This window comes from Streptomyces sp. NPDC005374, assembly GCF_042872225.1.
Classification (GTDB): domain Bacteria; phylum Actinomycetota; class Actinomycetes; order Streptomycetales; family Streptomycetaceae; genus Streptomyces.
In genome coordinates this window covers 225,907-282,392 of the sequence record NZ_JBIAKA010000002.1, presented here as the reverse complement: position 1 = coordinate 282,392, position 56,486 = coordinate 225,907, and the positions used below count along the sequence as shown (strand labels likewise).

At 71.5% G+C, this 56,486-nt stretch carries 52 protein-coding genes and 1 pseudogene (2 of these 53 only partly in view); 27 read left to right on the top strand and 26 right to left on the bottom strand.

The genetic code is table 11. The features are described from left to right. The 3 genes from ACFYRX_RS06755 to ACFYRX_RS06745 form a co-directional block, all read left to right on the top strand. Positions 1-606, top strand: the 3' portion of a protein-coding gene (locus ACFYRX_RS06755) for a transcriptional regulator (RefSeq protein ID WP_389097230.1). The gene continues 45 nt to the left of window position 1, outside the view; the window shows 606 of its 651 coding nt (coding positions 46-651); its start codon lies off the left edge, out of view; it ends in the stop codon at positions 604-606. Beyond that, positions 603-1,580 (top strand): threo-3-hydroxy-L-aspartate ammonia-lyase, encoded by a 978-nt coding sequence (locus ACFYRX_RS06750; RefSeq protein WP_389097229.1) that lies wholly within the window; start codon positions 603-605, stop codon positions 1,578-1,580. The genes ACFYRX_RS06755 and ACFYRX_RS06750 overlap by 4 nt, the downstream gene beginning before the upstream one ends. Before the next feature lie 143 nt (positions 1,581-1,723). After that, positions 1,724-2,083 (top strand): cupin domain-containing protein, encoded by a 360-nt coding sequence (locus ACFYRX_RS06745; RefSeq protein ID WP_389097228.1) that lies wholly within the window; start codon positions 1,724-1,726, stop codon positions 2,081-2,083. Between the two features lie 409 nt (positions 2,084-2,492). Here the strand turns inward: ACFYRX_RS06745 and ACFYRX_RS06740 are convergent. From ACFYRX_RS06740 to ACFYRX_RS06720, 5 genes and pseudogenes are all read right to left on the bottom strand, one after another. Beyond that, positions 2,493-2,612: pseudogene (locus tag ACFYRX_RS06740) on the bottom strand (DNA primase); the annotation flags it as partial. A 12-nt stretch (positions 2,613-2,624) separates the two neighbouring features. After that, a complete protein-coding gene (locus tag ACFYRX_RS06735) occupies positions 2,625-3,971 on the bottom strand; it encodes a VWA domain-containing protein (RefSeq protein ID WP_389097227.1) in 1,347 nt (448 codons plus the stop codon). After that, a complete protein-coding gene (locus ACFYRX_RS06730; RefSeq protein ID WP_389097578.1) occupies positions 3,968-4,825 on the bottom strand; it encodes an AAA family ATPase in 858 nt (285 codons plus the stop codon). Before ACFYRX_RS06730 ends, ACFYRX_RS06735 begins: the two co-directional genes overlap by 4 nt. A 182-nt stretch (positions 4,826-5,007) precedes the next feature. Next, positions 5,008-6,318 carry an FtsX-like permease family protein gene (locus tag ACFYRX_RS06725; protein WP_389097226.1) on the bottom strand — a complete coding sequence of 437 codons (1,311 nt, stop codon included), beginning with the start codon at positions 6,316-6,318 and terminating at the stop codon, positions 5,008-5,010. A 3-nt stretch (positions 6,319-6,321) separates the two neighbouring features. Then, positions 6,322-7,113, bottom strand: coding sequence for an ABC transporter ATP-binding protein (locus ACFYRX_RS06720; RefSeq protein WP_389097225.1), 792 nt, complete (start codon positions 7,111-7,113; stop codon positions 6,322-6,324). 134 nt (positions 7,114-7,247) lie between these two features. Here ACFYRX_RS06720 and ACFYRX_RS06715 point away from each other — a divergent pair, with 134 nt between their 5' ends. From ACFYRX_RS06715 to ACFYRX_RS06705, 3 genes are all read left to right on the top strand, one after another. Next, positions 7,248-7,892 carry a hypothetical protein gene (locus tag ACFYRX_RS06715; RefSeq protein ID WP_389097224.1) on the top strand — a complete coding sequence of 215 codons (645 nt, stop codon included), beginning with the start codon at positions 7,248-7,250 and terminating at the stop codon, positions 7,890-7,892. A 40-nt stretch (positions 7,893-7,932) separates the two neighbouring features. Beyond that, entirely contained in the window at positions 7,933-8,532 is a 600-nt protein-coding gene (locus tag ACFYRX_RS06710; RefSeq protein WP_389097223.1) for a hypothetical protein, read from the top strand. A 188-nt stretch (positions 8,533-8,720) separates the two neighbouring features. Next, positions 8,721-11,690 carry a family 78 glycoside hydrolase catalytic domain gene (locus ACFYRX_RS06705; RefSeq protein WP_389097222.1) on the top strand — a complete coding sequence of 990 codons (2,970 nt, stop codon included), beginning with the start codon at positions 8,721-8,723 and terminating at the stop codon, positions 11,688-11,690. Here ACFYRX_RS06705 and ACFYRX_RS06700 read toward each other — a convergent pair. The 6 genes from ACFYRX_RS06700 to rhaI form a co-directional block, all read right to left on the bottom strand. Continuing rightward, positions 11,663-12,319: a lactate utilization protein C gene (locus ACFYRX_RS06700; RefSeq protein ID WP_389097221.1), complete on the bottom strand. Its 657-nt coding sequence runs from the start codon at positions 12,317-12,319 to the stop codon at positions 11,663-11,665. The two genes, ACFYRX_RS06705 and ACFYRX_RS06700, sit on opposite strands and share 28 nt — an antisense overlap. Then, positions 12,316-13,794 carry a LutB/LldF family L-lactate oxidation iron-sulfur protein gene (locus tag ACFYRX_RS06695; protein WP_389097220.1) on the bottom strand — a complete coding sequence of 493 codons (1,479 nt, stop codon included), beginning with the start codon at positions 13,792-13,794 and terminating at the stop codon, positions 12,316-12,318. Before ACFYRX_RS06695 ends, ACFYRX_RS06700 begins: the two co-directional genes overlap by 4 nt. Continuing rightward, positions 13,791-14,546 carry a (Fe-S)-binding protein gene (locus ACFYRX_RS06690; protein ID WP_389097219.1) on the bottom strand — a complete coding sequence of 252 codons (756 nt, stop codon included), beginning with the start codon at positions 14,544-14,546 and terminating at the stop codon, positions 13,791-13,793. The genes ACFYRX_RS06695 and ACFYRX_RS06690 overlap by 4 nt, the downstream gene beginning before the upstream one ends. Before the next feature lie 71 nt (positions 14,547-14,617). Then, complete coding sequence (locus ACFYRX_RS06685) at positions 14,618-16,054, bottom strand: rhamnulokinase family protein (RefSeq protein WP_389097218.1); 1,437 nt, start codon at positions 16,052-16,054, stop codon at positions 14,618-14,620. After that, positions 16,051-18,090 (bottom strand): bifunctional aldolase/short-chain dehydrogenase, encoded by a 2,040-nt coding sequence (locus ACFYRX_RS06680; RefSeq protein ID WP_389097217.1) that lies wholly within the window; start codon positions 18,088-18,090, stop codon positions 16,051-16,053. The genes ACFYRX_RS06685 and ACFYRX_RS06680 overlap by 4 nt, the downstream gene beginning before the upstream one ends. A 113-nt stretch (positions 18,091-18,203) precedes the next feature. Further along, positions 18,204-19,364, bottom strand: coding sequence for an L-rhamnose isomerase (gene rhaI / locus ACFYRX_RS06675; protein ID WP_389097216.1), 1,161 nt, complete (start codon positions 19,362-19,364; stop codon positions 18,204-18,206). Between the two features lie 274 nt (positions 19,365-19,638). On the opposite strand from rhaI, the gene ACFYRX_RS06670 reads away from it, so the two are divergent. The 10 genes from ACFYRX_RS06670 to ACFYRX_RS06625 all read left to right on the top strand — a co-directional run bounded on the left by ACFYRX_RS06670 (position 19,639) and on the right by ACFYRX_RS06625 (position 30,352). Beyond that, positions 19,639-21,156 carry a sugar ABC transporter ATP-binding protein gene (locus tag ACFYRX_RS06670; RefSeq protein WP_389097215.1) on the top strand — a complete coding sequence of 506 codons (1,518 nt, stop codon included), beginning with the start codon at positions 19,639-19,641 and terminating at the stop codon, positions 21,154-21,156. Continuing rightward, complete coding sequence (locus tag ACFYRX_RS06665; RefSeq protein ID WP_389097214.1) at positions 21,153-22,193, top strand: ABC transporter permease; 1,041 nt, start codon at positions 21,153-21,155, stop codon at positions 22,191-22,193. Before ACFYRX_RS06670 ends, ACFYRX_RS06665 begins: the two co-directional genes overlap by 4 nt. Beyond that, a complete protein-coding gene (locus ACFYRX_RS06660; protein WP_389097213.1) occupies positions 22,186-23,163 on the top strand; it encodes an ABC transporter permease in 978 nt (325 codons plus the stop codon). The genes ACFYRX_RS06665 and ACFYRX_RS06660 overlap by 8 nt, the downstream gene beginning before the upstream one ends. A gap of 121 nt (positions 23,164-23,284) precedes the next feature. After that, positions 23,285-24,364: a rhamnose ABC transporter substrate-binding protein gene (gene rhaS, locus ACFYRX_RS06655; RefSeq protein WP_389097212.1), complete on the top strand. Its 1,080-nt coding sequence runs from the start codon at positions 23,285-23,287 to the stop codon at positions 24,362-24,364. A 17-nt stretch (positions 24,365-24,381) separates the two neighbouring features. Next, on the top strand, positions 24,382-24,702 hold the full coding sequence (locus ACFYRX_RS06650; protein ID WP_389097211.1) for an L-rhamnose mutarotase: 321 nt from the start codon (positions 24,382-24,384) through the stop codon (positions 24,700-24,702). 50 nt (positions 24,703-24,752) lie between these two features. Then, entirely contained in the window at positions 24,753-26,180 is a 1,428-nt protein-coding gene (locus ACFYRX_RS06645) for a BNR repeat-containing protein (protein WP_389097210.1), read from the top strand. A gap of 79 nt (positions 26,181-26,259) precedes the next feature. Next, a complete protein-coding gene (locus ACFYRX_RS06640; RefSeq protein WP_389097209.1) occupies positions 26,260-27,285 on the top strand; it encodes a LacI family DNA-binding transcriptional regulator in 1,026 nt (341 codons plus the stop codon). Positions 27,286-27,388: 103 nt separating this feature from the next. Continuing rightward, positions 27,389-28,690: an alpha/beta fold hydrolase gene (locus ACFYRX_RS06635; RefSeq protein ID WP_389097208.1), complete on the top strand. Its 1,302-nt coding sequence runs from the start codon at positions 27,389-27,391 to the stop codon at positions 28,688-28,690. 101 nt (positions 28,691-28,791) lie between these two features. After that, positions 28,792-29,394, top strand: a complete 603-nt coding sequence (locus tag ACFYRX_RS06630) for an FxLYD domain-containing protein (protein ID WP_389097207.1) — start codon at positions 28,792-28,794, stop codon at positions 29,392-29,394. 67 nt (positions 29,395-29,461) lie between these two features. After that, on the top strand, positions 29,462-30,352 hold the full coding sequence (locus tag ACFYRX_RS06625; RefSeq protein WP_389097206.1) for a sigma-70 family RNA polymerase sigma factor: 891 nt from the start codon (positions 29,462-29,464) through the stop codon (positions 30,350-30,352). A 1-nt stretch (position 30,353) separates the two neighbouring features. Here ACFYRX_RS06625 and ACFYRX_RS06620 read toward each other — a convergent pair whose 3' ends face one another. Next, positions 30,354-30,554 carry a DUF5999 family protein gene (locus tag ACFYRX_RS06620; protein ID WP_389097205.1) on the bottom strand — a complete coding sequence of 67 codons (201 nt, stop codon included), beginning with the start codon at positions 30,552-30,554 and terminating at the stop codon, positions 30,354-30,356. A 161-nt stretch (positions 30,555-30,715) separates the two neighbouring features. Here ACFYRX_RS06620 and ACFYRX_RS06615 point away from each other — a divergent pair, with 161 nt between their 5' ends. After that, positions 30,716-31,537, top strand: a complete 822-nt coding sequence (locus tag ACFYRX_RS06615; protein ID WP_389097204.1) for a pentapeptide repeat-containing protein — start codon at positions 30,716-30,718, stop codon at positions 31,535-31,537. Here the strand turns inward: ACFYRX_RS06615 and ACFYRX_RS06610 are convergent. Continuing rightward, complete coding sequence (locus ACFYRX_RS06610) at positions 31,499-33,010, bottom strand: cytochrome P450 (protein WP_389097203.1); 1,512 nt, start codon at positions 33,008-33,010, stop codon at positions 31,499-31,501. The two genes, ACFYRX_RS06615 and ACFYRX_RS06610, sit on opposite strands and share 39 nt — an antisense overlap. A 107-nt stretch (positions 33,011-33,117) precedes the next feature. On the opposite strand from ACFYRX_RS06610, the gene ACFYRX_RS06605 reads away from it, so the two are divergent. Together ACFYRX_RS06605 and ACFYRX_RS06600 are read left to right on the top strand one after the other, a co-directional pair. Next, a complete protein-coding gene (locus ACFYRX_RS06605; protein WP_389097202.1) occupies positions 33,118-33,726 on the top strand; it encodes a TetR/AcrR family transcriptional regulator in 609 nt (202 codons plus the stop codon). 90 nt (positions 33,727-33,816) lie between these two features. Beyond that, on the top strand, positions 33,817-34,548 hold the full coding sequence (locus tag ACFYRX_RS06600; RefSeq protein ID WP_389097201.1) for a DUF2470 domain-containing protein: 732 nt from the start codon (positions 33,817-33,819) through the stop codon (positions 34,546-34,548). Here the strand turns inward: ACFYRX_RS06600 and ACFYRX_RS06595 are convergent. The 4 genes from ACFYRX_RS06595 to ACFYRX_RS06580 form a co-directional block, all read right to left on the bottom strand. Next, positions 34,516-35,733 carry a lactonase family protein gene (locus tag ACFYRX_RS06595; protein ID WP_389097200.1) on the bottom strand — a complete coding sequence of 406 codons (1,218 nt, stop codon included), beginning with the start codon at positions 35,731-35,733 and terminating at the stop codon, positions 34,516-34,518. The two genes, ACFYRX_RS06600 and ACFYRX_RS06595, sit on opposite strands and share 33 nt — an antisense overlap. A gap of 94 nt (positions 35,734-35,827) precedes the next feature. After that, positions 35,828-36,847 (bottom strand): hypothetical protein, encoded by a 1,020-nt coding sequence (locus ACFYRX_RS06590; RefSeq protein ID WP_389097199.1) that lies wholly within the window; start codon positions 36,845-36,847, stop codon positions 35,828-35,830. 30 nt (positions 36,848-36,877) lie between these two features. Next, a complete protein-coding gene (locus ACFYRX_RS06585; RefSeq protein WP_389097198.1) occupies positions 36,878-38,155 on the bottom strand; it encodes an aromatic acid exporter family protein in 1,278 nt (425 codons plus the stop codon). Between the two features lie 180 nt (positions 38,156-38,335). Beyond that, positions 38,336-38,923, bottom strand: a complete 588-nt coding sequence (locus ACFYRX_RS06580) for a CGNR zinc finger domain-containing protein (protein WP_389097197.1) — start codon at positions 38,921-38,923, stop codon at positions 38,336-38,338. Positions 38,924-39,063: 140 nt separating this feature from the next. On the opposite strand from ACFYRX_RS06580, the gene ACFYRX_RS06575 reads away from it, so the two are divergent. The 5 genes from ACFYRX_RS06575 (at position 39,064) to ACFYRX_RS06555 (ending at position 43,798) form a co-directional block, all read left to right on the top strand. Next, positions 39,064-40,062, top strand: coding sequence for a zinc-binding alcohol dehydrogenase family protein (locus tag ACFYRX_RS06575; RefSeq protein ID WP_389097196.1), 999 nt, complete (start codon positions 39,064-39,066; stop codon positions 40,060-40,062). Positions 40,063-40,147: 85 nt separating this feature from the next. Continuing rightward, positions 40,148-41,044 (top strand): DUF3626 domain-containing protein, encoded by an 897-nt coding sequence (locus tag ACFYRX_RS06570; protein WP_389097195.1) that lies wholly within the window; start codon positions 40,148-40,150, stop codon positions 41,042-41,044. 161 nt (positions 41,045-41,205) lie between these two features. Continuing rightward, positions 41,206-42,198 (top strand): phosphotransferase family protein, encoded by a 993-nt coding sequence (locus ACFYRX_RS06565; protein ID WP_389097194.1) that lies wholly within the window; start codon positions 41,206-41,208, stop codon positions 42,196-42,198. Positions 42,199-42,204: 6 nt separating this feature from the next. Next, positions 42,205-43,479, top strand: coding sequence for an ROK family protein (locus tag ACFYRX_RS06560; RefSeq protein WP_389097193.1), 1,275 nt, complete (start codon positions 42,205-42,207; stop codon positions 43,477-43,479). Between the two features lie 58 nt (positions 43,480-43,537). Further along, on the top strand, positions 43,538-43,798 hold the full coding sequence (locus tag ACFYRX_RS06555; protein WP_389097192.1) for a hypothetical protein: 261 nt from the start codon (positions 43,538-43,540) through the stop codon (positions 43,796-43,798). Positions 43,799-43,804: 6 nt separating this feature from the next. On the opposite strand, the gene ACFYRX_RS06550 is transcribed toward ACFYRX_RS06555, so the two are convergent. From ACFYRX_RS06550 to ACFYRX_RS06530, 5 genes are all read right to left on the bottom strand, one after another. Beyond that, positions 43,805-44,833, bottom strand: coding sequence for an SDR family oxidoreductase (locus ACFYRX_RS06550; RefSeq protein WP_389097191.1), 1,029 nt, complete (start codon positions 44,831-44,833; stop codon positions 43,805-43,807). 115 nt (positions 44,834-44,948) lie between these two features. Further along, the gene (locus ACFYRX_RS06545) at positions 44,949-45,908 is read right to left on the bottom strand and encodes an SDR family NAD(P)-dependent oxidoreductase (RefSeq protein WP_389097190.1); all 960 of its coding nucleotides are present in this window, start codon (positions 45,906-45,908) and stop codon (positions 44,949-44,951) included. A gap of 297 nt (positions 45,909-46,205) precedes the next feature. After that, positions 46,206-47,375, bottom strand: a complete 1,170-nt coding sequence (locus tag ACFYRX_RS06540) for an aromatic acid exporter family protein (RefSeq protein WP_389097189.1) — start codon at positions 47,373-47,375, stop codon at positions 46,206-46,208. Between the two features lie 17 nt (positions 47,376-47,392). Continuing rightward, positions 47,393-48,049 (bottom strand): HAD family hydrolase, encoded by a 657-nt coding sequence (locus tag ACFYRX_RS06535; RefSeq protein ID WP_389097188.1) that lies wholly within the window; start codon positions 48,047-48,049, stop codon positions 47,393-47,395. 38 nt (positions 48,050-48,087) lie between these two features. Continuing rightward, the gene (locus tag ACFYRX_RS06530; RefSeq protein WP_389097187.1) at positions 48,088-49,125 is read right to left on the bottom strand and encodes a PHP domain-containing protein; all 1,038 of its coding nucleotides are present in this window, start codon (positions 49,123-49,125) and stop codon (positions 48,088-48,090) included. 154 nt (positions 49,126-49,279) lie between these two features. Between ACFYRX_RS06530 and ACFYRX_RS06525 the strand changes: the two genes are divergently transcribed. Together ACFYRX_RS06525 and ACFYRX_RS06520 are read left to right on the top strand one after the other, a co-directional pair. Further along, positions 49,280-50,296: a DNA topoisomerase IB gene (locus ACFYRX_RS06525; RefSeq protein WP_389097186.1), complete on the top strand. Its 1,017-nt coding sequence runs from the start codon at positions 49,280-49,282 to the stop codon at positions 50,294-50,296. Between the two features lie 43 nt (positions 50,297-50,339). Next, positions 50,340-50,576: a hypothetical protein gene (locus ACFYRX_RS06520; RefSeq protein ID WP_389097185.1), complete on the top strand. Its 237-nt coding sequence runs from the start codon at positions 50,340-50,342 to the stop codon at positions 50,574-50,576. Between the two features lie 13 nt (positions 50,577-50,589). Here ACFYRX_RS06520 and ACFYRX_RS06515 read toward each other — a convergent pair whose 3' ends face one another. From ACFYRX_RS06515 to ACFYRX_RS06505, 3 genes are all read right to left on the bottom strand, one after another. Next, on the bottom strand, positions 50,590-51,810 hold the full coding sequence (locus ACFYRX_RS06515; RefSeq protein WP_389097184.1) for an RICIN domain-containing protein: 1,221 nt from the start codon (positions 51,808-51,810) through the stop codon (positions 50,590-50,592). A 144-nt stretch (positions 51,811-51,954) separates the two neighbouring features. Further along, a complete protein-coding gene (locus ACFYRX_RS06510; RefSeq protein WP_389097183.1) occupies positions 51,955-52,503 on the bottom strand; it encodes a VanZ family protein in 549 nt (182 codons plus the stop codon). Positions 52,504-52,717: 214 nt separating this feature from the next. Further along, positions 52,718-53,383 carry a DUF4230 domain-containing protein gene (locus ACFYRX_RS06505; protein WP_389097182.1) on the bottom strand — a complete coding sequence of 222 codons (666 nt, stop codon included), beginning with the start codon at positions 53,381-53,383 and terminating at the stop codon, positions 52,718-52,720. Positions 53,384-53,534: 151 nt separating this feature from the next. Between ACFYRX_RS06505 and ACFYRX_RS06500 the strand changes: the two genes are divergently transcribed. Beyond that, positions 53,535-54,728: a cytochrome P450 gene (locus tag ACFYRX_RS06500; protein WP_389097181.1), complete on the top strand. Its 1,194-nt coding sequence runs from the start codon at positions 53,535-53,537 to the stop codon at positions 54,726-54,728. Positions 54,729-54,747: 19 nt separating this feature from the next. Here the strand turns inward: ACFYRX_RS06500 and otr(A) are convergent, their stop codons facing one another. Continuing rightward, on the bottom strand, positions 54,748-56,486 hold the 3' portion of the coding sequence (gene otr(A), locus ACFYRX_RS06495) for a tetracycline resistance ribosomal protection protein Otr(A) (RefSeq protein WP_389097180.1). It continues 115 nt past the right edge of the window; 1,739 of the gene's 1,854 nt are visible here — the last part of the coding sequence; its start codon lies off the right edge, out of view — the gene reads right to left on this strand; the stop codon is at positions 54,748-54,750.

Below are 56,486 nucleotides of genomic sequence, written 5' to 3'. Positions count from 1 at the left end.
CACGGCATCGCCGCGACCTTCGGCCCGCTGTGCGAGGTGGTGCTGCACGACTACCGGAGTCCGGAGAAGTCGGTGGTGGCCATCGCCGGCTCGGTGACCGGGCGCGCGGTGGGCGGGGCCATGAGCGAGATCGGCATGCGGATGGTCGCCCGCGGCGACGAGGCGGCCGACGAGCTGAACTACGTCACCCGGACCGACACCGGCAAGCTGGTCAAGTCGTCGACGATGCCGCTGCGGGACTCCTCGGGCACGGTCTTCGGTGCCCTGTGCGTCAATGTCGACGTCGGCGCGGCGAGCGAGGTCCACGCCCTGCTGGGAGCGCTGGCCGGAATCGGGACGACCCCCGCCGAACCCCCCGTCACCACCTTCGGCGACGACATCGACGCCGTCGTCGACGTCATGCTCGACGCGCACCGGCACCAGTCGTGGGCGCTGCTCGACCGCACCGGGCGCCTCGACCTGTTCCGGAGCCTGGACGAAAGAGGTGTCTTCGCGGTGCGGCGCGCGATCGAGCAGGTGGCCGGACGGCTCGGGATCTCGCGCGCCTCCGCCTACAGCTATCTGTCCCAGTCCCGAAAACAGCCGAGCGCCGGAGGACACCCGTGACGACCACCACCCCGCCGGTCACCCTGGACGACGTCCTGGACGCGGCCGCCCGGCTCAAGGGCATCGCGCACCGCACCCCCGTGCTGCGCTCCCGGACCCTCGACGCGCTGGTCGGTGCCCAGGTCTTCCTCAAGTGCGAGAACTTCCAGCGGGTCGGCGCCTTCAAGTTCCGCGGCGCCTACAACGCGGCCTCCCGGCTCACTCCGGACCAGCTGGCCCGGGGTGTCGCCGCCTACTCCTCCGGGAACCACGCCCAGGCCGTGGCCCTGGCCGCCCGGGAGCTCGGCACCACCGCGGTGATCGTCATGCCCGGGGACGCCCCGCGATCCAAGCGGGCCGCCACCGAGGGCTACGGCGCCGAGATCGTCACCTACGACCGCTACACCGGTGATCGCGAGGCCATCGCCGAGGCCCTGGCCGCAGAGCGGGGGCTGACGCTCATCCCGCCGTACGAACACCCGCACGTGATGGCGGGACAGGGCACGGCTGCCCTCGAACTCCTCGAGGAGACAGGGGAGTTGGGCGCCCTGCTCGCGCCGGTCGGGGGCGGTGGGCTGATGGCGGGGAGTGCGACCGCGGCCAAGGGGCGGAACCCGGGCATCCGCATGATCGGCGTGGAGCCGGAGGCCGGTGACGACACCAAGCGGTCCCTGGAGGCGGGGCGGCGGATCAGCGTCCCCGTGCCCAGGACCATCGCCGACGGACAGGCCATCGACACCCCTGGCGAGCTGACCTTCTCGGTGAACCGGCGGCTGGTCGACGAGATCGCCCTGGTCCGCGACGACGAGATCAGGGAGGCCATGCGGTTCGCCTTCGAGCGGCTGAAGATCGTCCTCGAGCCGAGTGGCGCCAGCGCGCTGGCCGCCCTGCTCGGCGGCCGGGTGGAAGGCCTGCCGGACCGGGTCGGCGTGATCGTCTCCGGGGGCAATGTCGACGCCGAGCGCTTCGCGCGCCTCTGCGCGGGTGAGGTCTGAATTCGGTCCCCCGAATGGCGGCCCCGACGGGCCGGGCGGACGATGGAGTGGTGGGGCCAGGACCCCGCCGGTGCCGCCCGGGACGGGCGGGAGACGGAGACCGGCCCCGGCCGTGTCGAACACGGCCGGAAGGGAGAGCCGTCATGTTTGAGGTGAAGACGCTCGACAAGCCGGACGAGCGCCGGGACTTCCCCAAGGGGCATCTCGAAGCGGTCCACATGACCGGACTGGACTTCGCCGTGGGCACCTTCGAACCCGGCTGGCGCTGGTCCCAGTCCGTGGCCCCGATCGCGGGGACCAAGAGCTGCGAGGTCCACCACAACGGCTACGTGGTCCAGGGCCGTATGCGCATCGCCATGGACGACGGCGGCGAGGGCGAATTGGGCCCCGGGGACATCTTCGTGGTGGCACCCGGACACGACGCCTGGGTCGTCGGCGACGAGCAGTGCGTGGTCTACGACTTCGCGGGCGGCATGGCGACGGACTACGCGAAGAGCAAGTGAGGCGGGGCGCTCACGCCCTGGGCCGCCTCGTCCTGCACCGTTGATCGACTGCCCGCCCGTGCTCTGTCTCTGGCTGCCGGACGGCCTCGGCAGCCTCGCTCAGCGGCTGTGCCCGCTTGGCCGCAGGGGGATCTTCCCGTGCCCGGGTGGGTTCCCGCAGCATCGCGAGGTTCTCCGTGGCCGTCTGCGCCGGGAGCCGGAGCACGCGCCGGCGGGCGCACGGAGAGAACAGCCGACCGCATGACCAGGGCAGCGGGCCGGGCCGCGCACACGTGCGCCCTCGTGGAACCCGGGGCGCTGTACCCGCGGTCGGCCGGGCCGAGTCGTCTGCCGGGTCCGCGCACGGCGGGGTCAGGTGACGGGTGGATCTCCCGCCCGGCGAGCCGGCGGAGGGGGCGGGGAGGGGTGCTCATGCCGCCCGCCTCCTGCCCTGGTTGTGGGTGATGGACCAGTTGAGGGCGCTGCGGAGGGTGGAGCGGCACTCGGCGACGGCGAGTCCGGCCGCCTCGCCTGCCTCCTGAAGAGCCTGCGGGGGAGGCCGTCAGATCGGCAGCAGCCGTCCCACCAGTGCGCTGAGCTGCCGCACATTGCGGCACTCGTGCATCTCCACCAGCTCGGCGTACTCGTACGCGGCCGAGTCACCCGTGCCCCACTGGCCCCGCGCTTCCGGGTTCAACCAGTAGACACGGCGCGCCCGTTCGGCGATCTCGCGTACGGCCGACAGGTTCGGGTCGCTCATGTTGGTGCGGGCGTCACCGAGCACGAACACCGTGGTGCGCGGGCTCACCGCGTCACCGTGGCGCTCGGCGAACTCGCCCAGCGCGACGCCGTAGTCACTGCTGCCGTGCCAGCCCGTGAGCGTGGCCTCGGCCCGGATGCGTCCGCCGAGTCCCTCCGGGTCGGCCGCGCCGTGTTCGAGGAGCCGGGTGACCTCGTCGAGCCGGTTGACGAAGGCGAACACCCGCACCTTGCTGAACTGGTCGTGCAGTGCCTGCACCAGCAGCATCGTGAAGTCCGAGAACCCCGACACCGAGCCCGACACATCGCACAGCAGCACCAGTTCGGGACGGGCCGGCCGACGCCGCCGCAGCACCGGCTTCATCGGCACCCCGCCCGTCGACAACGAACCGCGCAGAGTGCGCCGCAGATCGATACTGCCCCGCGCGGCACGACGGCGGCGGGCCGCGAGCCGGGTGGCGAGCTTGCGGGCCAACGGCTGGACGGTGCGCCGTAGTTCGGCCAGCCGGTCCTTCCCGGCGAACAGGAAGTCGACGCGGTCGGTGGTCGTGGCGACCGTCCGCCGTGCGATCTCGTCCCTGCCGCGCCGTTCCGCGACCCGCCGCCGGGCCTCCGCTGCCACCAGCGCGCGGAACGCCTCGATGCGCCGCCGGATCTCGTCCTCAAGGAGCCGGTCGGCGAACCCCGAAGCGCCCTGCCGCGCGCGAAGGGTGTCACGGACGGGCGCGAGCAGCGTCTGCGGCCGCAGCCATTCGAGCGTCTGGTACGACGACCAGCCGTCCGACGCCGGGGAGTTGCCGTAGCCGCCGAACCCGTCGACCGCCTGCGCCGCCAATCGGCCCATCAGCGCCTCGTCGTTCGCGGCGAGGGCTTCGGCGAGCCGCTCGCGCATGTCCTCCCGGCCCGCGGAAACCTCCTCGGGAGCACCGACGCCCCGCGGGAAGTACAGGTCGAAGACCGGGTCGAACACCTGCCGTTGGGCCGTCCCGTGCAGCAGCGTCGCCGCCAGTCCCTCCCGCAGCCGTTCCCGGTCCGCCAGCCCGAGCGCCTCGACCGCCTGCGCCGCGTCCACGGTCTCGCCCGTCCCGATGCGCACCCCGTGCGCGCGCAGCGCACCGACCAGGGAGGTGAGCCGCTCGGCGGTGCTCACACCGCGTCCAGGTCGAGCTTGGCCCCGGCCTTGAGGATGTCGTCCTGATGCTTGAGGAGCACACCCAGGGTGTCCCGTACGACCGTCTCGTCCAGATGGTCCGCGCCGAGCGCGAGGAGGGTGCGCGCCCAGTCGATGGTCTCGGCGACCGAGGGCACCTTGCGCAGGTCCATGGCCCGCAGCGCCCCCACGACCCGCACCACGGACCTGGCCAGCACCTCGTCGAGACCGGGCACCTTCAGCCGTACGATCCGCCGCTCCAGCTCCTCCTCGGGGAACCCGATGTGCAGGAACAGGCAGCGGCGGCGCAGGGCCTCCGACAGCTCGCGGCTGGCGTTGGAGGTGAGGACGACGAAGGGGCGGCGGGAGGCGGTGATGGTGCCGAGTTCGGGAACCGTGACCTGGAAGTCGCTGAGCACCTCCAGGAGCAGGCCCTCGACCTCGACGTCCGCCTTGTCGGTCTCGTCGATGAGGAGGACCTTGGGCTCGTCGCCGCGGATCGCCGTCAGCAGGGGCCGGGAGAGCAGGAACTCCTCGCTGAAGATGTCGGTGCGCGCCTCGTCCCAGGTCTCGTCCCGGCCGGCGCTGATCCGCAGCAGCTGCTTGGCGTGGTTCCACTCGTACAGCGCGCGGGACTCGTCGACCCCCTCGTAGCACTGGAGCCGGACCAGCTGTGCGGCGGCGACCTCGGCCACCGCCTTGGCCAGCTCGGTCTTGCCGACCCCGGCGGGGCCCTCCACCAGGAGCGGCTTGCCGAGCCGGTCGGCGAGGAAGACGGTCGTGGCGACCGCGGGGGAGGCGAGGTAGCCGGTCTCGGCGAGGCGAGCGGAGACGTCGTCGACGGATGTGAACAGCAACGGGGCCTCCGGCGCGGGTACGAACAGGTGTCCAGGACACCTATCTAAGCGCTTGTTCACCGCTTCTGTCACGTGGTCCGGGGCCGGGCAGCGGCCATGCCGACCGCGCTGGACGCGGCCGGCATGCAGCAGGGACAAGGGGGCCGCCACCGAGGTGACCGCCCCCCTGGCCGGAGTTCTCACGCCGCCAGACCCACCGCCTCCACCGCCGGAGTCCGCAGCACCCGCCGGGCCGTGGCCACACTCGTACCGACCGTCGCCGCCGCAGCGATCGACACCACTGACAGCCAGATCCCGAGCCCCTGGTGGGGCAGCACGGAGTCGGTGCGCACGACGGTGAAGGGAATGATTCCGGCCAGCGCCGCCACCGTGCCGAAGAACAGCCCGACGACCGTGAGAACCAGCCCCTCCACGCCCACCGTGCCGAGCACCTGCCCCGGCGTCGCCCCGGCGAGACGCTGCTGCCCGAACTCCCGGCCGCGGTAGGTCGTCGCCGCGTACAGCGAGTTGACCAGCATCACACAGACGAACACCGCGATGATGCCGACGACCGTGAGGTTCAGCGTCTGCAGGTTCTTCGCCTCGACGGTCCTGACCGTGCCCGCCGCCCGCACGGCGTCGCTCTCCACGGCCTGCATGTACAGCGTGGCGACGGACACCGCCGTGAAGAGGATCAGCGACATCAGGATCCCGGACAGATGGTCCGCCCGCCGGCGCAGGTTCCGCACCGCCAGCCACCCGCTCGCACCGGTCAACGGCAGCCGGTCCAGCGCACTCTTCAGCAGCCTCGGCGCGAGCAGCGCGAACCCCACGGACAGCAGGATCGCCCCGTACGCCGGTGTCGCCATGAGTGCCTCGTCGCTCGCCGAGAAGGCGAAGGTGGACATCGCGGACAGGGCGCCGAGACCGAGCGCCGCGTACGCGAGCAGCGTCCGGGCCCGCCCCCGCTGCCGACGCCCGCGCGTGGCCCGTCGTACGGCGAGGAACGCGGCGCCCGCGGCAGCGATCAGCGTGATGTCGACACCCGACATCAACGCGACGACGCCGAATGAGGGGTCGACGTCCTGAGCCACCTGCCCGCTGTCCTGGAAGGCGCCCAGGAGCGCCCGCCCGCCGAGCATCGCCGGCCCGATCGCCAGCACGGCCCCGATCAGGGCGACCGCGACCGCCTCACCCACGACCATGCGCCGCATCTGCCCAGGAGTCGCCCCCGAGCAGCGCAGCAGCTCCAGCTCACCCGCCCGCTGCCTGACGTTGATCGTCAGCGTCGAGGCCACGGCGAAGAACACCAGGAGGGTGCCGTAACCGCCGACGACACTCGCGGAGGTGGTCAGCGTCTCCGAGCTCACCGCGTCGACACCGGGCTGTCCGGCCGTGTCGTACAGCGAGTTGAACGTCATGATGATCCCCGCGCCCAGGAAGGCGGCCAGCAGTGTCGCGAGGAACCGTCCGGGCCGTTGCCGTATCGACCGCATCGCCAGCGTGAACATCGCTCACACCCCCGCCGTCATGGCGTCGCCCAGGTGCGCGAGGCGTTCGGCCACCGCGTCCGGTGTCGGCGCGTCCATCCGGCCCGCGAGCCGGCCGTCCGCCAGGAACAGCACCGAGTCGGCGTAGGAGGCGGCGACCGGGTCGTGGGTCACCATCACCACGGTCCGGCCGTGCACCCGCACCGCCTCCTGGAGCAGCCGCAGCACATCCCGCGCACTACGGGTGTCCAGGGCGCCCGTCGGCTCGTCCGCGAAGATCACCCGGGGGTCGGCGACCAGGGCACGGGCGATCGCCACGCGCTGCCGCTGACCACCGGAGAGCTGGTCGGGCCGGTGCCCGAGCCGGTCACCGAGTCCGACGGAGGTGAGGACCTCCTGGGCCCGTCGCCGGTTCACCTTCCGACCCGCGAGCTTCAGCGGCAGCACCGTGTTCTGCGCGACCGTCAGCGTCTCCAGCAGGTTGTACTGCTGGAACACGAAGCCGACGCGGCCCCGCCGGAACCTCGTCAGCTCCGCCTCGCCGCCGCCGGTCAGCTCCGTGCCGTCCACCCGCACGATCCCGCTGTCCGGCCGGTCGAGACCCGCCGCGCACTGGAGCAACGTGGACTTGCCTGACCCCGAGGGTCCCATCACCGCGGTGAAGGTGCCCCGGCCCAGGCTCAGCGTGATCCCGTCCAGGGCGGTCACGGCACTGTCGTCCGTGCCGTAGGTCTTGCTGACCTTGACCAGTCGCAGCGCCTCGGCGGCGGGTCCCGTGTCGTGCGTACGCCGTGCAGTCGTGCGGAACATCGTCATCGCCCTCCGTCCGGCACGCCGTGTGCCTCGCTCAAGAAGCTACGGAGCGTGCGGCCGGGGCACATTGGGCGCAGAACCCGTCTTGAGGGGTGTACCCAGTGACACCTCCCGGCGGATACGACAGGGTGACCGCCATGACCGACGGAATAGCCTGGCTCGCCGAGCCCCAGTCCATCGCCTGGGGCGGATACGGCGTCGTGATGGCGCGGGACCTCGAATCGGAGTCCCTGGCACGGCGGGTCGCCGCCACCGCGTTCCGGGGCAGGACCGGAACCCGCTTCATCGGAGAGCTGACCGGCCACCAGGCGCAGGACGTACTGGACGGCGTCTTCGGCAGCACGCACCAGGAGATCGCCCTGCGCCACGGAGAACTCGGTGAGTGGTCGTACGTCATCAAGTACGGCTGCTGGCAGGCCCAGTTCGGCGCCACACCCCGTGTCGACCGCGGCGAACTGCACGTCTTCCACCTGGAGTTCGAGGAGGAGAACGGCAAACCAGTGCCCCCCACGTTCGCCTACTGCCACGACGAGCGCCTGATGTGCGCGTTCAACCTGCACCTGGACGGCTCCTGGGGATACGACGGGGTCCAGGGCGAGCCCGGACTGGCGTCCGCCGTGCAGGACCGGTTGGCCGCCGCCGGGCTCCCCGACCACGACCTGGACCGGCGGACCGTGCACCGCACCTCGCTGAAGGTCCTCCAGGAGCAGTTCGGTCTGTCGCTGCCCAGGCGGCGGATCGTGGAGGGGACGCTGCCCACGCTCCTGCTGACCGCACCGTGACCATGGGGCGTTGTCAGTGGCGCGCTGTACGTTTTCGGGCATGGGGATCTATCTGGTGAGCGTGGGCGCGCGGGAGTGGTTCGACGAGGACGAGGACGAAGGCGGCAAGGGTGCTCTCGCCTCCGCGCTGGGTGCGGAGTTGAGCCGACGCGGACTGCCGCCGTACCAGTCCGTGCCCGAGGAGCCGGAGCGGGTGCTGCGCGGGGCGGGGATGTCGTTCGAGGAGAAGCTGGTCCCCTCCATGGACGGGTTCGAGGCGCTGTGCCGCAAGCATCTGTCGCGCAAGGAGCACGACCTGCTCTGCGGCTGGTCACTGCTGGTGCCGTTGTCCCTCGACGAGGAGATCCGGCTGCCGGTCGGCACCGCCTACACCGACACGACCCTGGTGGCCGGCGCCCCTCGGATCCTCGCCCTCGCCGAACGGCTCGCCACGGCCGTCCGCCTGCCGGTGGACGAGATACCGGAGGCCTGCGACAACCTCGACCTGACCATGTGGTTCCTGGACGGCCCGGCCAAGGACACGGCCGCCGCCCGGCCGGGACCGTGGGGTGAGGACCTGGACACCGCCTTCTACGTGGCGCTGTACCTGCGCGCCGCCCAGCACTCCCTGCGCCGCGGCTGCCCGATCGTCTACTGCTGATGTGCCGCGACCTGCCACATCGCGCCACATCGGCCGATGAAGCTCGGAATCCGTTTTTGAACGGTTTTCACGCGCGCCTGGGACAGCTGAGCCCGCCGGGCCAGTAGACACGTGGCGGAACAGCCACTGGCTTCAAGCGCCCACCGGGCGGAATCCACACAACTCCCAGCAGTCGAAGGGACACCGGTATGACCGACGGAGTCGACCGCACCGCCGTCGAGGGCCTGACCGTGGAGCACCGCACCAACCCCCTCGGTGTGGACGCGGCCCGTCCGGGATTCGGCTGGCGCACCGCGTCCCGGGTCCGCGGCCGACGCCAGACGGCCTACCGCATCCTGGTGGCGTCCACGCCCGACCGCCTCACCGACGGCCGCGCGGACGTCTGGGACAGCGGCCGGACCGACGCGGCCGACTCGGTGGCCGTGCGCTACGCGGGCCCCGACCTGCGCCCCTCGACGCGCTACCACTGGACGGTCCAGCTCTGGGACGAGAACGGCCGCCCACTCCCCGAGGCCCCGACCGCCCGCTTCGAGACCGGCCTGCTCAGCACCGACGGCGTGACCGGCTGGGACGGCGCCCGGTGGATCACCATGGCGGGCAAGGCGGCCAACAGCGCGGGCGCGCCCCTGCTCCGCAGGCAGGCGGAGCTCGCGCAGGGACGGGTTCGCGACGCCAGGCTCTACGTCTCCGCGCTCGGCGTGTACGACGCCTACGTCAACGGACGCCGGGTCACCGTGCCCCAGGACGGCACCACCACCCTCGAGCTCCTCACCCCGGGCTGGACCAACTACGACACCACCGTCAACTACTTCACCTACGACGTGACCGGCCTGCTCGTGGGGGAGCGGCAGGTCACCCTCGCGGCCGTGCTGGGAAACGGCTGGTACAACGGCCGCGTCTCCGACCACAGCGTCTACTGCTCCGAGGACGGCAACCGCCTCGCCCTCAAGGCCAAACTCCTGATCCGCTACGAGGACGGCTCACAGCAGACCGTCGTCACCGAGCCCGGCGACGACTGGCGGGCCACGGACACCGGCCCCTACCGGGCCGACGACCTCTACGACGGCCAGACCTACGACGCCCGCAGGGAGCTGCCGGGCTGGACGGCGAACGGCTTCGACACCTCCGCCTGGTCCGGAGTCGAAGAACACGACTTCACCACCAGGTTCCCCGACTCCCGACTGGTCGCCCATGCGGGCGAGTCGGCCCGGCTGATGCCGAAGTGGGATCGCAGACCGCAGTCGGTCACCGTCTACACGGGCGGGGACGACTTCGTCCTCGACCCCACCCGCACCGTCACCGATCCCGCCGAAGCCGCCACCGCCCCCCTCACCCTGCACCCCGGCGACACCGCAGTGATCGACCTCGGCCAGAACATGGTCGGCGTCCCGCGCTACACCCTCCGCGGACCGGCCGGCGCCCAAGTCGCCTTCGCACCGGGCGAGATGCTCAACGACAGCAGCGCGGGCGCCGACGGCCCCGAGGGCTCCGTCTACCGGGCCAACCTCCGCACCGCCGAGGCCACCAGCACGTACATCCTCAAGGGCGACCCGAAGGGCGAGACCCACCAGGACTCCCTCACCTTCTACGGCTTCCGCTACCTCTCGGTGACCACGACCGCCACCGTCACCCTCACCGACCTGACCGGCAAGGTCGCCACCTCCGCCCTCCAGGACATCGGCGACCTCACCACGGACGACCCCGACGTCAACCGGCTGATCAGCAACGTCCGTTGGGGCCAGCGCGGCAACTACCTCTGGGTGCCCACCGACTGCCCGCAGCGTGACGAACGCTGCGGCTGGACAGGCGACACCCAGGTCTTCGCCCGGACGGGCATGTACAACGCCGACGCGGTCGCCTTCCTGAGCAACTTCCAGGACATCCTGATCGACTCCCAGCGCACCTACGGCGCCGACGGCGCCCAGTTCCCCTGGATCGCGCCCGGCGCCCGCTACAACGAGCAGGTCCCGGCGAGCGGTTGGGCGGACTGCGGGGTCGTCGTGCCCTGGACCGTGTGGCAGATGAGCGGTGACACCACCATCGTCGACCGCAGCTGGGACGCCATGACGGCCTACATGGACTGGATCCACGCACGCACCGGCGACACCTACGCCGGTCAGGGCGCGGTCTTCGGCGACTGGCTGGCCTTCCAGGTCACCAGCACCCAGCTCATCAGCGACGCCTACTACGCCTACAGCGCCCGGCTCATGGCGGACATGGCCCGCGCCACCGGCCGCACCATCGAAGCCCGCGCCTACGAGGAGCTCTTCGACCACATCAAGCGGGCGTTCGTCACCAAGTACCTGAGCGACGAGGGCGGCCGCCTCACCGTGCGTTCCAGCCTCGGCTCACCGCCGCCGTGGACCCCCGGAGACAGTCCCACCCGGACCGAGGACGACAGTCAGACCGCGCTGTTGTGGGTCCTCAAGCTCGGTCTGTACGACACCGAGGGCCGGCGCCGCAGGCTCGTCGAACTCCTCGCCCACAACATCGGCAACGACTCCGCCTACAAGGCCGCCCACCCCGGCAGCACCCGCGTCGGACACGCGGAGAACACCCTCTCCGTCGGCTTCCTCGGCGTGAACGTCCTGGCCCCCGTCCTCACCGACGAAGGCCAGGTGGAGCTGGCGTACAAGGTGCTGCACCAGGACGCGATGCCGTCCTGGCTGTACTCGGTGAGGAACGGCGCGACGACGGTCTGGGAGCGCTGGAACTCGTACGCGAAGGAGGACGGCTTCGGACCGGTGGAGATGAACTCGTTCAACCACTACTCCTACGGCGCGATCGTGGAGTGGATGTACGAGAGCATGGCCGGTATCGCCAACGACCCGGCCCACCCGGGCTTCAAGCACTTCTTCCTGCGGCCCCACCTCGACCCGACCGGCGGGATCACCCGCGTCTCCGGCTCGCACCGGTCGCCGTACGGCGAGATCGTCAGCGAATGGGCGGTGCGGGAGGACGAGTTCACGTACCGGGTCGCGGTCCCCGCCAACAGCACCGCGACCCTGCGCGTCCCCACGGCCGACCCCGACTCCGTGTGCGAGGGCCGCACCCCTCTGGCACGCGTCAAGGGGGTGACGTACCTGGGCTTCGAGGACGGCACGGCGTCCTTCGAACTTCCCTCGGGGCGCTACGAGTTGACCTCCGCGCTCGCCTGACCGTCCACCAGCACCACCTCCAGGGTGCGCGGACCGTGCACCCCCTCGACCCGGTCCAGCTCGATGTCGCTGGTCGCCGAGGGACCGGAGATCCATGTCAACGGGCGGGTCGGGTCGAGGAGTTCGAGGGCCTGCGGCACCGAGGAGACCACCTGGTCCGGGACCCGCACGACACAGATGTGATGGTCCGGGACGAGGGTGATACGGCGGCGGCCCTGGTCCGGGCCGCCGTCCAGCACGATGGTGCCGGTCTCGGCGACGGCCACCGCGCAGGCCGTGACCACGCTGTCGATCCGGTCCAGTTCGTGCGGGGTGCTGTCGGCCCGGTCCGGGAGCTGCTCGGCGTCGGCCTCGGCCAGCCACGCCTGCTCCAGGCCCGGCGGGACGAGGACCGTCTTCGCTCCGCGGGCCGCCAGCATCCCGGCGAGCGTCGCCGGCAGGTCGGCCGCCGTACAGCGGTGCACGATCGCCCGGTAGTCCGCGAGGTTCTCCGCCAGCAGCTCCACGGTCTGCTCGACGCTCCGGTCGCCGTGCTCCCGCAGATAGGCGCGCTCGATCGGGGTGTCCTCGCCGGAGACATCGGCCAGCGCGCGCCGCACCCGGCCCAGGATCCGTTCCCTGCCGCTCACTTGCCGCCCTCCTTGCCGCCGCCTGTGCGCTGCCACCAGTCGCGGAACGGTTCCGCGGGCACGGGCGGCAGATCCCGCGTGCCGCTCCACGCCTTGCCGGGACCCGGCAGGCTGCGCGGATGCAGGCGCCGGGTGCGCGAGGCCAGCCGCTGGCCGCCACGCAGGGCGCCGGGGTGGGCGAACGCCCAACGGGCCGCCCGCATCGCGGCGCGCTCGGCGGCGTGACCCTTGGCGGGCTTCAGCACCACCTTGTTGCCCTCGCGGACCACCGGACCGCCCTGGACGACCCGCTCCCGCAGATGCACCAGCACCTCGGGGATGTCGATGGCGACCGGGCAGACCTCGTAGCAGGCCCCGCACAGCGAGGAGGCGTACGGCAGCGAGGCGTCGATCTCGCTCGCGGTGCCCCTCAGTTGCGGGCTGAGGATGGCGCCGATCGGGCCCGGGTAGACCGAGCCGTAGGCGTGGCCGCCGGCCCGCTCGTACACCGGGCAGACGTTCAGGCACGCCGAGCAGCGGATGCAGCGCAGGGCCTGGCGGCCGACCTCGTCGGCGAGGGTGTCGGAGCGGCCGTTGTCGAGCAGCACCAGATGGAAGGCCCCCGGGCCGTCCTCGTCGGTGGTGCCGGTCCAGGTGGACGTGTACGGGTTCATGCGCTCGGCGGTCGAGGAGCGGGGGAGTGTCTGGAGGAAGACCTCCAGGTCCTGCCAGGTCGGCACGATCTTCTCGATGCCGACGACCGAGATCAGCGTCTCGGGCAGGGTCAGACACATCCGGCCGTTGCCCTCGGACTCCACGACCACCAGGGTGCCGGTGTCGGCGACCATGAAGTTGGCGCCGGAGATGCCGACCTTGGCGCGCAGGAACTTCTCCCGCAGGTGCAGCCGTGCGGCCTCCGCCAGTTCGGCGGGCGTGTCGGTGAGTCCCTCGGGGGCCGGGCGGCCCCACTCGCTCATCTCGCGCTCGAAGATGTCCCGGATCTCACCCCGGTTGCGGTGGATGGCCGGGACCAGGATGTGCGAGGGCCGGTCCTTGCCCAACTGCACGATCAGCTCGGCGAGATCGGTCTCGTAGGCGCGGATGCCCTCGGCTTCGAGGGCCTCGTTGAGCCCGATCTCCTGCGTGGCCATCGACTTGGCCTTGACGACCTCCGACTCGCCGGTCATCTTGACGAGCTTGGTCACGATCTCGTTGGCCTCGTCGGCGTCGGCAGCCCAGTGGACGGTGCCGCCCGCCGCCACGACCGACTCCTCCAACTGCACGAGATAGCGGTCGAGATGACGCAGCGTGTGGTCCTTGATCTGCTTGCCGGCCTCCCGCAGCTCCGCCCAGTCGGAGACCTCGGCGACGGCCTTCTCCCGCTTGGCGCGGATCGTGTGCGTGGCGTGGCGCAGATTTCCGCGCAGCGTCTTGTTGTTGACGGCCTCGTGCGCGGCCTTCGGGAAGGCCGGCATCCCCAGATACGTCCCGCTCATACGGCCGGCTCCTCTTCCGTGCTCGCCAGGATCTCCGCGATGTGCACCGGCCGCATGCCCGACTCCAGCCGGCCCATCGTGCCGCCGATGTGCATGAGACAGGAGTTGTCGGCCGCGCACAGCACCTCGGCGCCCGTGGACTCCGCGTTGCGCACCTTGTCGGCGCCCATCGCCGCCGAGACATCGGAGTTCTTCAGGGCGAAGGTGCCACCGAAGCCGCAGCACTCGTCGGCGCCCGGAAGCTCCTTCAGCTCCAGCCCCCTGACCGCCTGGAGCAGCCGCCGGGGCCGGTCGCCAAGCCCGAGGCCACGCAGTCCGTGACAGGTCGGGTGGTAGGTCACCGTGTGGGGGTAGTACGCCCCGACGTCCGTGACCCCCAGCACGTCCACCAGGAACTCCGTCAGCTCGAACGTCTTCGGCACCACGGGTGCCAGCGTGGTCGCGAGGCCCTCCCCGCGGCCCTCGGCGCGGGCCCGCTCACCCATCCGCGGATACAGCTCCCGCACCATCGCCCCGCACGAGCCGGACGGCGTCACGATCGCCTCGTACTCCCGGAATACATCGGAGAAATGCCGGGCCAGCGGTTCCGCCTCATGCCGGTAGCCGGTGTTGTAGTGCGCCTGCCCGCAGCAGGTCTGGGACATCGGGAAGTCGACGTCGACGCCCAGCCTGGTCAGCAGTTTCACCACAGCGCGCCCGGTGTCCGGATACAGCGTGTCGTTGACACAGGTCAGGAACAGGGCGACACGCATCGCGGCTCCTTGTGGTCGATCATCGGATGGGTGAAGCCTAGTCCGGGGCGGAGGGCCGGGGGAGACCCCGGTCAGTTCCCGGCGAGGCGGGCCTGCGCCTCGCGCCAGCGCTCGGTGTCGCCCTGCGGCTCGTACCGCGTGAGCGGCTGGGTCCGGGTGAGCAGCTCACGCCCGCCCGCGAGGTCGCCGACGAGCCCGTGGGCCCGCGCTTGGACCAGCACGTTCCCGAGCGCGGCCGCCTCGGTCGGCCCGGCCACCACCGGCAGCCCGCAGGCGTCGGCGGTGAGCTGGCACAGCAGGGCGTTACGCGTCCCGCCCCCGACGACATACACGACGTCGACGGGGTGGTCGGCCAGCCGCTGCGCGTCCTCGACGGCCCTGCGGTGGGCGAGGGCCAGCGAGTCGAGGATGCAGCGAGTGATCTCGGCCGGGGAGCCGGGTACCGGCTGCCCCGAGGCGCGGCACGCCTCGGGGATCCGCTCCGGCATCCGGCCCGGCGCGAGGAAGGCGGCGTCCCCCGCATCCACGACCGAACGCAGCGCCGGCACCTTGGCCGCGTCCAGCAGCAGCTCACCCAGGTCGGGGTCGCCCCAGGCCCGGACGCACTCCTGGAGCAGCCACAGCCCCATGATGTTCCGCAGATAGCGGACCGTGCCGTCGAGCCCCAGCTCGTTGGTGAAGTTGGCGGCCCGGCTCTCCTCTGTCAGCACCGGAGCGTTCAGCTCGAGGCCCGCCAGGGACCAGGTGCCGGTGCAGATGTAGGCGAACCGCTCGCCGGACGCGGGGACGGCGGCCACCGCGGAGGCGGTGTCGTGCGACCCGACGGCCGTCACCGGCACCGGGCCCGCGAGCCCGGTCTCCTCCAGCACCTCGGGCCGGAGCAGACCGGCCGGATCGCCGGGCTGTCGCAGCGGCGCGAACAACTCCAGGTCGATGCCCAGCCGTTCAGCGATGTCGTACGACCAGTCCCGCGTCCGGGGGTCGATCAGCTGGGTGGTCGAGGCGTTGGTCAGCTCGGTGCCCTGCTCGCCGGTGAGCCAGTACGTGAGCAGGTCGGGGATCATCAACAACCGCTGCGCACCGCCGAGTCGGTCGGCGACGAGCTGGTACAGCGTGTTGAAGGGCGCGTACTGCAGCCCGGTGGCCGCGTACAGCTCGGGCGCGGGCACGGTCGCCCACACCTTCTGCGCGACACCCTCCGTACGGGAGTCCCGGTAGTGCACCGGGTTGCCGAGCAACGCCCCGTCGGCGTCCAGCAGTCCGTAGTCCACGGCCCAGCTGTCGATGCCGACGGAGTCCACCTGCCCGGCGGCCCTGAGCCCGTCCAGGACACCGCCGTACAGCGAGAGGACGTCCCAGCGCAGGCCCTCGGGCACGCGCACCGGCCGGTTGACGAACCGGTGTGCCTCGGTCAGCTCCAGGCTGTCGGGGCCGACGCGGCCGACCATGACACGTCCGCTGGACGCGCCGAGGTCGACCGCGGCGTACGACTTCACGGACGCGCTCATCGCAGGAAGGCGGCCGCGACGCCGGCGTCGACGGGGACGTGCAGCCCGGTGGTGTGGGTCAACTCCCCACCCGTCAGCGCGAAGACGGCGTTGGCGACGTGCTCGGGAAGCACCTCGCGCTTGAGGATGGTCCGCTGGGCGTAGAACTCGCCCAGCTTCTCCTCCTCCACCCCGTACACGGCCGCCCGCTTGGCACCCCAACCACCGGCGAAGATGCCCGAGCCGCGCACCACACCGTCCGGGTTCACACCGTTGACGCGGATGCCGTGCTCGCCCAACTCGGCTGCCAGCAGACGTACTTGGTGGGCCTGGTCGGCCTTGGTGGCGGAGTAGGCGATGTTGTTGGGACCGGCGAACACGGCGTTCTTGGAGGCGATGTAGACGATGTCGCCGCCCAGCTTCTGCGCGATCATCACGCGGGCCGCCTCCCGCGACACCAGGAAGGAACCGCGCGCCATGATGTCGTGCTGGAGGTCCCAGTCCTTGGCGGAGGTCTCCAGGAGCGGCTTGGAGATGGAGATACCGGCGTTGTTCACGACAAGGTCGACCCCGCCGAAGGCCAGCACCGCGGCCCGGAACGACTCGGCGATCTGCTCCTCGGACGTGACGTCCACGGTCACGGCGACGGCCTTGTCGGGCCCGCCGAGCTCCTCGGCGACCGCGGCGGCGTTCTCGGCGTTGAGGTCGGCGACGACGACACACGCGCCCTCGGCGACAAGCCGCTGCGCGATGGCCTTCCCGATCCCGCTGCCGGCGCCGGTCACCAGCGCGACGCGGGTGGCGAGCGGCTTGGGCTTCGGCAACCGCTGGAGTTTGGCCTCCTCGAGGGCCCAGTACTCGATGCGGAACTTCTCGGACTCCTCGATGGGCGCGTACGACGAGACCGCCTCGGCGCCCCGCATCACGTTGATCGCGTTGACATAGAACTCGCCCGCGACCCGCGCGGTCTGCTTGTCCTTGCCGAAGGAGAACATGCCGACACCCGGCACCAGCACGATCGCCGGGTCGGCGCCGCGCATGGCGGGGGAGTCGGGCAGGGCGTGCCGCTGGTAGTAGGCGGCGTACTCCTCGCGGTACGCGGCGTGCAGCTCGTCGAGCCGGGCGATGGCCTCGTCCAGCGGCGCGGTCGGCGGCAGGTCCAGGACCAGCGGCCGGACCTTGGTCCGCAGGAAGTGGTCGGGGCAGGAGGTGCCGAGGGCGGCGAGACGCGGGTGCTCGGCGCGAGCCAGGAACTCCAGCACTGGCTCGGAGTCATTGAAGTGCCCGACCTGCGGCTTGTCCTGGGACGCGATCGCGCGGACGTATGGCGCGAGTGCGGCGGCCCGCTCCTTCCGGTCGGCCTCGCCGAGCGCGCCGTACCCCTCGACGACGGGCCCGAAGGGCTCGGCCCTGCCGCGCTCCTCCAGGAACCTTTCGGCGGTCCGGATGATGTGCAGGGAGTTCTTCTCGCACTCCTCGGCGGTGTCGCCCCAGGCGGTGATGCCGTGCCCGCCGAGAACGACGCCGATCGCCTGCGGGTTGGCCTCCTTGATGGCGGCGATGTCCAGCCCCAGCTGGAATCCGGGCCGCCGCCACGGCACCCAGGCCACGGTGTCCCCGAAACACTCGGCGGTCAGCTTCTCCCCGTCGGCCGCACAGGCGAGCGCGATCCCGGAGTCGGGGTGCAGGTGGTCGACGTGCGCGGCCTCGACGAGCCCGTGCATGGCGGTGTCGATGGAGGGAGCGGCGCCCCCCTTCCCATGCAGGCAGTAGTCGAACGCGGCGACCATCTCGTCCTCGCGCTCGACACCCGGGTACACATCGACGAGCGCCCGCATCCGATCCAGCCGCAGCACGGCCAGCCCGCCCTCGGTCAGGGTCCCGAGGTCACCACCGGACCCCTTGACCCACATCAGCTCGACGTCACCGCCGGTGACGGGGTCGACAGAGGTGCCCTTGGCGGACGCGTTGCCACCGGCGTAGTTGGTGTTACGAGCATCGGAGCCAAGCCGGTGAGACCGGGCGAGGAGGGCGGCGGCTTCGGGGTGGAGTGCCATGAACTTCCAGTCCTTCTTGAGAGAGGGCGAGTTTTCCTACTCAGGGGCGCGGGGAACTGCGCGACCAGCCACATCCGGCCCGCACCCCGCAGACAACAGAACGAGGCAGACGCTTACGCCCCCCACCCGGCCTGCTCCCCACCAACCCGCGAGGCCACGATCTTCTCGCCCCACCCGGACCGCTTGTACGCAGCGATGGGATTCGCGTCGAGCCCCATCTCCTCACGCACCTCCGCCAGCAGCGGCCGCACATCAGTGTTGTACGCATCCATGAGCACGGCGTTGGCCTCCAGAACGTCACCCTCGCGCTGAGCCACGGCAAGAGCGTCCCGGTCGACCAGCAGCGCCTTGGCGGTCGCTTCCTGCACGTTCATGACGGACCGGATGATCGCTGGGATCTTCGCCTCGATGTTGTGGCACTGGTCGAGCATGAACGCCACCTCGGACGAGAACCCGCCCCCGCGCACCACCTCGTACATGATCCGGAACAGCTGGAACGGATCGGCGGCGCCCACCATGAGGTCGTCGTCGGCGTAGAAGCGGGAGTTGAAGTCGAACCCGCCGAGCTTGCCCTCGCGCAGCAGTGTCGTGACGATAAACTCGATGTTGGTGCCGGGAGCGTGGTGCCCGGTGTCGACGACCACCTGGGCCTTGTCGCCCAGCTTCAGGCAGTGCGCGTAGGCCGTGCCCCAGTCCGGAACGTCCGTCGAGTAGAACGCCGGCTCGAAGAACTTGTACTCGAGCAGCATCCGCTGTCCGTCACCCAGACGGTCGTACACCGCGGAGAGACCCTCGGCGAGCCGGTCCTGCCGGGCACGGAGGTCGTCCTGGCCGGGATAGTTCGTGCCGTCGGCGAACCACAGCTTCAGGTCCCCGGACCCCGTCGCGTCCATGATGTCGACGCACTCCAGCAGGTGATCGAGAGCCTTCCGGCGCACCGAGGCGTCCGGATGGCAGATGCTGCCCAGCTTGTAGTCGTCGTCCTGGAAGGTGTTGGAGTTGATGGCGCCCAACTTCACGCCCCGCTCCTCGGCGAACTTGGCCAGCGCGGCGTAGTCCTCGACCTTGTCCCACGGGATGTGCAGCGCGACGGTCGGCGCGACGCCAGTCACAGCGTGAACCTGCGCGGCGTCCTCCACCTTCTCCTGCGGCGTCCGTGGAACGCCTCGCTGGGCGAACACCTTGAAGCGGGTCCCCGAGTTCCCGTACGCCCACGACGGCGTCTCGACTGCCTGGGTTTTGAGAGCGGCCTTCACCGCGGCGAGCTCGGTCACTTGAGGGCTCCTGTGACGTCGGGTCCGAAGGGCTTCCGAACGGCTTCACTGTGAAACGATTCAAGAGGGGAAAGTATGAGGCCATCGTGGAGGTGTCAACCCCTGCGACCAAGCCCGGCACCCGTGACACTGCTGTGACCTGAGTTCATCGAAAGATTTTCGACACGTACCCATTGACGTGACATGCGCTGCATGTCTAACGTCCCGGCAACCCAGTTGAAACCTTTCACGACGTTGCGAGGTCCGTCCCGCCGACGTCGTCGAGGAGCCCCCAATGACCCACCCGTCCACCACGGGTCCGGCCCCGGTACTCGCGCTCAAGGACATCTCGAAGTCCTTCGGCGCGGTCCGCGCCCTGCGGGACGTCTCCCTGGAGCTGTTCTCCGGGGAGGTGCACGCCATCGCAGGCGAGAACGGCGCCGGCAAGTCGACCCTCATCAAGACCCTCGCGGGAGTGCACCGGCCGGACTCCGGCCAGGTACTGCTCGACGGCGAGCCGGTCGTCTTCCACGGTCCCGGCGACGCCCGCGACGCCGGTATCGCCGTGATCTACCAGGAGCCCACGCTCTTCCCCGACCTGTCGATCGCCGAGAACATCTTCATGGGCCGCCAGCCGCGGCGCGCTCTCGGCCGGATCGACCACAAGGCCACGCATGCCGCGACCCTGGCCCTGATGCAGCGCCTCGGCGTCGAGCTCGACCCCGACCGCCCGGCCCGCGGCCTGTCCATCGCCGACCAGCAGATCGTCGAGATCGCCAAGGCGCTGTCCTTCGAGGCCCGCGTCCTGATCATGGACGAGCCGACCGCGGCCCTGACCGGCAGCGAGGTGGCCCGCCTCTTCGGTGTCGTCAAGGCGCTGCGCGAACAGGGCGCCGCCGTCCTGTTCATCTCGCACCGGCTGGAGGAGATCTTCCAGATCTGCCGGACGGTCACCACCCTGCGTGACGGTGCCTGGATCTCCAGCGAGCCGGTCGAGGGCATGACCGAGGACGACCTCGTCCGCCGTATGGTCGGCCGCGACCTCGAAGAGCTCTACCCGAAGCAGGACGTACGCCCCGGCGAGGTCGCGCTCACGGTGAGCCGGCTTACCCGGGAGGGCGTCTTCACCGACGTCTCCTTCGAGGTCAGGCGCGGTGAGATCGTCGGCCTCGCGGGCCTCGTCGGAGCGGGCCGAACCGAAGTCGCCCGAGCCGTGTTCGGCATCGACCGCTGGGACGCCGGCGAAGTCGCCGTGGACGGCAAGGCGCTGGTCAACGGCGCCCCCTCCACCGCGATGGCCGCAGGTCTCGCCCTGGTCCCCGAGGACCGGCGCGCCCAGGGCCTCGTGATGGACATGTCCATCGAGCGGAACATCGGCCTCACCGGACTGCGTACGACCGTCAAGGCCGGCCTCATGGACCGCGGCGCCGAACGCAGCCGCTCCCTCGACTGGGCCGTCAAGCTCCAGGTGAAGTACGCCCGGATCGCCGACACCGTCAACACGCTGTCGGGCGGCAACCAGCAGAAGGTCGTCCTCGCCAAGTGGCTGGCCACCGGCCCCAAGGTGCTCATCGTCGACGAGCCGACCCGCGGCATCGACGTCGGCACCAAGGCCGAGGTGCACCGGCTGCTCAGCGAGCTGGCCGCCGACGGGGTGGCCATCCTGATGATCTCCTCCGACCTGCCCGAGATCCTCGGCATGGCCGACCGCGTGCTCGTGATGCACGAGGGCCGTCTCGCCGCCGAGATCCCGCGTTCCGACGCCACCGAGGAAACCGTGATGGCCGCAGCCACCGGGAGGGCCGCCGCATGACGGTGACCACTCCCCAGCAGGCCCCTCCCGCGGAGGTGCCCAAGGCCGGTGCCACCCGGCTCGTCGACCGCGTGTTCAAGATGCGCGAACTCGCCATCCTGGCCGTCTTCCTGGTGATGATCGTCGTCACCCAGATCGGGAACAGCGACTTCCTGTCCGAACAGGGCATCAAGGACCTGCTCCTCAACGCCACGATCCTCGTCCTGGTCGCCACCGGCCAGTCCCTGGTCGTCATCACCCGCAACGTCGACCTGTCGGTCGGCTCCACACTCGGCATCACCGCCTTCGCCGCCGGCACCTACCTGCAGGGCGGCGGGAACCCCGTCGTCGCGGTGGTCTTCGCGATCCTGCTCGGGATCGGCTGCGGACTGGTCAACGGCCTCCTCGTCAGTCTCGGCCAGGTGCCCGCGCTGGTGGTCACCCTCGGCACGCTGTACATCATCCGGGGCATCGACTCCATCTGGGTCGGCTCCCGCCAGATCACGGCGGCGAACCTTCCCGACGGATTCATCGACTTCGGCTCCGGCGGCCTCTCCGCCGTGCCCTACCTGGCCCTGATCGCCCTGGCGGTCCTCGTCACCACCGCCTACTACCTCAAGCACTTCGGCAGCGGACGCGAGCTGTACGCGCTCGGCTCCAACCCCGAGGCCGCCCGGCTCGCCGGCATCCCGGTGCGCAAGCGGATCCTGGCCGCCTACACCTTCTGCGGCGCCCTGGCCGGTCTCGCCGGCGCCATGTACCTGGCCCGGTTCGGCAACGTCGACTCCGGCACCGGCAACGGCTACGAACTGACCGTCGTCAGCGCGGTCGTGGTCGGCGGCGTCGTCTTCACCGGCGGCTCCGGCAGCGTCTACGGCGCCGCCCTCGGCGCCCTGCTGCTGACCTCCGTCAACAGTGTGCTGCCCGCCCTCGGCGTCAGTTCGGTCTGGGTGCTGGCCATCAACGGCATCCTGCTCATCCTCGCCATCGCGGTCGACCGGGTCGTCGCGCTGCGCGTGGCCTCCGCCCTGAAGAAGAGGAACGCCCGCCATGCCTGACTCCCTCAGCCGCGCGATCCGGTGGGACACGGTTGTCGGCGCTCTTCTGGTCGTCGTTCTTCTGCTGTCCTTCGGAACGGTCGACGGCTTCGGCAACGCCCTCAACCTGTCGTTCCTGATCGGCAACACCCTGCCGATCGCCCTGATCGCCCTCCCGATGACCCTCCTGGTGGTCTCCGGCGAGATCGACCTCTCCGTCGCCTCCACCGCCGGACTGTCCGGCTCGGTGATGGGCGTCCTGTGGAACCAGGGCCTGACGATCGAGATGATCATCCCGATCTGCCTGCTGCTCGGCGTGGTGTGCGGTCTGGTCAACGGTCTGCTCGTCACCCGGCTCGGCCTGCCGTCCCTCGCCGTCACCATCGGCACCCTCGCCGCCTACCGGGGCATCGCGCAGATCGTGCTCGGCTCCGACGCGGTGACCGACTTCCCGACCCAGTACCTGGACTTCGCGGCCGGACGGATCGGGGACACCTTCGTCCCGCAGGCCTTCCTGCCCTTCCTCGTGCTGTTCGCGATCGCCGTGGTCGTCCTGCACGCCACACCGTTCGGACGGTCCACGTTCGCGACCGGCGCCAGTGAGGAGGCCGCCCGGTTCGCCGGCATCCGGGTCAAGCGGCAGAAGCTGATCCTGTTCACGGTGACCGGCCTGATGGCCTCGCTCACTGGGATCTTCTGGGCGCTGCACTACGCCAGCGCCCGCTACGACAACGCGACCGGGCTCGAACTGTCCGTGATCGCGGCGGTGCTGCTCGGCGGCATCGACTTCGACGGCGGCAAGGGCACGCTCGGGGGCGCGATCGCGGGAGTCTTCCTGCTCGGCGCCCTGCAGAACGTGATGAGCCTCCAGGACGTGTCCGCCCAGTCCCAGATCGTCGTCACCGGTGTGTTGCTCGTGTTGTCCGTTCTCGGCCCCAGGGTCGCGCGTCAGGTCGCTGTGGCGAGGGCCGCGCGTTCTTCCACTGGATAGGCCGTTGGTCGGCTGCGGGCCCGTTGTGTCTGGTCGCGCCCACGCGGCGGTAGCCGCAAATTGAATATCGTCCCGCGCCCCTAGGGCGTTTCCGCTCTCCCTCTTTCAAAGGAACTCCGTCATGCGTAAGTCATCCCTCCGGCGTGCCTGCATCGCCCTCGCCGCCGTCAGCTCCCTCGCCCTCACCGCCACCGCCTGCGGCGGCACCACCAAGAAGGACGTGCAGGACGAGGGCGCCTCGGCCGCCTCGACCGCCAAGGCCGACCCGAACGCGGCCACCAAGAAGGGCCTGACCGTCGGCTTCCTGCCCAAGCAGGTCAACAACCCCTACTTCACCTCCGCGGACAAGGGCGGCGAGGCGGCCCTGAAGGAGCTGGGCTCCAGCTACAAGGAGGTCGGCCCCTCCAGCGCCACCGACACCGCCGGCCAGGTCTCCTACGTCAACACGCTCACCCAGCAGCAGGTCAACGCGATGGCCGTGTCCGCGCAGGACCCGGGCGCCCTGTGCACCGCGCTCAAGCAGGCGATGACCAACAAGATCAAGGTCGTCACCTACGACTCCGACACCAAGCCCGAGTGCCGCAACGCCTTCGTCTCGCAGGCCTCCGCCGAGGACCTGGGCCGCACCGAGGTGCAGCTGCTGGCCGAGCAGATCGGCTACAAGGGCGAGATCGCGATCCTGTCCGCCGCGCAGACCGCGACGAACCAGAACACCTGGATCGACTTCATGAAGAAGGAGCTGGCGGACCCCAAGTACAAGAACATCAAGCTCGTCAAGGTCGCGTACGGCAACGACGACGCCCAGCAGTCCTTCCAGCAGACCCAGGGCCTGCTCCAGGAGTACCCGAACCTGAAGGGGATCATCTCCCCGACCACCGTCGGCATCAAGGCCGCCGCCCAGTACCTCTCCGGCTCCAAGTACAAGGGCAAGGTCAAGCTGACCGGCCTCGGCACCCCCAACGACATGCGCAAGTACGTCAAGAACGGCACCGTCGAGGGCTTCGAGCTGTGGGACCCCTCCAAGCTCGGCGCGCTGGCCGCGCAGACGGCCGTGGCGCTGGTCTCGGGCCAGATCACCGGCAAGGAGGGCGAGACCTTCAAGGCCGGCGGCACGACGTACACCATCGGCAAGGACGGCGTGATCAACCTCGGTAAGCCGACCGTGTTCGACGCCAAGAACATCGACCAGTTCAACTTCTAGGCCCTGGAGGGTCGTTGATGCACCGCGTGTGCTTCCTGCTGAAGGTCCGTGCGGACCGACTGGACGAGTACCGCGAGCGGCACGCCGCCGTGTGGCCGGAGATGCTTCAGGCACTCTCGGCCACCGGCTGGCACAACTACTCGCTCTTCCTGCGCGAAGACGGCCTGCTGGTCGGCTACCTGGAGACCGAGGACTTCGCCGCCGCCCAGGCAGGCATGGCGGCCACCGAGGTCAACGCCCGCTGGCAGAAGGAGATGGCGCCGTTCTTCGAGTCGCTGGACGGCGCCCGCCCCGACGAGGCCATGAAACCGCTCACCGAAGTGTTCCACCTCGCCTGACCCCTCCCGCACCCCCCGTTCGACCCTCGCCGACAATGGAGTCCCCCGAGATGAAGAGACGCACGCTGCTGGGCGCTGCCCTCGCCGGAGCCGTGATGACCCCTGCTTTCACCAGCGGCACAGCCCGCGCCGCCGATCCCGGCCCTTCCGCCACCCGGACCGGCACCACCACGCTCGACAGCCAGGCACTCTTCTTCGTGTCCTACGACGGCCTGGTCAACAACAACTCGTTCCAGAAGAACGGCCTGCTGACCTACAAGGGCTACCAGTACGCGGTCTGGTACACCGCCGACAAGAACGCCGTCGTCGGCCGCCGTGTCCTCGGCGGCGGCACCTGGTCCACCGTCCAGGTCGGCCACACCCTCAAGTCCAGTGACTCCCACAACGTCATCTCCATGGGCGTCTCCAAGGTGGACGGCCGCCTCCACCTCAACATGGACTCCCACAGCGACGGCTTCACCTACGTCAAGTCGGTCGCCGGCCTCATGGACAACCCGGCCGGCCTGAGCTGGACCTCCGCCCGCTTCGGATCCCCCCAGTCCACGCTGGACGGGCTGGCCCTGACGAGCCAGTTCACCTACCCCCAGTTCGTCTCCACCCCCGACGGCAAGCTCCAGCTCAGCTACCGCGTCGGCATCTCCGGCAACGGCCGCAACGCCCTCGCGGAGTACGACGGTTCGGCCTGGACCAACCTCGGCGAGTGGTCCGCCTCCACCGGCACCTACACCAGCGAGCACGGCTCCAGCACAGCCCGGAACATGTACCTGCACGGCATCGACTACGACCGGAACGGCCGGCTGCACTCCTTCTTCACCTGGCGCGAGCAGAACGCCGCCGTGATGTGCTCCAGCGGCGGCATCACCAACCACGACACCGGCTACGTCTACTCCGACGACCGCGGCCGCACCTGGCGCACCTCCGCCGGGACGGCGGTCGGCACCACCGGCGGCTCCGACAAGGTCACCGTCGGCGAAACCGGCCTGGTGGTCGACGCGCTGAACCCGGACCACTCCCTGATGAACCAGGAGAGCCAGTTCACCGACTCCGCCGGCCTGCCGCACGCGATCATCTCGTACGTCCCGGGCCGCTTCGGCCAGTGCACGACGAACTACGTCTCCGACCGCACCGCCAACGGCCGCGCCTTCCACCTGCGCAAGAACTCCTCGGGCGGCTGGCAGAAGACCGAGATCCCGGTCGCGCTGGGCTCCAGCCAGCGCACCAAGCTGGTCCTGGACAAGTACGACAACGCCTACGCGATCTTCCCGTTCGGCCGGATAGCCGCCGCCTCCAAGTCCTCCGGCTACACCGACTGGACGGTCCTGTTCGACGGCAGCGGCCTGAACGCCTTCGGCGAGGTCGTGATCGACGAGATGCGGGTCGCCCAGGACAACGTGCTGTCGTTCCTGTACCAGGAGAAGTCCACCGGTGCGACGACCCCGTCGGCACTGCACGTCGTCGACTTCGCGCTGCCAGCCTGATCGTGACCGGTGCGGGGACGGCCTGACGATAATGTGAAGGTCGTCCCCCCACCCCTTGTCTCCTGGAGGTCCCTGCCCGATGGCCCAGTCGGTGGGTATCAAGGACGTCGCCCGTGCAGCCGGAGTCTCCGTCGGCACCGTCTCGAACGTCATCAACCGCCCGGACTCCGTCGCCACCGAGACCCGGGCGCGCGTGCTGTCCGCGATAGACCGTCTCGGGTACGTCCGCAGCGAGTCCGCGCGCCAACTGCGCGCCGGCCGCAGCCGGATCATGGGCCTGCTCGTCCTCGACATGGGCAACCCGTTCTTCGTGGATGTCGCCCGCGGTGCCGAACGGGCCGCCCGCGACGACGGCCTCGGCGTGATGGTCTGCAACAGCGCCCAGAGCGCGAGCGAGGAGGCCGAGTACCTGTCCCTCTTCGCCGAGCAGCGGGTCCGCGGTGTGCTGCTGACCCCGAGCGACGCCTCCGGCCGCAACATCGCCTCCTTCCGCCGCCACGGCATCCCCTTCGTCCTCGTCGACCGGGTGGCCGAGGGCACCACCGAGTGCTCGGTCTCCGTCGACGACGTGGCGGGCGGCGCCCTGGCCGTACGCCACCTCGTGGACGCCGGCCACCGCTCCATCGCCTACGTCAGCGGGCCGCCCGGCCTCAACCAGGTCCGCGACCGCCGCACCGGCGCCCTGAACGCCCTCGCCGAGGCGGGCCTGGACCCGCAGAGCCTGCGCGAGCTGCCCACCGAGCGGCTCGACGTGGCCGCAGGCCGGGACGCCGGCGCCCGCCTCCTCGGCCTCGCCGAGCGCCCGACCGCCGTGTTCTGCGCCAACGACCTCCTCGCCCTCGGCGTCCTCCAGGCCATGTACGCGGCCGGCATAACGGTCCCCGACGACCTCGCCATCGTCGGCTACGACGACATCGAGTTCGCCGCCGCCGCGGCCGTCCCGCTCACATCCGTCCGCCAGCCCGCCGTCACCATGGGCGCCCTGGCCGCCGAACTGCTCCTGGAGGAGACGGAGGCCGAGACCACCGGCAAGCGGCACGAGCACCGCCGCGTGGTCCTGCAGCCCGAACTGGTGGTGCGCCGCTCCAGCCTCGCGGCCCGCTGATCCGCGATTCAGTAGGTCTTCATGATCGAAGGGGCCGGACGGCGGCTCGACTTGTGCTGAACTGGGACGCGTCCTGAAGATTTCGTCCGTCCCGGGAGCCCCGTTGACCGCGACCTACCGCCAGCCCGGCCTCGTCCTCACCGACCGCCGCTTCACCGTCCCCCTCGACCACGCCGACCCGGCGGGGGAGACGATCGAGCTCTACGCCCGTGAGGCCGTCGCGAGCGAGAAGGCGGGCCAGAACCTGCCGTGGCTGGTCTATCTCCAGGGCGGCCCGGGCTTCGGCGCGAACCGTTTCGTCGGCAAGGGCGGCTGGTTCGGCCGTGCCCTCAAGGAGTACCGCGTCCTCCTCCTGGACCAGCGCGGCACCGGCCACTCCAGCCCCGCGAACCGCCAGACGCTCCCGCTGCGCGGCGGCCCCGCAGAACAGTCCGACTACCTGGCCCACTTCCGCGGCGACTCCATCGTCCGCGACTGCGAGGCGATCCGCGCCCAGGTCACCGGCGGTGCCCCCTGGACCGTCCTCGGCCAGAGCTTCGGCGGCTTCTGCGCGACCGCCTATCTGTCCACCGCCCCCGAGGGCCTCGCCGCCGCCGTCATCACCGGCGGCCTGCCCTCCCTCGACGCCCACGCCGACGACGTCTACCGGGCCGCCTACCCGCGCGTGGAGCGCAAGGTCGGCGCGCACTACGCCCGCTATCCGCAGGACGTCGAACGGGCCCGCCGTATCGCCGACCACCTGCTCACCCGCGACGTGACCCTGCCGAACGGCTACCGGCTCACCGTCGAGGCCTTCCAGTCCCTCGGCATCCTGCTCGGCGGCAGCGAGGGCACCCACCGCCTGCACTACCTCCTGGAGCACGCCTTCGTCCGCACCCCGAACGGCCCGGAGCTCTCCGACGCGTTCCAGGAAGAGATCCAGGGACTCCTGTCGTACGCCCCGCACCCGCTGTACGCCCTCGTCCACGAGGCGATCTACGGCCAGGACGAGCGCCCCACCGCCTGGTCGGCCGAACGTATGCGCGCCGAGTTCCCGCAGTTCGACGCGGCCAAGACGCTCGCCGGTGACGAGCCGCTGCTGTTCACCGGCGAGTCCGTCCACCCCTGGATGTTCGACTGCGACCCGGCCCTGCGTCCCCTGCGCGAGACGGCCGAACATCTCGCCGCACGCACCGACTGGCAGCCCCTGTACGACCCGGCTCGCCTTGCCGTCAACGAGGTCCCGGTCGCCGCGGCCGTCTACCACGACGACATGTACGTGGACACGGCCCACTCCCTGCGGACGGCCCGCTCGATCCGCGGTCTGCGCACCTGGGTGACGGACGAGTTCGAGCACGACGGCGCCCGCGCGAGCGGCCCCCGCGTCCTCGACCGGCTGCTCGCGCTTGCCCGGGACGAGGTCTGACGCCGGGTGCCCGGACCGGCGGTGGTCGACGACATGCCTTGCTCTTGAAACCGACATAGGGTTTATTTCGCCATGTGTCGGAGCTGAGAGGACGTCACCCGATGAGCACACCGTCACCCCACGGACGGTCCCGGATCGCCGCCCTCGTGATGGCCGTGGCTGCCGCCTGCACGCTTTCCCTGACGGCGTGCGACGACTCCGGGGGCTCGTCGACCTCCTCCCCGACGCCCACCGCCCCGGACACGGCCTCCTTCTCCGGCAACGCGGCGTCCGCGCTCGCGTCGGTGGAGGCCTCGGTGCGGGCCGAGGTCTCCGAGCGGGCGGCGTCGGCCTCGGCGGCCGCCTCCTCCTTCGAGGCCTCCGTCTCCGCCGAAGCGGAACGCGCGAACAAGGCCGCGCGGAGTGAGCTCGCCGAGGTGGAGGGGAAGGGCAACGCGATGTCCGACGTCACCATGACCGGCAAGCCGCGCTCCGCGACCGGCGGTGTGCTCGCCGTCGTCGTCACCATCACCAACAGGACCGACCGGACGGCCTCCTACGCCGTCCAGGTCGACTTCCACGACTCGGCGGGCAGGACGGTGGAGACGCGGTACGTCGGCGCCGAGGAACTGGAGCCGGGCGAGAGAGCCCAGCCCGTCGCCGTCAGCCGCAAACCCGCCGAGCCGGTGCTGACCCCCGAGCTGGCGAAGGCGCAACGTTATTGACCTTCTCCGTTGACCTTCGCCGTGCATGATGTGATCGTCTCGCTTTCACGGACGACACGGGGGTGGCGTGAACGGAACGGAACAGCTCGCGCAGCGCTTCCAGGCGCACCGTGGGCAGCTGCGGGCGGTGGCCTACCGCATGCTCGGCTCGCTGGGCGAAGCGGACGACGTGGTCCAGGACGCCTGGCTGAGGCTCGGTCGCGGCGACCGGGACGAGACCCGGGAACTGGGCGACTGGCTCACCGCGACCGTCGGCGGAACCTGCCTCGACCGGCTGCGCTCACGCGCCGCACGCGGTGCGGACCCCCGGGACGACGCCTTCGTCCCCGACCCCGTGATCACGCCCCTGTCCCGGACCGAACCGGAACAGGAGGCCCTGTACGCCGACGCGGTCGGCCTCGCGCTGCTGGTGGCGCTGGAACAGCTGACCCCCGCTCAGCGGCTCGTGTTCGTTCTGCACGACATGTTCGCCGTGTCCTTCGAGGACATCGCACCGATCGTGGAACGCACTCCGGCCGCGACGAGGCAGCTCGCGAGCCGTGCCCGGCGCCGGGTGCGGGACGCCGCTCCCGCCGCGGAACCCGATCCGGCCAAGCAGCGCGAGGTGCTCGAAGCGTTTCTGGCGGCCTCCAAGGCGGAGGACCCGGAGGCCCTGGGCGCCGTGCTCCACCCCGACATCGTGCTGCGCGTCGACGCAGGGGTGTTCGTCGGTCCGGTCGCCTCCGAGGTGGTGCGGGGTGCACGTGCCGTGGCCGAACAGGCCATGCGCTTCAGGCAGTTCGCGCAGGACGCACGGCTCGCGCTCATCAACGGCGAGGTCGGGGTCGTCAACGTCCCCGAGGGGAACCCTCTCTCGGTCGCGGGCGTCACCGTCGCCGAGGGCCGGATCGTCGCCCTGTACATCCTGGCCGACCCCGAGCGCCTCGCCCGGCTCGAACTGCCGGGCACCTCCCGCTGACTCAGGCGGCCACGGCCAGCGTGCCGAGGGCGCGGTGCGGGCTCACGACCCGCCCGTCCGGCAGGAGTTCACCGGTGTCGTCGAAGACCACGATGCCGTTGCACAGCAGGCTCCAGCCCTGTTCGGGGTGGAACGAGACGATCGCCGCAGCGAGGTGGGCCGGGCTGTCGGCGGTGGGGCACGGGGGCTGGTGGCTGCACATGACGTCTCCTCTGTGCGTTCGGCTCCTGCTTCGTTCGGCCGCTGTCTCTGTAGTAGCGGAGCTTGTTTTCCGCTGGATGTGGGGACCCCCACATCGCCGGAAACTCGTCGGTGAGGTCGGGCGAGGCCGGGCGGTCCGGCGGACCGTTAGGCTGGACGGCGATGCATGAACAGTTGATCGACCTGCGTGGCGACTGCGAGCGGTGCTTCGGCCTGTGCTGTGTCGCCCTGCCCTTCACCGCCTCCGCGGACTTCGCCCTCGACAAGCCGGCCGGCACGCCCTGCCCGAACCTCCGGGACGACCACCGGTGCGGCATCCACGCGAAGCTGCGGACCGAGGGCTTCACCGGCTGCACGGTCTACGACTGCTTCGGCGCCGGCCAGAAGGTCTCGCAGATCACCTTCGGCGGACGTGACCGGCGCACCGCGCCGCCCGCGGAAGCCCGCCGGATGTCCGACGTCTTCCCGGTCGTACGTCAGCTCCACGAACTGCTCTGGTACCTCACCGAGGCGCTCACCCTCCCCGCGGCCCACCCGGTCCACGCCGACCTGCGCGCCATGCTGGAGCGGACCGAGGAGCTGACCCGGACAACCGCCGAGGAACTCACCGCGCTGGACGTGCCCGCGCACCGGCAGGAGGTCAACGTCCTGCTGCTGAGGACCAGCGAGCTGGTGCGGGCCGGCATCGGGGGCAGGAAGAAGAACCGCCGGGGTGCCGACCTGATGGGTGCCCGCCTCAAGGGTGCCGATCTGCGCGGGGCCACTCTCCGCGGTGCCTACCTCATCGCGGCCGACCTCACCGGCGCCGACCTGCGAGGCGCGGATCTGATCGGTGCCGACCTGCGCGACGCCGACCTCACGGACGCGGACCTGACCGGCGCGTTCTTCGTCACCCAGCCCCAGCTGAACGCGGCCCGGGGCAGCGCCGGCACCCGGCTGCCGGACTCAGTCGCCCGCCCCGCGCACTGGACAGCGCGGCTCTGACGGCGGGGCCTCGTCGAGTTCCGCCACGGCCCCGGCGGCGGCCCCGCCCTGCCGTCGCTCCAGGTGCAGCCGCAGCCCCTGCGGCATCAGCGTCAGCCGCTCGGTCACGCTGAGCCGGTACTCGGGGTCGGCGAGGAGGTCGTAGCGGCGCAGCAGCAGGCCCAGTACCAGCGTCGCCTCGTGGAGTGCGAACTGCCGTCCGATGCACGCCCTCGCCCCGGTGCCGAACGGCTTGAAGACATGCGGGGGGCGCGACCGTACGGCCTTGGGGTCGAAGCGGTCCGGGTCGAACCGCTCGGCGTCGGCGCCCCACACCTCGGGGTCGCGCTGGAGCATCGGAGTGAGCACCAGCGTCCACGCACCGCGCCGCATCGGGTGCTGCCCGGCCAGCACCGTGTCCTGGAGGGCCTCGCGGGCGAACGCGGGCGCCGTCGGCCACAGCCGCAGCGACTCGTCGAGGACCCTGCGCACATAACGCAGCTTCGCCACCTGGTCGTAGCCCGGCACCGCGGCGGAGCCCCACACGCGGTCCACCTCGGCACGTGCGCGGGCCGCGACCTCGGGGTGGCGGGAGAGGTAGTGCAGGGCGAAGGAGAGCGCACCCGACGTGGTCTCGTGGCCCGCCACCAGGAAGGTGATGACCTGCCGGCGGACGTTCTCGGCCGACAGCCGCTCGCCGGTCTCCGGGTGGGCCGTGTCCAGCATCCGGTCCAGCAGGTCACCGTCCCCGCTCGCCGCGCGCCGGGCCCGGACCAGGTCGTCGACCATGCGGTTGAGATAGGCGATGTCGTCGGCGTTGCGTTGCGCGGCACGTCGTAGAAGGGCGGGAAACGGGACGGAGTTGAGCCGCTGCGCATAGGACAGCGTGCCCACCATCGCCGTCACGAAGGGGTGCGGCCGGTCCCGCTCGAAGGAGCCGAAGTCGTGCCCGAACCCTGTGCGCGCGATGGTCTCCAGGGTCAGTCTGGTCATGTCCCCGGGCACGTCCACCGACCGGCCCGCCGCCAGCTCACGGTCCCAGGCGTCCGTCAGCCGGCCGGCGACGGCCAGCATCATCGGGTGGTAGGCCTCCATCGCCTCCCGGCTGAAGCCCGGCGCCAGTACGTCGTGCGCCAGCTGCCAGTTGGGCTCGTGGTTGTACGCCGTGAAGAGCCCGTCGCCCGCGACGGGCCGCAGGTTGGCGACCCCGAGGCCGACGTGCTTGGCGAACCGCGACTCGTCCGCCAGGTCCGCCACCAGGTCGGCACCCCAGGTGAACACGAACTCCCGGTCGAAGGCCTTGCGCCGGTAGATCGGCCCCAACTGGCGGGCGAAACGCAGGGAGTCCTGAAGTGGGGTGGCCCGGTTGACGCCCAGCACATCACCGAGCAGGGGGAGCCGACGCGGCGGACGCGGAATGCGGTGCAGCTCCGGCCAGCCCAGCTCGGCGCTGCGAAATCCCGTCGGCCGCGTGGCCGTCGTCGTCTCCGCCATGACGCGATCTCCCTTGATCCAGCGGCAGTCGAGCACGTTGTACGTCGGTTCAATAGCGCGTCTCAGTCTGATCCTCTTGTTGAATCGGCGTCAAGTAAAGTGCGGGCATGGCCGGGAAGCAGGGCGAGCGCGTGCGTCGCAGGCTCAGCACCGAAGAGCGGCGGGAGCAGCTCCTGTCGGTGGGGGCGAGGCTGTTCTCGGAGAGTCCGTACGACGACGTGTGGATCGAGCAGGTCGCCGAGATCGCCGGAGTCTCGCGCGGACTGCTCTACCACTACTTCCCGACGAAGCGGGACTTCTTCGCGGCGGTCGTCGAGCGCGAGAGCGAGCGGATGCTGGCGATGACCGCTGCGGTGCCCGGCATCCCGGTGCGCGAGCAGCTCTCCGCGGGCCTGGACACGTATCTGGAGTACGTCCACGCGCACGCGCACGGCTTCCGTGCCTTCCATCGTGCCGACGCCGCCGGGGACCAGGCCGTGCGCCGGGTCTACCAGCGGGCGCTGGCCGTGCAGGAGCGGCAGATCCTGGCGGCGCTGGTCGCGGACCCGGAGTTCGGGCCGTCGGCGGGGGAGCGTCCCGACCTCCGGCTCGCCGTCCGCGGCTGGCTCGCCTTCACCACCGCGGTCTGCCTGGAGTGGCTGCGCGGGTCGGACCTCTCCCGGGAGCAGGTCCGCGATCTGTGCGCCCGTGCACTGCTGGGGGTTCTCAGGCCCTGACCGGAATTCGCCCGTCCCTCACGCGTCCCGAGGTTGGCTTCGTCGCCGATCTTCGATAGGTTAGGCAAGGCTTACCTAAGGAGGCAATGGATGGGTGACAGCCAAACCTGGACGGCCGCCCCTTCCGCGGCGGAACACGCCCGGTCGGTGCTCGCCGCCTCGTGGTCCTGCGCGGTGACCGCGGAGGGCGGCCGCGAGGAGTTCGTCGGCGCGCACACCGTGGCCGAGGACGGGCGGGTGACGGTGGACGTGCCCGAGGACAGCACCCTTCTCGCGGCCGCGATCTGCGCGCCCCGCGGCGAGCCGTCCGCCGTCCTGGAGTTCGCCGACGCGGCACCGGTCCCCCTCCGCAGCCGTATCCGCGCTCGTGTGTGGATCGCCGGCTGGTTCGTTCCCGGGGACAGGGAAGGGCGGCTGGAGTTCAAGGCCACGCGTGTGGTGCTGCGCCGCTCGTCCGGTTCGGTCGTCGTCGACCTCGACGACTTCGCCGCCGCCGCGCCCGACCCGCTCGCCGAGGCCGAGGCCCGGCTGCTCACCCACCTCGCCGACTGCCACCCCGACGCCGTCGAGAGGCTCACCCGGCTCGTCGACCCCGACAGTCTGCACGGGGCGGTCCGCGTACAGCCCCTCGCGGTCGACCGGCACGGACTGACCCTGCGCATCGAGCGCGCCCGCGCCCACGGTGACGTACGACTGGCCTTCCACGCACCCGCCGACGACGTCGAGCGGCTCACGGAGCGCATGCACGTCCTGCTGACCCGGGCGAGCGCGGCGTCGTGCCCGCGGACCCTACAGCGGCAGCGCACAGACGGCGACGGGTGAGGCGAACGGCTCGCCGGCGCGCCGCAGTTCACCGTTCGCCGTGTTCACGCGGAAGACACTGACATTGCCGGACCTCTGATTCGCCGCGAAGAGCAGAGTCCCGTCCGGCGAGAAGGCGATCTGCCGCGGGAAGTCCCCGCCCACCGGCACGGTGTCCAGGAGCCTGAGCCGGGCACCGTCCGCCTCCACCGCGTAACGCGTGAGGCTGTTGTGGCCGCGGTTGGCCAGGTAGGCGTACGAGCCGTTCGCGGTGACCAGGAACTGCGCCGGGTAGTTGGTGCCCGCGCCCGTTCCGGTGGACTGGGCCGCCCCGACGGAGAGGCGGCCGGTCCCGCGGTCGTAGGCGCAGACCGCCACCGTGTTGTCGACCTCGTTGGCCAGGTACGCGTACCGGCCCCCGGGATGGAAGGTGAGGTGGCGCGGCCCGGCACCCGCCCGGGTGTGCGCCCGCGAGACCTCGGTGAGCGTGCCGGTCCGTTCGTCGAGGCGGTAGCTGTAGACGGTGTCCGTTCCCAGGTCGACGGCGAGCACATGGCCGCCGTCCGGACTGGTGAGGAACTGATGGGCGTGCGGGCCCTCCTGGCCGGGGCCGGGCGCCGGACTGGTGTGCGTGACCGTCTCCCTGCGCTCACCGAGCGCGCCCGAGGCGCCGATCGGATGCACGGCCACGCTGCCGGAGCCGTAGTTCGCGCTGAGCAGCCAGCGCCCGCCCGGATGCACCGAGAGATGACACGGCCCCGAACCGCCGGTGCTCCGGCTCCCCAGAACCTCACGGTCGGACAGACGTACGGCGGTCACCGCACCGGCGTCCTGCTCGGCGACCGCGTACAGGGTGCGGCCGTCCGGGTGCAGCGCGAGATACGACGGGTTGGTGACCCCGGTGATCGTGCCGACATCGGTGATACGGCCGCTGTCGGCGCTGTAGGTGGCCAGGCCGATCCCGGTGCCGCCGCCCTGGTCGGAGGTGTAGGTGCCGATGTAGAGGGGGCGGGGGCCGGCCGGGGTCTTGGCGGCCGGAGTCCTGGACGGGCTCGGCGAGGGATTCGCGGAGGAGTTGCCTGAAGGCTCCCGGGCCGCCGACTCCGAGGAGGACCCGGGTGCGGACGAGCAGCCCGCGGCCGAGGCGGCACCCGCCAGGACGCCGACGAAGCGGCGCCTGCTCCAGCCGCCGTTCGCACTGCCCATCCCTGCGCACCCCGGGTGATCGATCGTCTCGGTCGTCGGACGACCACCTTCACCTGGATCACTCGCCCGATGCAACCCGGGCAGCGCCCGCCCGCTACCAGTCGCCGTCCTCGACCGGCTTGCCCGGCGCGTCCCCCAACGGCTTGACCTGCGGTGCCGTGGGCTGCTGCCAGGGCTCGTGGTCGTCGCCGAGCCAGTCGCCGACCGGTTTCACGCCCTCCAGCGCGTCCGTCGGGGCGAGATCCTCGCCATCCTGGTCGTAGTAGTCGTACCAGGGCAGTCCGGCCCGGGTGTACGCCGCGCGGTCCACCGGCGACGGCGGGGGAGCCTCACCGGTGATGCGGCGCCACTCGGGCGGTGTCACCAGGTGCACGAAGACCCGCCCGGCCGGAGCGGCCGCCCAGTCGGACAGGGGCCGGTCGTCCCGGTACACCTCCTGGCGCATGGAACCGCCGACGCCCAGTCCCATGGCCGCGGCGGCCCGAGGAGCCCCCGCCGGAGCGCCGGGCGCGGCCATCGCCATGGGCATGGCGGCGCCGTACCCCATGCCGGGCCCCGCCGACTGGATCCGCCGCTGCGCCTCGCGCCACTCGGCCAGTCGCTCCTCGGCCAGGGGGAACGACTGCAGTTGCACGCCGCCCCAGACCTCCTCGCCCGTGACCTGCCCCTCGACGGTCGCGCCCAGACCGAGCGGCACCGCGACGAACTGACGGACCGTCCCCTTGCCGGAGTTGATGCCGTCCAGCCACGGCTGACGGGGCAGCACCACGTAGTTCTGCGGGTCACGGACCAGCCGGTCGCTCCACGGCTTCCCGGAGACCGCGCACACCTTGCCCACCGCGACCTGGAGCGCGGCGGGCTCGGTGGTGCCCCCGAAGCTCAGCCACATCGCCTCGCGCAGGTAGACCGGCAGCATCACCCCGCCGCGGGACCGCCACTGCTCCGGCACGGTGTCCGGGTAGTCCGAGACGCGGCGCACCGGGAACTCGCCGAGACCCGGCGGCAGCGGATGCGTGCCCGTCTCGGGCAGTCGCAGGGTGCGGACGAACCGCACCGCCGCACCGCCCGGCAGCCGCAGTGTGTTCCCGTCGATCCGCACGCTCGTGTCGGTCATCGGTCCGCCCCCTTGATCGCTGTACCCACGTCACCTAGAACGACGGGCGAGCGCCGATCGGTTCCTGCGCCACTGTTCCTGGAACCGTGTCAGATGCGGCATCCGCTCGCGCTGCTCACGGGCGGCCCGGTCCAGCTCCTCGAGGAGGCGCCGGGAGCGGTGCTCGGTGTCCAGCTCGTCGAGGATGCGGTTGACCTCGGTCAGGACGGCTCCGTGCAGCTGCCAGTGACGGGAGTCGCGCTGGATCTCCTCGAGCAGCAGCTGGGCCAGCTTGTCCCGGGTCGAGGCGGCCTGGCGCAGCTCGGCGGTGAGCCGGGCCTCCGCGGACTCGGCGCTCTGGCTGACATGGGTGGTGACCAGGACGGCGAAGCTGACCACGGCGTCACCGATCTCGGACAGCAGCCGTTCCACGGTGCGACCGGTCTCCGGCCCGAACAGCGGCTCGGGATCCTGTCCCTCGTCGAGCAGGTCCGGTTCCTCCGCGAAGGGATCGCGCTCCTTCGCGAGGTCGGTGAGGGTACGGGCGAGGACCCGCAGGACGACCGTGCAGATCTCCAGGGTGTCGAGGCCGGTGCGCAGCACCACCCGGTGCAGCAGGCCCTCCTTGACCCTGGGGTTGAACTTGAGGCTGTCCTCTGCCTGTTTCAGGGCGGCGTCCACCTCGACGATGTCGTGGTCGAGCTCGCGCGCCTCGTACAGCCGGGCGGTCGCGAGCTCGACCGGCGTGCGGCCCGCGGCCTCCTCGCCCATGCGCAGCATCAGCTTGCGCACCCGGCGGGCCAGCCCCTCGATCGACTCGCCCGCCTCGTCCACCCACACCGGCGGAGCGAGCAGCAGATTGCAGGCGAGGCCGACGACCGCGCCGATCAGCGTCTCCACCACGCGCGCCCAGGCCGTGTCGCCGACCGTCGTCACCCCGAGGACCAGCATCGCGCTGATCGCCACCTCGGGCACGAACTCCTCGACCCGCACGAGCCGCCCCACCACCAGGGACGCCACGATCAGCAGGCCCAGGCTCCACCAGGTCAGACCCACCAGCAGACTGAAGGCGATGGCGACGAGGACCCCGGTCACCACCGAGTTCACCCGGCGGATACCGGTGGTGAGCGTGGAGTAGAGGGTGACCTGGACGACGAGCAGCGCGGTCAGGGGCGCGGTGAGCGGCGCCGCCTCCGGGCTGAGCCGGAGCGCGATGACGTACGCGATCGTCGCCGCGGCCGCCGACCGCAGCGTCTGCACGACCACAGGGTCCCGGCGCCGCTTCACAAACCGCACCAGGGACACCGTCCACTCACGTACATCTCGCATCCTCAGGGTGTTCCTCTTCCACGTAGGCGCCCGGCGCACGCTTGCGGACCGCGACTGTCCGCAAGCGTGCCCAGGGTGTGGGGTGGGGCCGGTCGACGGCAAGGGAACGGGCAAGTGACGGCAGACACCCGGAATGACCTGGGGTGACTCCAAGGAGCGCCGCGGCTGCCGACGCCGTCTTCAGTGCGAGGAGGCGGTCCGGCTGCGGGAGCGGTAGCCCGCGATCTTCGCGAGGTTGCCGCAGCGGTCCATCGAACACCAGCGGCGGCGCCGCGCCTGGGAGTCGTCCAGGAACAGCAGCGAGCAGTCCGGGTTCTCGCACTCCTTGACCCGGTCGAGAAGGGGGCCGCGCACCAGGAGTACGACGTCCCGGGCCACCGTCGCCAGGGCCGCGCGGGCCGGACTGCGCGCCGTCCAGCGGGCCGGGCCCAGCTGGGGCGCGAGGTCGGGCTGGGCGGCACAGGCGTTGACCCGCTCGACGTCGGGCGCGTCCGGCTGCCGCCCGGCCATCGCGGCGCGGACCAGGCGATACAGGGCCTCACGCAGGAGGCGGGCCTCCGCCAGATCTCGCGCGGTGACCCGCACCGGGCCCTTGTCGACGGCCAGTTCCGCCTCCGTGAACCAGCGGGCGAGGGCGGCGGGGTCGGGGAGCCGCTCCAGCGCGGTGGCGTGCCGTTTGCCGAGGGTGGCCGCGAAGTCCAGGCAGGGGCGCCCGCCGATGAACGGGAAGGCGAGGGCGGGGTCGGCGGGAGCGGGGCTGCCGGTCATGACGGAGAGCGTACACCGGTTCATGCGGTGTCGCATCCGGCCGCGAACCCCCTTGACACCGGTTGATGAGGTGTCGGATGGTGACACCACATCAACCGGTGTTGGCCGCTCGGACGGCCACAGCAGAGAGCGGGTACGCAATGCGCGCGGTGCGGATCGACAGGTTCGGCGGACCGGAAGTACTGGTGCCGGTCGAGGTTCCCGACCCGGTTCCGGGGCCCGGGGAGGTACTGGTGAGGATCGTCGCGGCCGGCGTGAACCGGGCGGATGCCCTGCTCCGTGCCGGTCTCTACCACCGGGCCGGGCGCCCGCCGTTGATCCCGGGCGCCGAGGCGGCGGGGATCGTCGTCGCGGTGGGGGAGGGAGTGACCGAATTCGCGCCCGGACAGCGGGTCATGGCGTTGGACGGCGGCAAGTCATCCGGTTTCTATGCCGAGTTGGCGACGGTGCCCACCACGCTCCTGGTGCCTCTCCCCGACGAGGTGGACCTGACCCGGGCGGCCGCCCTTCCGGTCGCCTGGCTCAGCGCCTGGTACTGCCTGCGTCACCTCGCCCGCGTCTCCAAGGGCGACACGGTGGTGGTGAAGGCGGCGGCGAGCGGCGTCGGTACCGCGGCCGTGCAGATCGCCGCCGAGGCGGGGGCGCGGGTCATCGCCCTCGCCGGCTCGGCCGAGAAGGCCGCCTGGGCGGGTGAGTTCGGCGCCGACGTCACCGTCGACACCTCCGCCCACCCCGACGAGGCCGAGGTCGAGGAGGTGCTGCGGCTCACCGACGGCCACGGCGCCGAGGTCGTCCTCGACACCGTCGGCGGGCAGGCTTTCGGGCGGAGCCTTCGCGAGGTCGGCCACGGCGGCCGGGTCGTCGCGCTCGCCAACGTCGCCCTGGAGCCGAGCACCGTGGACACCCGCGACTTCTATCCCAAGAACGCGTCGATCCTCGGCTTCCAGCTCACCAATCTCCAGATCCATGGCTACGACCCGCGCCCTGACCTGCGGGAACTGGCCGAGCGGGTCGCCGCAGGCGTCTATCGCGTGCCGGTCGAGACCGTCGTACCCCTGGCCGAGGCACGGGCCGCCCATGAGCGGCTCGAGCGACGCGACAACCGGGGCAAGATCGTGCTCGCCGTCGGACCGGAGTAGTCCCGCCGGTCGAAAACGGGGTGCGGGGGCCTTCCCGGCGGGTGATCATTCGGTAGGCCGTCGGGGAGGGAAGCCAGTGGGTCCAGTGGAGTCGGCACGAGCGCGCGCGGCGCTGAGCCATGTCGCGGCCGTATCGGAGGGGCCGCCCGTCGCCCCCGACGTGCGGATCACGCTCAACTTCCATCCGGACCGGACGGTGCGCGACCTGACCGTCCTGGAGGCACTGGCCCAGGACGGCGCCTACCACTCGCAGTTCGTCACCGGGACGAGCAACGGCGGACTGACCGCGCACCCCGGCGGCGACCGTTGGCGCTGGGAGAGCCGGATCTTCGGCGGCGCCTACGACGACGCGGCTCCGCACGACCGGCCCGTGTACGGCGCACTGAACTTCCGTCGCCAAGTGGTGGGCGCGGCCCCCCGGTTCGGCTCCTCGCACTTCCGGCTGGCCGGCGAGCCCCTGGCCCGAGCCACCTTCTGCTACCCCGACAGCGCCGCCGAGCCGGTCCACTTCGGCGTCGCGGCCGGCATGTCCTTGATCGCCCTCGCGGAGGCGGACGAACAGGACGCCCTCAACGACTACATCGAGGCCCAGGTGCACGGCGGCATCGACCTGGCCCGGCACGTGGAGGCCCTCGTCCTGGACGCGAGCTACCGCGACACACCCGTCGAGGCGGCGGCACACCTGCTGCCGGTCCCCGTCGAATGGCACCCCGGCTACCGGATCACCGTCGCCGAACTGCGTCGCCACGCCGACTATCGCGGGCAGGAGTACGCCGACCTGGGCGCGGCCATCGCCGAGGACGGACTGGTCGACCCCCGGATCATCGGCGACGCCGCCCGCGGCGGCCGGTACGAACTCCAGGACCTCAAGATGGTGTGGCACACGCTGGCGCGCTTCGGGGCGCCGGAGGGAGCGGGCACGGCCCGAACGGAGGCGACCGCGGGAGGCCGCACCCAGGTGGTCGGCACGCACAGCGCGTAGGCGCGGGACCGGTTCGGTACGGCAGCCCGCGGAGTGCGGGGCGCGTTCCGTACGCTGTTCCGCGAGCACACGCCGGACGCCGACGGGACGGCGGCCGGGCGCAGTCGGACGGGCGTCACGTCGTGGACGGGAATGCCGAGGGTGGCGAAAGGGGCGGGACGTTGGTGGACTCCTGGGAATGGGCCCGACGAGTGCTGGAGGGCGCGGGCCTAGACCCCGGCCTCCTCGTCGGACTCCGGCCGCTGAGCGGTGGTACGTACAACACCGTCGAGGAGCTCCGCCTCAGCGACGGCACCCGTTACGTCCTCAAGGTCCCGCCCGCGTCGACCGTTCCCGGGCTGCGCTATGAGCGTCAACTCCTCATGTCCGAGGCGGAGTTCTACCGAGCGGCCGCCCTGGCGGAGGTCGCGGCACCGCACGTCGTGGCCCTCGGAGGCGACACCGCCGTACCGCATCTGCTGATGACGGCCTGTCCCGGAGAGCCCTGGGACGACTCGGTCACCGAGGCTGAACGAACCCCGCTGCGCAGGGAGTTGGGCCGACAGGTGGCCCGTCTGCACACCGTGACCGGGCCGGGCTACGGGTACCCCTCCGGCGCCCTCGGTCCGCTGGCCCCCGACTGGCGGACCGCGTTCACCGCCATGATCGAGGCCGTCCTGGACGACGCCCGGGACTACGAAGCGCGGCTGCCCCGGTCCGTCGACCAGGTCGCGGGCACACTGCGGGCCGGCTTCCCCGCGCTCGACGAGGTCACCGTCCCCGCACTGGTCCACTTCGACCTGTGGGACGGCAACATCCTGCTGGACCGCCCGGCCGGCGGGGAGCCCCGCATCGGCGGGCTCATCGACGGTGAGCGGATGCTCTGGGGCGACCCCCTCGCCGACTTCGTCTCCCTGGCGCTGCTCGGGGACATCAAGAAGGACGAGGCGTTCCTCGCCGGGTACCGGGAGGAAGGCGGCCGGGCCGGGTTCGACGTCCCGGCCCGACTGCGTCTGGCGCTCTACCGCGCCTACCTCTACCTGATCATGCTCACCGAGACGGTCCCGCGGGCGGTCGACGACGACAAGGTTCGCTGGGTCCAGTCGGCGGTGGCACCCCAACTCGTCGCCGCCCTGGACGAGATCGAGGCCCTCGCCCGGGTCACCGGAGCCTGAACCGCCGTGAACGGACGCACCGTACGCGACCTCAGACGCGCCAACCGCACAGCCGTGCTGCAGCGCCTCTACTTCGACGGACCCCTCAGCCGCTTCGAACTCGGCCCGGCCACCGGGCTCAGCTCCGGCTCGGTCAGCAACGTCGTCGCCGACCTGGTGGCCGACGGTCTGCTGGAGGAGGCCGGCAGCGTCGACTCCGACGGCGGCCGCCCCCGCACCCTGCTGCGGGTGGCGCCCGGCGGCGGCCACATGATCGGCGTCGACGTCGGCGAAACCCGGGTGCGCGTCGAGCTGTTCGATCTGACCCTCACCGAACTCGCCCGCGCCGAACGCCCGTTGACCCAGCGCCACTACGACGTCGAGGTCATCGTCGGGCACATCCGGGACGGTGTCGCCGAGGTCCTCGCCGCCGCCGGGACGGACCCGGGACGGCTGCTCGGCGTAGGCATCGGTGTGCCCGGCATCGTCGCGCACACCCCGCGCAGCGGGGCCGTCGTGCACGGACAGACCATCGGCTGGGACGCCGTCCCGCTGGAAGAGCTGCTGCGCGCCGATTCCCCGCTTCCCGTCCGGTACTTCATCGACAACGGTGCCAAGACCCTCGGCCAGGCCGAGATGTGGTTCGGCGGCGGCCGCGGCGCGGGCAGCGCGGTGGTGGTCCTCTTCGGCTCCGGCGTCGGCGCCTGTCTGGTGACGCCCGAGGTGGAGCACGGCCGGGCGGTCGAGTGGGGGCATCTGACCGTACGGGTCAGGGGGCGCCGCTGCCGCTGCGGTGCCCTCGGCTGCCTGGAGGCCTACGCGGGTGCCGAAGCGCTCATCGAGCGCTGGCGGGAGGAGGGCGGCCGGCCTCCCGAGGGGGCCGACGAGGAGACCGCGCTGGCCGCCATGCTCGCCGCCGCGCACCCCGTCGAGGGCACCGGGGCCGACCCGGTCGCGCTCGCCGTCCTGGAGGAGACGGCCGAGTACCTGGGCGCGGGCCTGGCCGACCTGATCAACCTCTTCCAGCCCGAGCGGATCGTCGTCGGCGGCTGGGCGGGGCTCCAGCTGGGCGCCCGGTTCCTGGACGCCGTACGACGTCACGCGACGGCATACGCCCTCCGGTACCCGGCCGAGAAGGTCACCGTCGACCTCGGACGTCTCGGCCCCGACGCGGTCACCGTCGGAGCGGCCATCCTCCCGCTCGCCGACTTCTTCGCCCGCGGCGGCCGGCGTCCCGACCCCGCGCCCCAGGGGCCGGCACCGGCTTGGCGGGCGGCGCTGGAGGAGCGGTCCCCGCGCTGACGTTTCGCCGGTCGGCGCGAAGGTACCCGCGTGCCCGCCAGGACGAAAGGAGCACGCCATGGACCACCGACTCGAAGGACCCGGCGAGAACGGTACGCCGGTCCCGCGGGACCTCCCGGACCAGCAGGCACACGAAGGCGATGACCCCTGGGAGGTCGGCGAGGGCCGGGCTCAGGGCAACACCGTCGACACCACCGAGGCAACGGTGGCCGACGAGGACGTGCCTCCCACCGACGAGGCCGGAACCGGGAGGCAGGGCTCGCCGCAGCCGGACACGGTGCCCGTCGAAGACCCGGAGCCCGAAGAGCCCTCCGGCTGACGGACGTCAGCCGGCCTTGCGGCCCTTCATCGGCTCGGTCCGCGCGCCCGCGCCCTGCCGCATTCCCTGGAGGAACTCCTCCAGGACCTCGGTCGCCGTGTGCCGCGGTCGCCAGCCGAGTTCGGTACGCGCACGCGTGCAGTCCATCAGGGGCAGCCGCAGCACCGCGTCGAACAGATGCGGCGAGGCGGGCAGCAGATGCAGGCCCCACGCGGCCGCGATCGCCGACCGGGCCGCGGTGCGCGGCAGCCGTACGGGACGGGCGTCGAACATCCCGCTCAGCAGCTCGGCGTCGACCGCCGGCTCGCCCGCCAGGTTGAAGGCGCCCCGCACGTCCGAGCGCACCGCGAGCGCGTAGGCCTGTGCGGCGTCGTCGGTGTGCAGCGCCTGGACGCGCAGCCCGGGGATGTCGGGGAGGAAGGGCAGCAGGTCGGGCCGGGCCAGCCGGCCGGGCAGGAAACGGCCGCCGAAGATGCGGCGCTGCTCGCTCGCCGACTCCCGCTTGAAGAGGAACGCCGGACGCATGCGCACCACCCTGACGGCGGGGTGGTCGCGCTCGAAGGTGTCCAGAGCGCGCTCCAGATACGCCTTCTCCCGGCAGTACGCGGCGTCCGGCCAGCCGTGCGTCGGCCACGACTCGTCCACCGTGTCCTCCTTCGGACCGGGGGAGTACGCGCCCACGGACGACGCGTGCACCAGCGCGGGGACCTTGGCCGCCGCCACCGCCTCGAACACCCGGATCGACCCGAGGACGTTGGTGCGCCAGGTGACCGCCGGGTCGTGGGTCGGCTGGAACGCCCACGCCAGATGGACCACCGCGTCGGCGCCCGCGAACTCCTCGGTCAGATCGGCCCGTTCGGACGCCAGGTCGACCGCGGACCACTGGGTGCGCGCGGGCGACCAGTCCGGGATCCGCCGGGCCAGGCCCCGAACGGAGCCGACCTCCGGGTCCTCGGAGAGAAGGCGCACCACGCTGGTTCCCACGTTGCCGGTGGCGCCCGTGACCACGATCCTGCTGCCGGTTGAAGTGCTCACCTTCGGCTCCTTCGGGCCGCTGGGGCGGGGAACCGGCCGAGTACCCGGCCCCAGGTGATGCACGCGGGTCCACGGCACGGTCCCGAGCCGCCGGACGGTCACCCCCTGAGCGGGATCATGCGAACGCGTTCACGCCCGTGAGCTCCGCCGACAGCGTCCACAGACGCGCCGCCTGCTCCGGGTCGGTCGCCCAGGCCTTGACGCCGCCGCTCTCGTCGCCGTCGACGGCGGGCTCGGCGATGTCGCAGTCCTCGAGGTAGACACCGCCCATCCCCGCCAGCTGGGGCGAGGTCGCCGCCCACACCTGCGTGGCCGCGCCCTGCTCCGGGCTCTTGAAGCCGGAGGGGTTGAGCGCGTTGCCCTGCTCGTCGATCCAGCCGCGTTCCACCATCTCCGCCTTGGGGAGGTGGCGCTGCAACGGGGTGAGGATGCCGCCCGGGTGGAGCGCGAAGGCCCGCACCCCGCGGTCGGCGCCGAGTTCGTCGAGGTGGACGGCGAACAGGACGTTCGCCGTCTTCGCCTGGCCGTACGCCTGCCACTTGTCGTAGCCGGTCCGCCACTGGACGTCGTCCCAGCGCATGCCGTGGAAGTGGTGGGCGCGCGAGGACACCGAGACCACGCGGGCGCCGCCGGGCTCGATGGCCGGCCACAGCCGGTTGATCAGGGCGAAGTGGCCGAGGTGGTTGGTCGCGAACTGTGCTTCCCAGCCCGGTCCGACCCGGGTCTCCGGGCAGGCCATGATCCCGGCGTTGTCGATGACGAGGTCGACCGTGCGGCCGGAGGCGAGGAAGCGCTCGGCGAAGGCGCGCACGCTCTCCAGGTCGCCGAGGTCGAGCTCGTCCAGCTCCACACCGTCGAGACCGGCGAGGGCCTCCCGCGCGGTGTCGGGGCGGCGGGCCGGGACGACGACCCGGGCGCCCGCCTTCGTGAGTGCCCTGGTGGTCTCCAGTCCGAGCCCGGAGTAGCCGCCGGTGACGATCGCGAGCTTGCCCGACAGGTCGACACCCGCGAGGACGTCGTCGGCGGTGCTGTGGGCGCCGAACCCGGAACCGATCTTGTGCTGTGCAGTGCTCATGCCGGGAACGCTACGAATTGGAGTGCGCTCCAAGTCAAGTCCGCCCCGCACCCGCAGTGGGGCCGGGACATGAGGAAGCCCCGACCGGACGGGGGAATCACGGTCGGGGCTGGTCTGTGGCGGGTATGGATGGCGGTCGCCTCTCGGCGAAAGGCTCCACAGGGCTTCAGCCGAACGATCGTCCCTGTGGGCAAAAGGTGAGGCCCGGGGACACTGTCCCATCCATACCCACGGTTTGTTCAACGGGCAATGACCCTGTGGTGTTCCGTCGTCGGGGGCGATTCCGGGTGAGCTGTGTCACCCCTTCCGACCGGTCGGAACGGTCTCGCTCCACAGGTTCTCGGCCTGGAGCAGCAGAGTTCCCAGGACCGTCGTGCCGGCGGCCCCCTGCCCCGCGTGCTCCCGCAGCCCGTCCTGCAGCCGGCCGCGCAGTTCCCGCATCTCCGTCTCGGCCCCGTCGTCCGGGGACACGTCCTCGCCGTCCTCCAGCAGACGACGGCCGTGCGCCTGGCAGGTGTCGCCGATCAGCTCCAGAAGCCGGGCGTACGCGTCCAGAACCGTCCCGTCGGGTGCGACGGGAGCGCGGTCGTCGTCGGCGGCGACGGCCAGGGTGCGGGTGAGCGCGCGGATGTGACCGGTGACGCGGCTCCAGCGCTCGTCGTCCTGCTCGGGCGGGGTCGGCCCGGGAGGCCGGCGTACGGCACGCAGCGGGGCGGCCGTCAGACGCAGGCTCTCCCGGCTCCACCTCCGGGCGGATCGCAGCGCCTCCAGTCGGTGCTCCAGGCGGGCCGAGGCACGCGACCAGCCCTGCACGTCCCACGCGCCGTCCCGCAGGTCACCAGCCACCGTGTGCAGGACGTCGCCCGCCTCCCCGGCCAGCGCCGCGAGGTTCTCCCGTACGTCCCGCAGATGGATCGGCGGCAGCACGAACGCGTTCACGGAGAGACCGATGACCGCGCCGAGCGCCGCCTGTCCCACCCGGTGGCCGACCGCGGACGCCCCGGCGGCGCCGGTGGCGAGGGTGAACAGCGCGGTGGTGGCACCGTAGATCCCCTGGTCGCCGAAGCGCGGCCAGTTCGCCAGCAGCATCAGCAGCGGCACGGACAGCGCCACCGCGCCCAGGGTGTTCCCCGTGACGGCCAGGGCCACCGACGCCAGCAGGGCCCCGACACAGATCGCCGCGAACTGCCGAGCGGCCTGCATCAGGGAGCTGAACACGGTGGCCTGCACCAGGACCACCGCAACCCAGGGCGCCATCAGGGCCATCGGATCGCCCATCCACACCCCCGCCACGAGCCAGGCGAACAGCGCGGCCACCGAGGCCTTGAGCGACTGCACGACCAGATCGCGCTCCCGGCCGGGCCCGTCCCAGGCGGCGCGCGCGGCCCGGCCGATGGCATGGGCTTCGTGCCGCAGGGCGTGCACGGACCGGGACTGTGGCCGAACCACTTCCGTCACACGAGTCATCCCAGGGTCCCGCCCCGTCACGCCAGGGGGCTGTCGGCCAGGGACGCCAGCAGGTGGGCGGGATCGTCGTAGACCGACCGGGCGCCCGCCTCCACCAGGTCGGCGCGGGGGATACCGCCGCACAGCACGCCGACGCAGTGGACGCCGGCGCGGGTGCCGGCCTGCATGTCCCAGACGGTGTCGCCGACGAAGACCGCGTTCTCGGCCGCCACTCCGGCCAGCTCCAGGGCGTGTTCCACGGGCTCGGCGGCGGGCTTGCCCTCCTCGACGTCGTCGGCGCTCGCGGTGGCCATGATCGCGTCGTCCGCGTCGATCGCCCGGCGCAGCGCGGACAGTTCGGCGCCGCCCGCCGAGGTCGCGAGGACCACCCGCCAGCCGTTCCGGTCCAGGTGGCGCAGCAGCCGTCCGGCGTCCTGGAGCGAGGGCAGCCGGTCGAAGTACTGCCCGTACAACGCCTTGTGGGACGCGCTCAGTTCGGCGTCCTGGTCCTTGTCGCGGTCCTCGCCGAGGAGATGCGCGACGAGGTCGTCGGAGCCCAGCCCGATGGCCCGGTGCACGGCGTGCATCGGCACCCGGTGCCCCGCCTGCCGCAGCGCCTCCCACCAGGTCGCCACATGCAGGTGGTTGGTGTCCACCAGAGTGCCGTCGACGTCGAACACTGCCGCACGTTCCATGTACCGCTCCTCTCCTGTCGTGCCGCACGGGTACCACGTCAGGCGCCCGCCACTCGGGACGGCACCTCGCCTTCACGGGACCAGGCCAGCAGCTCCTCCAGCGGCCAGGTGGTCACGACCCGCTCGGCCGGCACCCCGCACTCCTCCGCCCTCGCGCATCCCAGGATCTGCCAGTCGAGCTGGCCGGGCGCGTGGGCGTCGGTGTCGACGGAGAACAGCACGCCCGCCTCGACGGCCCCGCGCAGCAACCGGCGTGGCGGGTCCAGCCGTTCGGGCCGGCTGTTGATCTCCACCGCAGTGCCCGCTTCTGCGCACGCGGCGAACACCGCTTCCGCGTCGAACTCCGACTCGGGCCGCCCCCGCCCGGTCACCAGGCGTCCCGTGCAGTGCCCGAGGACGTTCGCGTGCGGATCGCGTACGGCGGCCACCATGCGCCGGGTCATCGAGCGGGCGTCCATGCGCAGCTTGGAGTGCACGGACACGACCACGACGTCCAGGCGGTCCAGGAGTTCCGGCTCCTGGTCCAGCGAGCCGTCGTCGAGGATGTCGCACTCGATACCGGTGAGCAGCCGGAACGGCGCCCAGGTCTCGTTCAGTGCCGCCACCACGTCCAGTTGCTGCCGCAGCCGCTCCGGGGACAGCCCCCGGGCCACGGTCAGGCGGGGCGAGTGGTCGGTGAGCACCGCCCACTCGTGGCCGAGCTCCGCGGCGGTGCGGCCCATCTCCTCGATCGGGCTGCCCCCGTCCGACCAGTCGGAGTGCAGATGGCAGTCGCCCCGCAGCAGCGCCCGGAGCTCCGTGCCGCCCCCGGTCCGGGGCACGCCGGCCTCGCCCTCCAGCCTCTTCAGGTAGCCGGGCACGTCTCCGGCCAGCGCCTCACGCACCACCTGGGCCGTCTTCGGGCCGATGCCCTTGAGCGACTCCAGCGACCCGTCCCGCGCCCGCTCCCTCATCTCGTCCGCGGACAGTCCCTTGAGCACCCGGGCCGCCGTACGGAAGGCACGGACCCGGTACGTGGGCGCCAGGGACCGCTCCAGCAGGAAGGCGATCCGCTCCAGAGCCTCGACGGGATCCATCGCCACCTCCTCCTCCAGAGCTCCAGAGTTCCCCAGGCGCACGGCCCCCGCACGGCGGGCGGGCGGTTTGTCCCGTACACGACCGGGTACTGCGGGTGCGGAGGAGGCCTGAGATGGGACGGAACACGGCCGGACCGATCGTGAGCCCCCGCCGATGAGACTGCGCACCAGCTCCTGCGACCGCCCCGGACTCACCCGGGTGCGCTGCGGGCGCGGCTTCCGCTACCGGGACGCCGGCGGCGGACCGCTCACCGACGCGGACGAACTCGGCCGGATCCGCGAACTGGCCATCCCGCCGGCCTGGCGCGAGGTGTGGAGCTGCCCCTGGCCCAACGGCCACCTCCAGGCCGTCGGCACCGACGACGCCGGACGCCGCCAGTACCTGTACCACGAGCGGTTCCGTGCCCAGCAGGAGCAGGTCAAGCACGAGCACGTGCGGGAGGTCGCCCGCGCGCTGCCCGCCCTGCGGGAACGGGTCGCCGACGACCTCGCCGGCCGGGGCCTGAGCCGCGCCCGCGTCACGGCCTGCGCGGTGCGCCTGCTCGACCTCGGCTTCTTCCGGATCGGCAGTGACCGCCACACCCGCGAGATGGAGACCTACGGCCTGACGACCATGCTCCGCGAGCACGTCACCTGCGGCCGCGACGAGCTCACCTTCGCCTATCCGGCGAAGGGCGGCACCGAACTCGTCCGCGCGCTCGTGGACGAGGACGCCCTGACCGTCGTACGCGCGCTCAAGCGCCGCAGGCAGGGCGGGGACCGGCTCCTCGCCTTCTGGGAGCGGGGTGCCTGGCACGACCTGCACGGCGGCGATCTGAACGAGGCGCTGCGTCGGCTCTCCGGCACCGACATCACCGCCAAGGACTTCCGCACCTGGCACGCCACGGTCCTCGCCGCCGTCGCCCTGGCCGTCACCGCCGAGGACGCCCGGGCCACCCCGGCGGCCCGCCGCAGGCAGGTGGCCCGGGCCGTGCGCGAGGCCAGCCACTACCTGGGGAACACGCCCGCGGTGTGCCGTGCCTCGTACATCGACCCGCGGGTCCCCGAACTGTTCGAGCAGGGGGAGACGGTCGCCCCCGCGCTCACCCGGCTGGGCGAACACGGGGACTTCGGACGTCCGGCCACCCAGGGCGCGGTCGAGGCGGCGGTCCTGGCCCTGCTCGGCGGATGACGCCCGCCTCTCCCTCCCGGGCAATGCGTTCTACGCTCGGTCCATGACCGAAATCGCGAGCCCGCACATCACCAACCCGCGGATCATGGTGCTCGGAGTGCAGCCGGGCACACCGCCCTTCCGGATCGTGGAGATCGACGGCGAGGTGGTGGGTGAGGCCAAGGCCGTCACCGACGTCCTGTCGGCCGCCGCCGCCTTCGGCATCACGGTCCACGACCTGGACGACCCGGACGTGGTGCGCTGGGTCGGCGGCGACAAGTTCACCTGGCACCGCCACTGATCCGCTCGCCGGTTCAGCCGACCGTCCACTTCTGGTTGGCGCCGCCTGTGCAGCTCCACATCTGGAGCCGGGTGCCATTGGCCGAGTTGTTGCCGGTGACGTCCAGGCACTTGCCGGCCTGCGGATTGACGATGTCGTGCGCGCCCGTGACGGTCCAGCGCTGGGCCGCGGAGCCGTTGCAGTCGTAGAGCTGGACGGGCGTCCCGTCCGGGGTGCCGCCGCCCGTCACGTCCAGGCACTTGCCGAGCGCGCGGATCGTGGCGTCCGAGCCAACGGTCCACTGCTGGGCCGCGCTGCCGTTGCAGTCGTAGAGCTGTACGGCCGTCCCGTTCGCCGGGTTCGCCCCGGCGACGTCCACGCACTTGCCGGCCAGGCCCCGGATCGGCGCCCCGGTGGCCGTCTCACCGGTGGTGACCGAGACGTGGTCCACCACGAGCTGCTGGGGGAAGGCCGTGGAGCCGTCCGGGTCGCCGGGCCAGTAGCCGCCGACCGCGAGGTTCAGGATCAGGAAGAACGGCTTGTCGAACACCCAGGTACGACCGCCCAGGTCGGCGGGGGTGCGCCGCTGGTAGACGTTCCCGTCCACGGACCAGGTGATCGATCCCGGCGCCCAGTCGACGGCGAAGGTGTGGAAGGCGTCCGCGAAGGCCTGGCCACCCGGCAGGGAGTAGCCCGCGCCAATGCCGCCCGAGCCGGAGTATCCGGGGCCGTGGATCGTGCCGTGCACGGTCGAGGGCTCGAAGCCGACGTTCTCCATGACGTCGATCTCGCCCGAGTCCGGCCAGTTGACCGGCGTGCCGAGCATCCAGAACGCGGGCCACATGCCCTGCCCGCGCGGGATCTTCATGCGCGCCTCGACGTGCCCGTACTGTGCGGTGAACTTCCCGGACGTGTTCAGCCGGGCCGAGGTGTACTGGCAGGTGCCGTACCAGCACTGGTAGTTCGCCGGGTTCTCGCGCCGGGCCGTGATCACGAGATGGCCCTGGCCGTCGAGCGCGGCGTTCCTGTTGCCCGAGGTGTAGTACTGCCGCTCGTGGTTGTTGACGTTGTCGCCGGTCTCGACCTGCCACTTCGAGGAGTCGGCCGCGGCTCCGGCGGGCCCGTCGAAGGTGTCGGAGAAGGTCACCGCTGCGGCGGCGACGGCGGGCGGATCCGCCCGCGCGGTACCGGACGACAGGAGTACGGCGGACAGGGCGGCGAGGAGACATCTGCGCAGCAGGCGTGAGGCGGCCACGGCTCTTCCTTCCCTGCGGCGGCCCGAGCGACGGGCGCGCCGGTCGAGGTGGGGGATGAAGGTGTCGCCTCTTGATTTAAGGAGTGAGGTAAGGGGTCGTCAATACTTTGGTACGGACCAGAAGTTGAGCGAAGTGACGGTTCCTTACGCCTTCCTCGCCGGCTTGTGCACGGCCCGGCTCAGCCGCCGCCCCAGCAGCAGATAGCCGATCAGGGCGCCGGAGGTGTTCAGGATGACGTCGTCGATGTCGAAGGCCCGGCCCTCCACCAGCGCGCCCTGCGCGAACTCCACCAGCAGCATCACCACGGCCGTCAGCAGCAGGATCCGCAGCAGCCCACGGGTCTTCGGGGCGATGATCGGCACCAGGATGCCGAACGGCACGCCCAGCAGGATGTTCCCGCCGATCTGCTTGAAGGCGTCCCGCATCTCCGGCTGGTCCAGATAGGCCTTGAGGGAGGCCCCTGGATGCAGGTTGGTGTGTGTCAGGTCCACCGACGCGGGCGAGGGCTCCAGGGTGAGCCGGGCCAGCACGACGGCGAACGCCACCATGAACGCGAACGCGAACACCATCGCCACGAAGCGGGCGACGAGGGAGAGCGGATTGCGCCGGGGGCGGGCGGGTTTCGCCGCGCGCTCGGTCTTGGCGGTGCCTTCGTTTGACCCCGCTCGCGAACGTGAGGGCGCCCAAACCATTCGGTCCTCCACTCTCCAACTTACCGTTGTGGTAAGGCGATTACCCCTGAACGGCCCGAGAATGCCGCCGCGCCCCCACCGACCCCCGCGTTTCCGATGGCGCGCCGCTCGCCGCCGCACCGGACCGGGCACTGCCGTTGGGGCGCCTTCGGTCCGGTGCGGCGGCGACTACGTGGCACGGGTGCTGGCCGGCACCACCCTGCTCGGCGGCTGATCAGGTGGTGCCGTAGGTGACCTGGACCTTCGTGAAGCCGAGCGAGTTCAGCAGGCCCTTGAGCATGTTGGTGGTGTTGGTCTCGGCCCGTTTGGTCAGCTCGCTCTCCTTCGCCGCCTCGGTGATGTGCATGACGGCGAGCTTCTGCACGGCCTGTTCGCTGTTGGGGTTGTCGGAGAAGAAGTCGCCGAACCGGTCGAGCAGACCCCGCTGCTTGGAGACCGCGTAGGAGCGGTCGGCGTCCAGGGTGGCCTTGCCCAGTTGGGCGTGCGGCAGATGGAGTGTGGCGGCCGTGCGGTCCTCGTTGACCGTCACGTCGTTCTTGGCGACCTTGCCGAGGTCGACGTAGGCGTCGACCGCGCCCGCCCCGACGTACAGGGTGCGGGAACCGCGGATCGCGTCGGGCAGGAACTTGGTGTCCTTCTCCAGGTCCACGACGACCTGGAAATTGCCGGAGGCGGCGTCGTAACGGCTGATGTCCTGGATGGACTCCAGAAGTGCGGGACCCGTACGGTCGTGGGTCTCCGTGCCGAACAGGTCCTTGAGGCCGGGGAGCACGCTGAACCGGATCCCGGCGAAGAACACCACGAGCACCACCACGACGGCGGTGAGTATCTTCGCCCAGCCGGGCATGCGCCTGGACACGCGCCTGATGGGAGTCGTCATGCGACGGCCCTCCTTCCTACTGCACGGATGCCCAGGGACGATCCCCAAAAGCCTTCCTGCACTGTCTTGTTGGCCGATTGGGACACTGTCACAGGCATGACCGGCGCACTAGCGTGGACAACTTCGCGTACCGGCGTGTCTGGAGACCCGGATGAGCACAGAGAGTACGTCCAGGACCCTTCGTCCCATGCACCGCATCCCCCTTCCCGAGTCCGGCCCGCCACGGCTCACCGCCCTGGCCACCGGCACCCCGGTGTGGCTCGTGACCCGCTATGCCGATGTCCGCCAGGTCCTCATGGATCCCCGGTTCGACCGTAAGTCGCTCAGGGACGCGGACGCCCCGCCGCTGCTCGTGGTACCGAACCTGCTGGACTCCCCGGACGGCCTCATCAACCAGGACGGCCCGCCCCACCAACTGCTGCGGGGCACGGTCCAGCGGGCCTTCACCCCGCGCGCGATCGCCCGCTGGCGGCCCTGGACCGCCTCCGTGGTGGAGTCGCTCCTGGACGACCTGGCACGGCAGCCGCAACCCGCCGACATCGTCGAGGGGTTCACCCGCCGTCTGCCGGTGTCGGTGATCGCGCGGCTGATGGGCCTGGAGGACGCCGACTGGGAGCGCATCCGGGGCTGGGCCGACCACGCCCTGTCCGGTGGCGCGCACACCGCCGAACAAGTCGGAGCGGCGATGCGGGAGTTCGGCCTGTTCTGCGCGGAACTGGTCGCCGAGCGGCGCAAGGAACCGGGCGACGACCTGGTCAGCGCGCTGGTCGCGGCGGGCGACGGGCTCGGCATCGAGGAGCCGCGGCTCGTGATCCTGGTCCTGGGGCTGGTCGTCGCCGGGCACGAGACGACCATGACGGCCCTCGGCAACATCGTCGTCCACCTCCTCACCGACGGGCAGGAGGCATGGCCGGGGCTCGCCGGGAGCCAGGAGGCGGCCGAGACTGCCGTCGAACAGCTCCTGCGCACGATCCCGCTGAGCGAGGGCAGGGTGCTGCCCGGTCTGATCCGCCGGGCAGTCGAGGAGGTCGAGGTCGGCGGTGTGACGATCCCGGCGGGGGCCGTGGTCGCCGTCCAGACCAACGCGGCCAACCGGGACCCGGACGTCTTCCCGCAGCCCGGCGAGACCGACCTGTTCGCCCCGCTGACCACACCGAGCGTGGTCTTCGGCGCCGGTCCCCACCACTGCCTCGGCGCGTGGCTGGCCCGCCTGGAGCTGGGACTGGCACTGCACCGGCTGGCGGTCAGGTTTCCGGGGCTGCGAGCCGAGTTCACCCCGGAGACCGTCGAGTGGCGGGAGGGGCAGCTGACACGGGGGCCGCGGCGGCTGCCGGTGTCCTGGTGAGGTGCGGGCCGGTGAGGGGCTAGGGGGTCTTGAGTTCGCGGTCGCCCGCCACCAGTGACCACCACATCCCCTCGCCGTGTGTGAGCCCCGGCAGCCGCAGTTCGATCTCGCGGACCCTTCTGGCCGGGAGCGCGCCGGTGATCGACCAGGCCGTGCTCCCGCCTGTGGTTCCCGTGAACTCGGCTCCCGCCGAGGCCAGTTGCGCGGTCACCGGCGCCAGGGCGTCCAGCGGCACCTCCGTCTCGAACGCGTGGTACGGCTCGTACAGCCGGGTCCCGGCCCGCTCCAGGGCCCGGCGCAGCACGATCGGCGTGAGCCCGCGGAAGTCGGCGGCGGTACTGAGGGGGCCCACAAAGCCGGACCGGATCAGCGTGACCCGGTAGTCCGTCACGGTCGCGCCGGTCAGCCCGGTCCGCATGCTCGCGTGGACGGTCTCCTCGATGGCCTGGTGGAAGGCCCGGGGGAGCGCCCCGAGCTCGGTCTCGTACCCGAAGACCCCGCCGGAACCGCGCTCGCCCGGCTCGACCCGCAGTCCGATCGTCGCCCAGTAGCGCACGTGATCGTGGTACGGCAGCTCGTCACAGGCCTCGCCGGTGCCGCGCGGACGCTCCAGGTACCGGACCCGGCCCGGCGCGAAGTCGGCCTCGACGCCGAAGTCCTGGAGGAGAGTGGCCGCCAGCACCTCCATCTGGACCTCGCCGTACAGGAGCAGCGAGGTGCCGCCCCCGGCCGTGGGGCGGGCGTGGATGAGGGGGTCCTGGTCGGCGAGGGCCAGCAGCGCGGAGCGCAGCCGGGCCGACTGTCCGGGATTTCGGGCGGTGACCAGGGTTTCCAGGGTCGGGGGTGCGAACTGCGGGGCCCGCTCGGTGAGTTCGCCGAGCCGGTCGCCCACGCGGAGACCGGGGGAGAACGTCAGCGCCGCGATGTCGCCGGCGGTGAACGGCCCCGTGCCGTGGAGGCGCGTGATCCGCCCGGACACCGGGCTGGTCGTGCCGTCGGCCTCACGCCTCACGAAGGTGAGGCGCTGACGTTCCGTCACCTCACCGCCGTAGAGACGGAGATACGCGGTGCGTTCGCCGCCGGGGCCCGGCCGTACGGCGAACACCGTGCCGCGTGGGTCGCCCGCGGGTGTCACGGGCGCGGACGGGATCAACCGGGTCATGGCCTCGACCAGGCCGGGGACGCCCTGGCCACTGATCGCGGAACCGAAGAGGACCGGGTGGAAGGAGCCGTCGGCGGTGCGGGCGGCAAGGGCCTTGCCGAGGTCGTCCAGGGTGGGCTCGGGACCGTCCACGACCGCCGCGAGGATGTCCGGGTCCACATCGGCGAGAGCCTCGGCCAGCCGTCGGTCGTCCTCCCCGAGGACGCTCACGCGGGCGCCGCCCGTGCCGATGCCCGTCACCTCCGTCAGCGGGGTGACGTACGGCGTCAGCCGGCGCCGGATGTCCGCGAGCAGGCCCTCGTCGCGGGCGCCCGCCCGGTCGATCTTGTTGACGAAGATCAGCGTGGGCAGCCGGAGCCCGCGCAGGGTCCGCATCAGTACGCGGGTCTGCGCCTGCACGCCCTCCACGGCGGACAGCAGCAGCACCGCGCCGTCCAGGACCTCGAGGGCGCGCTCGACCTCGGCGACGAAGTCGGAGTGCCCGGGGGTGTCGATGAGGTTGATCCGGGTGTCGCCGACGGTGAAGGAGGCGACCGCGGAGCGGATGGTGATGCCGCGCTGCCGTTCGATCGTGCCGTTGTCCGTGCGGGTGTCAC

Coding starts and splice junctions, on each gene's coding strand:
- ACFYRX_RS06555 (WP_389097192.1), top strand. CDS start 43,538: ATGGACCACCGACTCGAAGGACCCGGCGAGAACGGTACGCCGGTCCCG.
- ACFYRX_RS06630 (WP_389097207.1), top strand. CDS start 28,792: ATGAGCACACCGTCACCCCACGGACGGTCCCGGATCGCCGCCCTCGTG.
- ACFYRX_RS06575 (WP_389097196.1), top strand. CDS start 39,064: ATGCGCGCGGTGCGGATCGACAGGTTCGGCGGACCGGAAGTACTGGTG.
- ACFYRX_RS06650 (WP_389097211.1), top strand. CDS start 24,382: ATGCACCGCGTGTGCTTCCTGCTGAAGGTCCGTGCGGACCGACTGGAC.
- ACFYRX_RS06585 (WP_389097198.1), bottom strand. CDS start 38,155: ATGCGAGATGTACGTGAGTGGACGGTGTCCCTGGTGCGGTTTGTGAAG.
- ACFYRX_RS06665 (WP_389097214.1), top strand. CDS start 21,153: ATGACGGTGACCACTCCCCAGCAGGCCCCTCCCGCGGAGGTGCCCAAG.
- ACFYRX_RS06715 (WP_389097224.1), top strand. CDS start 7,248: ATGACCGACGGAATAGCCTGGCTCGCCGAGCCCCAGTCCATCGCCTGG.
- ACFYRX_RS06545 (WP_389097190.1), bottom strand. CDS start 45,908: ATGAGCACTGCACAGCACAAGATCGGTTCCGGGTTCGGCGCCCACAGC.
- ACFYRX_RS06670 (WP_389097215.1), top strand. CDS start 19,639: ATGACCCACCCGTCCACCACGGGTCCGGCCCCGGTACTCGCGCTCAAG.
- ACFYRX_RS06615 (WP_389097204.1), top strand. CDS start 30,716: ATGCATGAACAGTTGATCGACCTGCGTGGCGACTGCGAGCGGTGCTTC.
- ACFYRX_RS06720 (WP_389097225.1), bottom strand. CDS start 7,113: ATGACGATGTTCCGCACGACTGCACGGCGTACGCACGACACGGGACCC.
- ACFYRX_RS06525 (WP_389097186.1), top strand. CDS start 49,280: ATGAGACTGCGCACCAGCTCCTGCGACCGCCCCGGACTCACCCGGGTG.
- ACFYRX_RS06535 (WP_389097188.1), bottom strand. CDS start 48,049: ATGGAACGTGCGGCAGTGTTCGACGTCGACGGCACTCTGGTGGACACC.
- ACFYRX_RS06590 (WP_389097199.1), bottom strand. CDS start 36,847: ATGACCGACACGAGCGTGCGGATCGACGGGAACACACTGCGGCTGCCG.
- ACFYRX_RS06530 (WP_389097187.1), bottom strand. CDS start 49,125: ATGGATCCCGTCGAGGCTCTGGAGCGGATCGCCTTCCTGCTGGAGCGG.
- ACFYRX_RS06595 (WP_389097200.1), bottom strand. CDS start 35,733: ATGGGCAGTGCGAACGGCGGCTGGAGCAGGCGCCGCTTCGTCGGCGTC.
- ACFYRX_RS06705 (WP_389097222.1), top strand. CDS start 8,721: ATGACCGACGGAGTCGACCGCACCGCCGTCGAGGGCCTGACCGTGGAG.
- ACFYRX_RS06680 (WP_389097217.1), bottom strand. CDS start 18,090: ATGGCACTCCACCCCGAAGCCGCCGCCCTCCTCGCCCGGTCTCACCGG.
- ACFYRX_RS06710 (WP_389097223.1), top strand. CDS start 7,933: ATGGGGATCTATCTGGTGAGCGTGGGCGCGCGGGAGTGGTTCGACGAG.
- ACFYRX_RS06505 (WP_389097182.1), bottom strand. CDS start 53,383: ATGACGACTCCCATCAGGCGCGTGTCCAGGCGCATGCCCGGCTGGGCG.
- ACFYRX_RS06640 (WP_389097209.1), top strand. CDS start 26,260: ATGGCCCAGTCGGTGGGTATCAAGGACGTCGCCCGTGCAGCCGGAGTC.
- ACFYRX_RS06605 (WP_389097202.1), top strand. CDS start 33,118: ATGGCCGGGAAGCAGGGCGAGCGCGTGCGTCGCAGGCTCAGCACCGAA.
- ACFYRX_RS06610 (WP_389097203.1), bottom strand. CDS start 33,010: ATGGCGGAGACGACGACGGCCACGCGGCCGACGGGATTTCGCAGCGCC.
- ACFYRX_RS06600 (WP_389097201.1), top strand. CDS start 33,817: ATGGGTGACAGCCAAACCTGGACGGCCGCCCCTTCCGCGGCGGAACAC.
- ACFYRX_RS06620 (WP_389097205.1), bottom strand. CDS start 30,554: ATGTGCAGCCACCAGCCCCCGTGCCCCACCGCCGACAGCCCGGCCCAC.
- ACFYRX_RS06510 (WP_389097183.1), bottom strand. CDS start 52,503: ATGGTTTGGGCGCCCTCACGTTCGCGAGCGGGGTCAAACGAAGGCACC.
- ACFYRX_RS06520 (WP_389097185.1), top strand. CDS start 50,340: ATGACCGAAATCGCGAGCCCGCACATCACCAACCCGCGGATCATGGTG.
- ACFYRX_RS06500 (WP_389097181.1), top strand. CDS start 53,535: ATGAGCACAGAGAGTACGTCCAGGACCCTTCGTCCCATGCACCGCATC.
- rhaS (WP_389097212.1), top strand. CDS start 23,285: ATGCGTAAGTCATCCCTCCGGCGTGCCTGCATCGCCCTCGCCGCCGTC.
- ACFYRX_RS06745 (WP_389097228.1), top strand. CDS start 1,724: ATGTTTGAGGTGAAGACGCTCGACAAGCCGGACGAGCGCCGGGACTTC.
- ACFYRX_RS06540 (WP_389097189.1), bottom strand. CDS start 47,375: ATGACTCGTGTGACGGAAGTGGTTCGGCCACAGTCCCGGTCCGTGCAC.
- ACFYRX_RS06690 (WP_389097219.1), bottom strand. CDS start 14,546: ATGCGTGTCGCCCTGTTCCTGACCTGTGTCAACGACACGCTGTATCCG.
- ACFYRX_RS06645 (WP_389097210.1), top strand. CDS start 24,753: ATGAAGAGACGCACGCTGCTGGGCGCTGCCCTCGCCGGAGCCGTGATG.
- ACFYRX_RS06685 (WP_389097218.1), bottom strand. CDS start 16,054: ATGAGCGCGTCCGTGAAGTCGTACGCCGCGGTCGACCTCGGCGCGTCC.
- ACFYRX_RS06580 (WP_389097197.1), bottom strand. CDS start 38,923: ATGACCGGCAGCCCCGCTCCCGCCGACCCCGCCCTCGCCTTCCCGTTC.
- ACFYRX_RS06725 (WP_389097226.1), bottom strand. CDS start 6,318: ATGTTCACGCTGGCGATGCGGTCGATACGGCAACGGCCCGGACGGTTC.
- ACFYRX_RS06695 (WP_389097220.1), bottom strand. CDS start 13,794: ATGAGCGGGACGTATCTGGGGATGCCGGCCTTCCCGAAGGCCGCGCAC.
- ACFYRX_RS06660 (WP_389097213.1), top strand. CDS start 22,186: ATGCCTGACTCCCTCAGCCGCGCGATCCGGTGGGACACGGTTGTCGGC.